Source organism: Sporosarcina sp. SAFN-015 (assembly GCF_059415085.1).
Genome location: NZ_JBPFDR010000003.1, coordinates 144,488 through 202,158, shown reverse-complemented (window position 1 = coordinate 202,158; position 57,671 = coordinate 144,488). Strand labels below are relative to the sequence as shown.

The following is a 57,671-nucleotide window of genomic DNA, read 5'->3' as shown; positions in this document are numbered from 1 at the left end:
TGAATGAGCTGCGTCAAAGCATGCAAGGCTGTTTCTTCATCAATGCGAGGCATGCAAAGCCGGTCCAATGAATGGTTCATCCTTTTCATATTTTCCTCAGGGCGGAATAAACGAACAGTACCATCTTCAGCCGACCGATAAGCTTTCATTCCTTCAAAAACGGTTTGACCGTAGTGGAATACAATCGATGCAGGGTCCAAAGAGACTGGCGTGTAAGGGATAATTCGATGGCTATGCCAACCTTTTCCTTCGTCGTAATCTGCGACGAACATATGATCCGTGAAGGTTCTGCCAAATATGAGATTCTCGGGATTCGGTTTCTCTTTTTTCGAATCGCTTAGTTTAATCTGGATGGGTAGTCTTGTCATTCCGATCAATCTCCTCGTTAAATAGTCAAAAAGACCATGTAATATTGAATAAAATAATTATACTGCTTTTTTAGAAAAATGGAAGAGTTAAGTTGTTTCATTATTATTACGATTTTGAAAACGTTTACAACATGGCTATGTTTGTATGTATGATTTTTCGCTTGTACAATAGACCTAAAATGTAGAAAAGGTGTTTGATATGGAACCAATCATTATTATTGGTGCTGGAGTACTTGGCGCATCGGCAGCTTACCATTTGGCGAAACTAGAGACTGAAGTAATTGTCATCGATCGAAAAGATAAAGGGCAGGCAACTGATGCTGCAGCAGGAATCATTTGCCCTTGGATTTCCCAGCGTAGGAATAAAGCTTGGTACGCTTTGGCAAAAGGAGGAGCTTCCTATTATCCCGAATTGATACGACAATTAGAAGAAGACGGTGAGACTGACACGGGTTATCGGAAAGTTGGAGCGATTAGCTTGCAACGTGATGTGGACAAGCTTGAAAAGATGGAAGTTCGCGCTTTAGAAAGAAGAAAAGAAGCTCCGGAAATCGGACAAGTGAGTTTGCTTACTGAAGACGAAACTTCAGATCTTTTTCCACTGTTAGCTGAAGGTTTTTCATCAGTCCATGTAGAAGGCGCGGCAAGAGTAGATGGAAGAGCGTTGAGAGACGCTTTGCTCAATGCATCTGAAAAACATGGGGCGACGATTATGCATGGTTCCGCATCGCTTGTTATTGAAGAGGGTGAACTTTTAGGAATCCGTGTTGGTGAGGAATCGATTCAGGCATCGAAAGTGATTATCGCCGCTGGTGCGTGGGCACCGGAATTATTAGAGCCACTCGGTTTGCATATCCAAGTGACCGGGCAAAAAGCGCAAATTGTCCACTTGCATATGGATGGACATCATACAGAAAAGTGGCCTGTTGTCATGCCTCCGACAGATCAATATATTCTGCCTTCTGATAATGGCAAGGTCGTCATAGGAGCGACACACGAGGATGAGGCAGGCTTTACGCTGCACCCTACAGCGGGGGGAATCCATGAAGTGCTGGATAAAGCATTGAATATCGCGCCAGGTTTGGAGGTAGCCGAATTTCAAGAAATACGAGTTGGCTTTCGTCCGTTCACACCAGGATTTCTGCCTGTTATCGGAGAAGTGCCGGGACATCCTACGTTGCTTTTCGCAAACGGGTTAGGTTCTTCGGGGTTAACTGTCGGTCCATATCTCGGTAAACAATTGGCTAGTATGGCTCTTGGGTTAGAAGTCGACATTGATCTAACTTTATATGAAGTGAAAAAAGCGATTAGTTTGTAAAAAAAGATTGTTTTAAAGGATATATTTTTCTGTTGCAATCGGCAAAACAAAAGTTTACAATTAAAACAAATGTTTAAAGGGTGATGGAATTGAATGAAAAGGAAAGGGCTGTTCTTGAATTAATTCGAGCCAACCCTTATTTATCACAACAGGAAATGGCTGATGCCCTCCGGATTTCCAGACCCTCCTTGGCAAATATCATTTCCGGTTTGATTAAACAAGGAAAGATTCAAGGACGGGCATACATCCTTCCTGAGGAAAAGGAAATCATCTGTATTGGCGGAGCCAACATAGACCGGAAATTCCATCTGAATGAACAAACCCAACTTGGAACTTCCAATCCGGCTTCGATGTCCGTTTCTGTCGGAGGTGTTGCTCGGAATATAGGGGAAAACTTAGGTCGCCTCGATCATCATGTTCGACTATTGACAGTTGCGGGCAATGATAGTGATTGGGATGTGATCGTCAGGGAATCCTCATCATTTATGGATGTTTCGGACGTTGGCCAATTGATCGGAAAATCGACAGGTTCATACTCGGCTGTTTTGGATCCGACGGGTGAGCTTGTGATCGCGTTAGCGAATATGGAGATTTATGATTACTTGACTCCTGTCTATTTGGAGGAAAAGTCGAGAATCATTTCAAACGCATCTATGATTATCATCGATTTGAACTGCCCGAAGGAGTCTGTCGATTATATTAAAAACTTGGCAAACCAAAAAGGGAACCCACTCGTTATCATTCCTGTTTCTTCTCCGAAAATGAACAGGATGCCGACTGATTTGAAAGGCGTTACATGGTTCATCTGCAATCGCGATGAAGCGGAGACATATACCGGCCTGATAATCGACAATGAAGAGGACTGGAAGCAAGCTGTTCAAAAATTGCTTGCATTTGGTGCGGAAAATGTCGTCGTTACTTCCGGATCAAAAGGGATCATGGCAGCGACTGCTGGCGGGGAAGCGATCCGTTTCCCCGCAGTGCAAAATGTGCATGTCGAGGATGTAACAGGAGCAGGGGATGCATTTGTATCTGGATTGCTTCATGGCCATTTGATTGGCGAGCCATTTGAAGAGAATATCCGAATGGGATTATTGAATGCAGCAAAAACGTTGGAATGCTCTTCTACGGTAAGACCAGAATTGACACGAGATCTTCTTAAAAAAGAATTGGAGGAATTACAATGAAACAATACCTAACGTATTCACAAGAAGTACAAGAAGCAATGGCGGCAGGAAAACCAGTAGTCGCTTTAGAATCAACAATCATTTCTCACGGTATGCCTTATCCGCAAAACGTGCAAACTGCTCGCGAAGTAGAGCAAATCATCCGTGATAACGGCGCTGTTCCTGCAACGATCGCCATCATTGATGGAAAGATCAAAATCGGCCTTTCAGACGATGAGCTTGAAATGTTCGGCAATAGCCAAGGAGTTGCAAAAGCGTCAAGACGTGACCTCGCGTATTTAGTAGCAACGAAACAATTAGGGGCTACAACAGTTGCCACGACAATGATTGCTGCATCACTTGCGGGCATTAAAATCTTCGTTACTGGCGGAATCGGCGGTGTCCACCGTGGTGCTGAAACGACAATGGATATTTCTGCTGACTTGGAAGAGCTTGCACAAACGGATGTTGCTGTCATTTGTGCGGGTGCGAAATCTATTCTCGACCTTGGCCTAACACTCGAATACTTGGAGACAAACGGTGTACCAGTCGTTGGTTATGGTACGGATGTCCTTCCGGCATTCTTTACACGTGAAAGTGATTTTAGTCTCAATATCCGTGTAGACAACCCAGAGACAGTCGCTGACATTCTTCGTGTGAAATGGGACCTTGGCTTAAAAGGCGGCGCGGTCATCGCAAATCCAATTCCGGAAGCTGATGCAATGGACAAGTCCTTCATCGACGGAATTATTAATGAAGCACTAAAAGAAGCAGATGAGCAAAATATCGCTGGAAAAGACGTTACACCATTCATGCTAGGCAAAGTAAAAGATCTTACTGAAGGACGCAGCCTAGAAGCGAATATTGCATTAGTTAAAAATAACGCAGTCGTTGGTGCAAAAATTGCTGTTGCATTGAATGCGTAATAATTTTGAATGGGCTGTCCGGGAAGTCATCCGGACAGCTTTTTTATTGAAATGATAAATTCAGTGCTCAAGAATGTCCGTCTCGCGCTCAAGAATATCTGTCCGCGCTCAAGATCTCCGTCTCGCGCTCAAGAATGTCGTTCCGCGCTCAAGATAGACCGTCTCGCGCTCAAGAATGTCGTTCCGCGCTCAAGATAGACCGACTCGCGCTCAAGAATGTCGTTCCGCGCTCAAGATAGACCGACTCGCGCTCAAGAATGTCGTTCCGCGCTCAAGCATATCCGTCCGCGCTCAAGATCTTCGTTCCGCGCTCAAGATAGACCGTCTCGCGCTCAAGAATGTCGTTCCGCGCTCAAGATAGACCGTCTCGCGCTTAAGAATGTCGTTCTGCGCTCAAGATAGACCGTCTTGCGCTCAAGAATATTCATTCCGCGCTCAAAATAGAACGGCCCGCGCTCAAAGCAAGCCATCCCACAACTATTATTCTTTGAAGACACTCCCTTTTCTAGTACAATGAAAAGTATTGTGTTTTAATGAAGGAGTTTTTAGCATGAAATTGATCTCATGGAATGTTAATGGCTTGCGAGCTTCTGTAAGAAAAGGGTTTCTGGACTATTTCAAAGAGCAGGATGCCGATATTTTCTGCGTTCAGGAAACGAAATTGCAAAGCGGGCAAATCGAGCTTGAGCTTGAAGGGTATCATCAATATTGGAACTATGCGTTAAAGAAAGGTTATTCGGGAACAGCCGTCTTCACGAAAGATGAGCCGATTGCTGTAACATATGGGGTTGGCGAATCGGCAACTGAAGAGGAAGGCCGGATCTTAACGCTGGAATTCCCCCTATTTTATTTGGTCAATGTATATGCGCCGAATGCGCAAAGGGACTTGGCTCGCCTTCCTTTTCGCTTGGAATGGGAAAGAAAATTGAGAGATTACTTGAGCCGGTTGAAAAGCACAAAATCTGTAATTTTCTGTGGGGATCTAAATGTTGCCCATCAGGATATTGATATACGTAACTACAAATCAAACGTAGGGAATTCAGGTTTCACACTTGAAGAAAGAAGAGAATTTACGGCTTTATTAAATGAAGGTTTTATTGACACTTTCCGTCATTTATATCCGGACAAAGAAGGGGCATACACTTGGTGGTCTTACATGCGAGATGTCAGGGCGCGGAATATTGGTTGGCGGATCGACTATTTCCTCATATCGGATTGTCTTCTGCCGTCTTTGAAAACAGCTGATATACATGCGAGTACGATGGGAAGTGACCATTGCCCGATCGTTTTGGAGATGGATTTCACGTGAAAACAGCTGGAGAAGGTTGATAAAAACCTGCTCCAGCTGTTTTATTCAGATTGTTAACAGGGAAGTAGTCGCCTATTAACGGTTGTTGTTGTTGTCATTTTGTTGAGCGCGGGCTTCTCCGCCTTTGCGACCGATTTCTTCGTAGAAATCTCTGTCATGATTTTTCGCAGTAGCTTCTCCGCCTTTGCGACCGATTTCCTCGTAGAAATCTCTATCATGATTTTGTGCAGTAGCTTCTCCGCCTTTGCGACCGATTTCTTCGTAGAAATCTTTGTCGTGATTTTTTGCAGTAGCTTCTCCGCCTTTACGGCCTGCTTCCTCTAAAGACATTTTTCCTCGGTTGTTATTGTTGTTGTTTTTGTTATTAGCCATAATAAATATCTCTCCTTTTCGTTTGATATATTTGTAGTGGCCTACAGTCCATCTATAGCCCGTCATACGGAATGATAAACTAGATGTCGTGGTAATTAATACTATTGAAACATTATTAACTTTATTGAGATAATAGTTATAAAAAAGTAATGGTAAACTACTATATTATTTCTCGAATTACCAGATAAATCAATTTGTAAGCACTATCTTCCTTTGGTCCCTTAAAAAGCATTTCTGTTCATCAATTTAACATATTTAAATGAAAAAAATCCGTTGAAAACTGGTTTATGCGTGATATAATAAGACCCTAAATAACACATCCACTCATATAATCGCAGGGATATGGCCTGCAAGTTTCTACCGGTCCACCGTAAATGGACCGACTATGAGAAGCAAAGTAAAAAAGGTACATGCATATGCATGCCACTTTTTTATTCATTCGGCGATTGTAAACCCCGAATGGCCTTGCTCCACTCATGTCATGAATGGATGCACGGTCATATGGGGTTTTTTTATATTCAATTGATCGTGACTAAAAAGGAGGAACATCAGGTTGAAGCAGTTACAGGAGAAAATCATGCAGGATGGTAAAGTGTTATCCGATCAAGTGTTAAAAGTGGATTCGTTTTTGAATCATCAAATCGATCCTCCGCTTATGAAGGCGATCGGAGAGGAATTTGCGGAGCGTTTCAAAGAGGGCGGGGTAACAAAAGTGCTATCCATCGAATCTTCCGGAATTGCGCCTGCTATGATGACCGGATTAGTATTGGGCGTTCCTGCAATTTTTGCTCGTAAACGCAAATCGTTGACGATGAGCGAGCATTTATATACAGCCGGCGTTCATTCATTCACGAAAAATGAAACGAATGAAATATCCGTCTCTAAAGATTTCCTGAAAAAAGGGGACAAGGTTTTAATTCTAGATGATTTTCTTGCGAATGGACAAGCGGTTCTCGGACTACTTAATATCGTTGAGCAGGCGGAAGCAGAACTTGTAGGTGTAGGGATTGTCATTGAAAAAGGATTCCAGCCCGGAGGAGCAATGATTCGGGAAAAAGGAATCCGCGTCGAATCTTTAGCGATTCTTAAATCACTTGCAGAAGGTAAAGTCGAATTTAAGGAAGAAGGTACCTCAATATGAAATCGGTTGTATTAGGATTTCAGCATTTACTTGCCATGTACGCAGGCGCGATTCTAGTCCCTCTCATTGTAGGGCAAGCAATCGGCTTAACTTCCACTCAGCTGACGTATCTCGTGTCGATTGATATTTTGATGTGTGGGGTTGCTACGATTTTCCAAATTATGAGCAATCGATTTTTCGGAATAGGGTTGCCAGTCGTTTTAGGATGTACATTTACAGCAGTAGGTCCGATGATCTCCATTGGGGATAAATACGGAATATCAGCAATTTATGGCTCAGTTATCGCATCAGGATTAATTATTATTCTTATTAGTACGTTTTTTGGGAAGTTGATCAAGTTCTTCCCGCCTGTCGTAACGGGTTCTGTAGTCACGATTATTGGTATCACTTTAATTCCTGTCGCTTTGAATAATATGGGCGGGGGAATGGGTGCGCCTGATTTCGGATCCAGTACAAACATTCTTCTGTCGTTTGGAACACTTCTATGCATTATCCTCTTATATAGATTTACAACAGGTTTCCTACGATCGATTTCGATTTTACTTGGGATGGCAGCAGGCACGGTAGCAGCGATGATGATGGGCGTCGTGGATTTCAGTGCTGTGAATGAAGCTTCTGCATTCCATATGGTAATGCCTTTCTATCTTGGCGCACCGACGTTCCATCTCTATCCGATTTTGACAATGACATTAGTCGCGATGGTTTCATTAGTGGAATCAACTGGCGTGTACTTTGCATTAGGTGATATTACGGAGAAGGATATTAAAGAGAAGGATTTGGAGAAAGGGTATCGTTCTGAAGGATTGGCTTCGTTGATCGGCGGAATCTTCAACGCATTCCCATACACGACATTCTCTCAAAATGTCGGTTTAGTACAAATGTCTGGTGTTAAATCACGCAAAGTCATTTTAATAACAGCGATCATGCTTGTATCATTGGGCTTCATGCCAAAAATCGCAGCAATGGCAACAGTCATTCCGACTTCTGTGTTAGGTGGGGCGATGGTGGCGATGTTCGGTATGGTTATTTCACAAGGAATCAAAATGTTAAGTAAGGTTGTAGCTGAATCGCAGGAAAATGCGATGATCATCGCTTGTTCAGTAGGTCTCGGTCTTGGCGTATCCGTCGTTCCTGATATTTTCGCAAACCTTCCTGAAAACTTCCAAATGTTAACGAGCAACGGCATCGTAGCTGGCAGCTTGACTGCAATTGTGTTAAATATCATGTTTAATATGCTTCCTTCGAAAAAGCGCAAGAGAGCAACGCAGGTACAGTTAACAGAGCAAGAGGTATAAAGATTAATAGAACAAACAAAAACGAGACTCCTTCGCAGAGTCTCGTTTTTGTTTCGTTTATTGGCTGCTATCGTCAGTATCCGTGTCAGTACCGGTATCAGTGTCCATATCAGCATCGGTACCATCATCTACATCAAGATCCACATCAGTATCTGTGCCGTCGTCTACGTCAGCAGGTGGATTATTGACATCTACATCCGTATCATCTTCACCGTCTGCACATGCAGCTAGAAGCCCTACGGAAAGGAATGTTGCTGCTCCAAGCTTCAACCATTTCTTGTCTTCAGTAAGTAGTTTCATTGAAATCTCCTCCAAGGTGTAATCTTTAATTGTTGCCTATTTGTTAGATACCCTTGAAAGAGTTTCCTAATCATTACAGATTTATTGCAAAAATATTACAGACTTATGATCGATGCTGTTCGTACCGATGTGCTTCGGTCAATTGGGGAACGGAGGATAGTTCGGATTGCTCCACTTCCTTTTCATACGCAACAATCGAGTCAAGAAGCTGTTCCTTTGAGCTTGCACCGATTAATGCGGATGCGATTGCATCTTCCTTCAAGTTGAATGCTAGTGCTAGCGCATGCATATCTTTGGCAGATTCATGCAACTTGTCGACTGTACTTTTCAGCGCTTCAGAATCATAGGCGACAAAGCCGTCCATCTTCCTAACCCGAGTGAGGCCTTCATCCGTCAATAATCCTTTTGCTAAAGTCCCTCTAGTGATAACGGATGCGCCCGCTTCACGGATCATCGGGAACCATTCCTCTGGCCGTCGATCTAACAGGCTATATTGCATCATGACGGAAATGGCGGAGCTGTTCATTAAAAAGCGTTTGATGACATTCGGTCGAATTGACGAAATTCCATACTGTCTAATGACGCCTTCCTTTTTTAATGCCTCGAACGCTTCGATCGTTTCGGACACATTATCCTCCATCGTTCCGCCATGCAACTGATAAAGATCGATGTAGTCAGTGCCAAGACGTCTCAGACTGTCCTTTACAGCTTCCATTATATAAGCTTTCGAAGCATCCCAATGCCAACCGTCTTCTCCAGGTGAACGTCGGTTGCCGACCTTCGTTGCTAGAATGATTTTATCCCGTCGGCCTTTCATTACATCACCGACCAAAGATTCATTTTTGCCGTCAGCATATAAATCTGCAGTATCAAAGAAATTGATGCCTGCTTCTAATGCTACGTCGATAATATTTTTCACTTCATCCAAGTCATCAGGGAATGACATGCACCCGAGTCCTAGTTCAGATACATAAATGCCGCTATTGCCAAGCTCTCTCTTTTTCAATGGCGCACCTCCGCTATTGTTTTCATCTACAATAAATAAACTGTACAATGTAGAAGTTGATAGGGAAAGTTTGTTGCTTGAGTGAATGATAAGGAGTGTTGGCGAAATGAATCGTTTTGAGGAAAAAACCGTTTCATCTAATCTTTTGTTTGAAGGAAAAATCATCTCCCTCCGTATCGACGAAGTCGAATTGCCAGATGGGAAAAGAGCGAAGAGGGAACTCATCGATCATCCCGGAGCTGTTGCAATTATCCCGATTACAGATGATGGAAAGATAATTCTTGTTGAGCAATACAGGAAGGCGTTGAATCGTTCCCTTATTGAAATTCCTGCAGGCAAGATTGAGCCTGGTGAGGATATTAACGTTACGGCGCTCCGTGAATTGGAAGAAGAAACGGGTTATGGGGCTAATCGATTTGAATACTTACAGTCATTTGCCACATCACCTGGTTTTGCAAATGAAATCATTCATATTTTCGTAGCGCAAGGACTATATAAAATAGACAAGCCTGCTGCGGGTGATGAGGACGAATTCATCGAGCTTTTCGAATGTACAATCGAAGAGGCTGAAGAGATGGTGCTGGATCAACGGATTTATGATGCGAAAACAGCTTTTGCGATTCTTCACGCAAAAAAACTTCTAAAAGATTGAGCTATTTTGGAACGGACAAGCATACGTTATAGTAACGATGCGGAGGTGAAGCCTATGGTCCGTTCCTTATCTTTTATCCATCTTTTTATCATACTAGCCGTCGGATATATCGGCGGGGCATTGTTGTTCAGGGAAATTCCGATAGCTGCATCCGAAAAATGGATCGGCTTTTTCGATTCAAGGGTCATTTCAACTGCCGATGGGTCAATATGGAAACCTCTTCTAATATTGCTAGTGTTTTTTGCTGTGACATTCCTTCTATCAATTAATAGCAAAACAAGACACGCGATATTATTTTTTGGTGCAGTTAAATGTGTTGTTTTCGGATTGTCATCTTCCTTCCTCCTTTATTCAGGAATGAGTATTTGGCAATATGCAATTTGGTGGTTCCCGTTCCAATTCATTTCCTGTTTACTTTTTCTAATCTATTGTGTCGTATTAAGTCCGCCTTATTTCAATAGAGTATCGAGGAAAGCTAGGAATCTACAAGCCATACCCGTATTAGCGGGACTATCTCTATTCATTTTTTTATTGGAAATAACAATATTCCATTTTCTCATACGCTGACCGGAATAGTAGTCTACTATTTCCTTTCTGTTGTCACATAGAACGCCTCTTTGGTATAATGGTATCAGTGTTGAGGGGGGCGTCATATGGAGAGCCGGATTGAACGGATTAAAAAGCAATTGCACGGGGCCAGCTATAAGTTGACGCCTCAGCGGGAAGCTACGGTCTTGGTCCTTCTTGAGAATGAAGAAGATCATTTAAGTGCTGAAGACGTTTTTTTACTTGTTAAAGAGAAAGCTCCCGAAATCGGCCTTGCCACTGTCTATCGGACATTGGAATTGCTGACGGAGCTGAAGATTGTCGATAAGATCAATTTTGGTGACGGAGTCTCCCGATATGATTTGCGTCAAGAAGGAGCGTCACGTTTTCACCATCATCTCATTTGTATTGAATGCGGAAAAGTTGCTGAAATACAGGAGGACCTTTTGGGCGACGTTGAGAAAATTGTCGAAAGCCGATATGGATTCAGTGTGAAGGATCATTGGTTGACCTTCCATGGAATTTGCGAGAGCTGCAAATCCGCTGGTAATGATAGTAAAAAGTGAAATGGGGATGGCGAGATGCTGTCCCTTTTTGTCATTTGAGAGGTGGATTCTATGAAAGATAGTAAATTTGCGTTGGAGGATTATATCCACTTTCTGAAAGTTGAACGGCAGCTGTCGCAAAACACGGTTGCTTCTTATAAGAGAGACCTTTCCGATTATATTCATCAGCTCGATAAGGCGGGGGTTGAATCAATCGATAATATCGATCGTTCCGCAATTCTGCAATATTTACATCGATTAAAAGAGCAAGGAAAGTCGTCAAGGACGGTCGCAAGGCATATCTCCTCAATACGTTCATTCCATCAATTCCTTTTACGGGAGAAAGTGACGACTCAAGATCCGACCGTTCATTTGGAAATGCCAAAGCTTGAGCAAAAGCTGCCATCTGTTTTATCCGTAAACGAAGTGGACAAATTGATATCCATGCCTCAAAGCTGCAAGCCGCAAGGAAAAAGAGATATTGCGTTGCTTGAACTGCTATATGGAACAGGGATGCGTGTCAGTGAACTCATCGGTCTAAATGTAGATGACATTCATATTTCAATGGGGTTCGTTCGTGTGTTTGGTAAAGGCGGCAAAGAAAGGATTGTCCCGCTAGGCGGAGGTGCAATGAAAGCGTGCTCAATATACATACGGGATGCTCGCCCGACCTTCATTGCAAAAAAGCCAGGGACGGACGCGCTTTTCGTCAATATGAGAGGGACACGCTTGACTCGGCAAGGCTGTTGGAAAATAATTAAAGGATATGCATTGGAAGCAGGTATACAAAAAGTGCTGACCCCTCATATTTTGCGTCATTCTTTTGCGACTCACCTCATTGAAAATGGGGCGGATATTCGAGCGGTACAAGAAATGCTCGGCCATGCTGATATTTCAACAACACAAATTTACACGCATGTGAGCAAATCAAGGCTGAAAGATGTATATGTGAAATTCCACCCTCGTGCTTGAAAACATAGAGGACATTTTGGAGAGTATGAATCTTGGAGGTATGGATATGAAAGAAACAAAATTTAAGCGCGTACATTTGATCGTCCTTGACTCTGTCGGAATAGGCGAGTCACCTGACGCCCACCTATTTGGTGATCAAGGAGCGGATACGCTCGGCCATATCGGCGAACAGATGGGTGGCTTAAAAATGCCGAATATGGGGCGACTTGGCTTATCGAACATTAAAGAAATCAAAGGTATCGAAGTCGAAAATAATCCCCAAGGCTTGTACGGAATGATGCAAGAAGCTTCTGTTGGTAAAGATACGATGACCGGTCATTGGGAATTGATGGGATTGAATATCGATAAACCATTCAAAGTCTACCCGGATGGATTTCCTAAAGAGCTTATCGATGAGCTGGAAAAACGGACGGGAAGAAAAGTGATCGGCAATAAGCCGGCAAGCGGAACTGGCATCATTGATGAGTTAGGCGAGGAGCATATGAAAACAGGCGCTATCATCGTCTACACGTCTGCGGATCCTGTCTTGCAAATTGCTGCGCATGAAGGAATTATTCCGATTGAAGAACAATATCGCATATGTGAAATCGCTCGTGAACTAACGTTGAAGCCTGAATTCCTTGTCGGTCGTGTTATCGCAAGACCGTTTATCGGAGAGCCTGGCAACTTTACACGTACAACTAACCGGCACGACTATGCATTGAAGCCTTTTGGCAGGACGGTCATGAATGAATTGAAGGACGCTGGGAAAGCGGTTGTTGCAGTCGGTAAGATCTCAGACATTTTCAATGGCGAAGGTGTGACGGAAGCTGTACGGACGGTTAGCAATATGGACGGCGTTGACAAATTGATCGAGGTTATGAATACCGATTTCACTGGCATGAGCTTCACAAACCTAGTTGATTTTGATGCTCTATATGGCCACCGAAGAGATCCAATCGGCTACGGAAACGCTTTGCAAGATTTTGATGCTCGCATGCCGGAAATCCTTAATTCATTGAAACAAGATGATTTGCTCATCATTACAGCGGATCATGGAAACGACCCTGTGCATAGTGGTACAGACCATACGAGAGAATATGTCCCTCTACTTATATACTCACCGTTATTCAAAGCAGGCGGAGAATTGCCGTTGCGACAAACATTTTCAGATGTTGGCGCGACGATTGCGGATAACTTCAATGTAAAGTCACCAGAGTTTGGGGAGAGCTTTTTACGTTCATTAATTGAAAAGGTGTGATGATTGTGTTCAGGATGGTTGATATCATCGAGAAAAAAAGAGATGGGGAAGTGCTTTCCAAGGAGGAAATATCGTTTTTCATCAACGGATATACGGATGGTTCTATTCCTGACTATCAGGCGAGCGCTCTATTAATGGCAATATACTTTAAAGGTATGACTGCAGAAGAGCAAGGTCATTTAACGATGGCGATGGTTGAATCTGGCGATCAGATCGATCTATCGGCTATTGAAGGGCTTAAAGTCGACAAGCATTCAACGGGAGGCGTTGGCGATACGACAACGTTGATACTTGCTCCGCTCGTTGCAGCGTGTGGCGTTCCAGTCGCCAAAATGAGTGGCCGCGGCCTTGGTCATACTGGCGGTACTCTTGATAAGCTGGAAGCGATTGAAGGGTTCCATATCGAGCTTACAGAGGAGCAGTTCGTCAACCAAGTAAATAATTTGAAAGTAGCGGTCATTGGCCAAAGCGGCAATTTGACACCTGCCGATAAAAACCTTTATTCCTTACGGGACGTGACGGCAACTGTCAGCAGCATCCCACTCATTGCGAGCTCTATTATGAGCAAAAAAATTGCAGCTGGTGCAGATGCAATTGTCTTGGATGTGAAAACAGGCGATGGCGCATTCATGAAAACGTTGGAAGATGCTGAAGCGCTAGCACATTCCATGGTGGCAATCGGTCGACAAGTCGGAAGAAACACGATGGCAGTCATTTCAGACATGAGCCAACCGTTAGGCTTTGCAATCGGAAACGCGCTCGAAGTAAAAGAGGCAATTGAGACGCTACAAGGCCAAGGTCCTGAAGACTTAACGGAGCTTTGCCTTGTTCTAGGAAGCAAAATGATTGTAGCCGGCGAAAAGGCAAAAACGGTTGAAGAAGCACGCGCTATGCTAGAAGCAGTCATTAAAGACGGTTCAGCATTGAACCTATTTGCGCAATTGATTGAAGCGCAAGGTGGGGACGCTAGGATTGTCCAAGACCCATCACTGCTTCCTACAGCGAAGTTCCAAATCGAAGTCCCTGCTTTATCGTCCGGAACGATTTCCAAGATGGAAGCAGATGAAATCGGTGTCGCAGCAATGCTTCTAGGAGCTGGAAGAGCAACAAAAGAAGACGAAATCGACTTAGCGGTCGGCATTGTCCTAAAGAAAAAAATCGGCGACAAAGTAACCGTCGGCGAACCAGTTGCAATTATCCACTCCAACCGTGAAGACGTCGCAAAATCGATCGACTTGATCCAGAAACACATACACATATCAGACCAAGAACAACAAAAACCAGCCTTGATTCATGAAATGGTTACAGGCTGATATTAATTAACATGGGACGGCCATAGAAAGTCGAAAAATCGACTTTCTATGGCCGTCTTTTTCTATGTAGGATGACCCGCGTCCAAAGCAAGCCTTCCCACGTCCAAAGCTAGCCTCCACGCGTCTAAAGTAAGCCTTTGCGCGTCCAAAGCGAGCCATCCCGCGTCCAAAGCAAGCTACGTATTGGTATCTATTTATTCCTAACATGTGTAAACCGTCCTAAAAATGGATAGACTTTTTCAGGTAGAATGCTTTGTCGAAACATAGGAAAAATACAAAGTTAATGACTAGTTATGTCAGGTGAAAGGGTTTTCCCTGCCCGATGTTGAATGGTTCCGCAAGAAGGAGGGATTCAGCATGGCTGAAATTAATCAAATTGATAGCATTGTGGTCGTAACATTGGCAGGGGAGTTGGACAATCTTGAAGCAAACAGGATCCGTTCCACGATCTCTTCTTCCATTTTCACAGGAAAAGTGAAAGGGATCGTCTGGGATTTGAGCCGCCTTGGATTCATGGATAGCGCAGGCATCGGGCTCATACTTGGCAGGATGAGAGACTTGGCACCATTCAACGGCGAAACACTTATCTTGAATCCATCCCCAACAATGGAGAAAATCTTCAATTTTTCCGGCTTAGGTTCCAACATCAGACACGGCTCGGTCGACAGTGTACTTGGCGAAATCGGAGGGGTCTTACATGAGAAATGAAATGACATTATCATTTGTTGCAATTGAAGAAAATGAAGCGTTAGCGAGGATGGCGATGACGTGTTTTATCACACCGTTGGATCCTACCCTTGAAGAAATCTCGGAATTTAAGACAATCGTTTCAGAAGCAGTCACAAACGCCATTATCCATGGATATGAAAGCGATGGGACGAGCTTGGTGACAATCCATGCTGTAATGGATGAAAACAAAGTGACGATGACAGTCGAAGACAAGGGCAGTGGAATATTTGACGTACAGCAGGCGATGGAGCCGATGTTCACGACAAAACCGCTCATGGAGCGATCGGGTATGGGATTTACGATTATGGAAAGCTTTTCGGACAATCTCTCAGTGGAATCGTCCATTGGAAATGGAACAGTAGTAAGATTCGAGAAAACGTTTTCTCCGGTCACGGAAGCAAGCAGAATGAGGTGACCGATGGATACATCAGTTGAACGGCAAGATGCCCTATTGTCACAGGATAGAATGAGAGTGCTCATTCAACAATCTCAAGATGGCGACAAAGATGCAAGAAGAATGATGGTGGAAGGGAATACAAGGCTCGTCTGGTCCATCGTTCAACGATTTGCGTCGAGAGGAGCCGATCTAGAGGATCTGTTTCAGATCGGCTGTATCGGCCTCATGAAATCGATTGATAAATTCGATTTGTCATATGATGTGAAGTTCTCAACCTATGCTGTACCGATGATTGTCGGGGAAATTCAGCGCTTCCTGCGAGATGACGGCATGGTTAAAGTGAGCAGGTCGATTCGTGAATTGAGTTTCAAAATCCGGCACGCGACGGATGACTACATTAAGAACCATGGGAGATCACCGTCCGTATCTGAAATTGCCGAAGTGTTGGATGTCTCGATCGATGAGGTCATTCTCGCTTCAGATGCTTTACGAGACCCGGCATCCCTGCATGAGCAACTGTACGAAAACGAAGGGGATAGTTTGACGCTGATGGATCAGTTGAGAGATGACCGATCAGAAAGGTTTTTCGATCACATACCGTTACGGGACGTTGTTTCAAAGCTGAATAAACGAGATCAGACAATCATTTATATGCGGTATTATTTGGATTATACACAGAGTGATATCGCCGAACGTATTGGTATTTCGCAAGTGCAAGTATCCCGCTTGGAAAAAAAGATATTGGCCCAGTTGAAAAATTGGATGAGCGCACAACCAGAGGAAAGTGACAGTAAAGTGAGGACGGAATAATACATGGCTAATTTATTCACATCTTTGAAAGACGGAGAAGAATGGTTCCATAGTAAATTCGGGGTGAACGAAACATTCGATGCTACGGCGAAGACCGTGCATTTATGGGGAATGCCTGCATTATTGCTTTATATTAACGGACTCGTTGATGGAGGAATTTTGACGACACTGTTAACAGAAATGCAAGAAGGGATGCAGCCTGAGAAGGATAACTTGGATGATCCCGAATGGTTCCTTACGTATTTTCCTTATTACGCTCTTTCGGATGTCGATGAGAAAGAGAAATTTCTTAATAACATATTAAGCGGACAAGTAGGCTTCATACTCCCCGATGGCTTTGCGTTCATCGGGGATATTCGAAGCTATCCGGGCAGGTCGCCTGAAGAGCCCGACACAGAAAAAGTCATTCGGGGATCTAGAGATGGCTTTACTGAAAATATCATTACGAATACGGCTCTAGTAAGAAGACGTTTGAAGACGGAAGATCTTCGTTTTGAAATGCATCAGACGACTGTTAACGGCAAGACGGACGTTGCAATCACGTTTATGAAAGGGGCTGCAAGTGAAGAGCACCTATCCTATATTCGTGGAAGGCTAAATGACATCAAACATGATGGACTTACAATGACTGATAAATCATTGGAAGAATTTCTATTCAAGCAACGCTTTCATCCGATGCCTTTCGTCCGTTTTACAGAACGTCCTGATATTTGTGCCGCCCATCTTTTGGAGGGCCACATTGCAATCATTGTGGATACGTCTCCATCCGTAATTTTGGTTCCTGCAACGATTTTCCATCATTTGCAACATGCGGAGGAATACAGACAAGCGCCTTTCATCGGGACCTTTGTCCGTTGGCTCCGTCTTTTAGGAGCGTCGCTCAGTCTGTTATTGCTTCCATTTTGGTATTTGCTTTCAACATACCAGCAATATTTGCCGATTTCCCTAAGTTATATCGGGCCAAATGATCCGGGATCAGTCCCTCTTCTCGTCCAATTATTAATCGCGGATATTGGCATAGAAGTATTGCGGATGGCCGCCATTCATACCCCTTCACCGATGACGACGGCAATGGGCCTCGTTGCTGCAATTGTAATCGGCCAAGTGGCGATTGATGTAGGTCTTTTCACAGGAGAAGTCATATTATACGTCGCTGTTAGTGCGATTTTCACTTTCGCCATACCATCGTTTGAATTGAGCATTACAACGAAAGTGTTCAGGATCTTTATTCTAATATTGACGGGTCTACTCGGGGCACCGGGTTTCTTCTTAGGAATCGCTTTCCTCTTTTATTATTTGGCATCCCTCAAACCGATGGGCATTCCTTATTTATGGCCGGCTGTACCATTCTTCCCAGAGGCTATGAAGCGTGTATTGATCCGCTATCCAATGACGATTGATGCACCGAGACCCTTTATAACGAAAGCGCCAGAGCGTAATAGGCTTTCGTAGAGGATTGATAACATGCTTCCAGTTATGATAAAGTTTTAACAACATGACTTGGAGGAATGAATATGCATCTATATGGAACTCAATCGGTGAATAATTTAGGCCACTTGACGATAGGCGGAGTAGATACTGTAGATTTAGCTCATATATATGGAACGCCTTTGCTTGTTTATGATATTGCTCTCTTCAAAGAACGTGCTACTGCCTTCAAGGAAACTTTTTCCAAGGCGGGGATAAAAGCACAAGTAGCATATGCAAGCAAAGCTTTTTCTTCCATTGCCATTTATGAGATTGCTAAGCAGATGGATCTCTCGTTGGATGTTGTATCTGGCGGGGAACTTTATACGGCGGCTGCTGCCGATTTCCCACGTGAAAAAATTCATTTTCACGGGAATAACAAAAGTTATACAGAATTGCAATTTGCATTCGATGAAAAAATCGGTTGCATCGTAGTAGATAATTTCTTGGAAATTGAAATGCTGAAGGAGATTTCAGAGTCACGCAAGGAAAAGATGAACGTACTTTTGCGTGTCACTCCTGGTGTTCATGCGTCAACCCATGACTATATTACAACGGGGCAAGAGGATTCGAAATTCGGTTTCGATTTGAAGAACGGTCAAACGGACGATGCGTTTTTGAAGCTGTATAACCATCCTTACATTAACATGCTCGGCATGCACTGTCATATCGGCTCCCAGATTTTTGAAACAGACGCATTCCGCTTCGCTGCGGAAGCGCTCATGGAAAAAATGATCGAATGGCGGGAGAAATTCAAATTTGTTTGCACGGTACTCAACTTGGGCGGTGGTTTTGGCATTCGGTATACAGAAGAGGATACACCGCTTCATCCTTCCGCTTACGTGGAAGAAATGGAGGACGTCGTGCTTTCAATGACACGTAAGCATAATTATCCATTACCGGAAATTTGGATTGAACCGGGTAGATCATTAGTCGGGGATGCTGGTACAACGTTGTACACTGCGGGGAGTAGTAAAGAAGTTCCGGATGTTAGGACTTATATAGCTGTCGATGGCGGGATGTCTGACAATATCCGTCCAGCCTTATATGAGGCAAAATATACAGCGGCGACGGCAAACAGAATGTTGGATCCTCACGCGGATAAAGTAACAATAGCGGGTAAATGTTGTGAATCCGGGGATAAATTGATTGAAGATGCTTATATTGCAGAACCTGCTGACGGAGATATCATTGCGGTTTTCTGTACAGGAGCATACACATACTCTATGGCTAGCAATTATAATCGACTTCCCAAACCAGCAATCGTATTTTGTGAAAACGGTCAACATCAATTAGTTGTTCGCAGAGAAACATATGAAGACGTGATTAGGCTAGACATCCCATTACAAAGGACTGAACAGGAAATTTCATCATGAAAAAACGGAATATAATACTTTTCTTGTTCATACTTTTAGCTGCAATCATTTGGGGAGGAGTTTACTGGTACTTTATTGCCCCTTTTGCCGGCCCGAATAAATGAACTTTCTCTATCATTGAAAAAGCCCTGGCTATCATGTACGATAATGAGAAACTTCACTCGGTGGTCTATCTTCCTCCACAGAGTATTAGTTGAATCATATCGTGCATTTACTGGCAGTTTAGCTTTCTGAATATGTGGAAGTTGTTGTGCTAATGAATGCGTGATAATTGTAATTCGGAGGCAATCCTTTTACCGGGATGACAGCTTAGGATTTTGAAAAGAAGGGATTTCAATGATGCTTTTACGATACAAGAAGGCGTATGAGAAAATCGCAATGGGCTTGCTTTCTTATATGCCCGGAGAAAAGTCTGTTAAAAAATTGCAGGAAACGATTCAACAGTACGAAAATGATGAAGACTGGCAGTTATTTCTTTTAAAAATAGACGAAGATTTTATCGGCCTCGCCGGCATCATGTTGGATGAAGATTCATACACGGTCATGCACCTATCTGTGAATCCATCGTTTCGTGGAGAAGGAATCGGTAGCAAGATAATCGAAAAACTAGGTGATTTATTTCCCGACTTGGAATGTAAGAGTAATGAGTATACAGAATCGTTCATGAAGAAATGCCGTCAAAAGGAAGAGCAACAACAATCCGAATAGAAAAAGAGTGTAGACAAAGTTAATTTTCGACTTTGTCTACACTCTTTTTGGGGAAGTTATGATGAATAAGGATTTCCTCAGCCTGATTGAAAACGCTTGCCAACAGGCTGGGCGCAGATCATTGTGGTCTGCGCCTTTTCTTTTCGCGTTCTGCAAGTATATTGGAACGATCCCGCAGCATATGTTTATGAATGACAGCATCACTTCCCGCAGGGAGAAGTTCCATTGTTGCGGCCATCTCATCGACAGAGCGTTGAAGGACTTCCGATGTGAGTAGGATAAGGAACGGAGAGAACGATTTCCCGTTATGTAGTTCGTGGATGGATCTCTCTATATCCTGGACAAGCTGTCGAAAATCGATATCTTCCGTATAACGCGCGTCATTCTCACCAAAGTCGAGCATCCTATTTTTCGCTTTTATGATCGTTCGGTATGCTCCTTCAATATTGTCCCTTCTCCAATGATAAAGACCGGTTGATAATAGGATAAAGGCAGTAAGCGGGTGATCTTTCGAATATCCAGGTATAGATTTCCAATACTCTTCAAGCACTTCATGACACTCAAAGTAGTCTTGATTCCTATTGAAATAAACAATAAAATTTAAGAATAACGGATGATGATACGGATGCATGAAATCATTCCTTTCTGCAAAAGATGCAAACATACGTAATGGAGGAGTCAGATTGACTTACAAAGTTAAATTAGAGGCGTTTGAAGGACCTCTTGATCTATTATTACATTTAATCAACCGACTTGAAATCGATATCTATGATATTCCCATGGCGGAACTGACACATCAGTACATAGAGCATCTCCACACGATGCGTGTTTTAGAATTGGACGAACTAAGCGAATACTTAGTATTAGCAGCCACCTTAATTGAAATCAAAAGCAAAATGCTATTGCCTGTCCATGAAGGCGAAGTATTGGATGAGGACAATGAATACCATCTAGAAGAAGACCCACGGGATGAATTGGTTGCCCGTCTCATTGAATATAAAAAATACAAAGAAGCTGCACATTCATTAAAAGAATCAGCCGATGATCGTGCAGGACATTTTACAAAACTGCCAGCAGACTTATCCGAATATGGTGAAGTGGCTGTAACAATGACTGAAGAAAAGATGAACGTCTTTGACCTGATCGGCGCATTCCAAAAAATGCTCGAACGAAAAAAGTTACGCGCTCCGTTAACCGCCAAAATCGCGAAATCGGAGCTTTCGGTAAGTGAAAAGATGGATAAAATCATGACATCACTTGAGAGAAGAGGCGGCAGTTGTGACTTTGAAAATTTATTCGAAAAAGATGATGTTGAAGATTTAGTTGTAACATTTTTGTCATTGTTGGAATTAATGAAACGGCTAGACATTATAGTTAAACAAGAAAGCAATTTCGGTAAAATGATGGTCATGGTCGGAGGGGTGTGAATTATGGAAACGATTAATGAACGACTTACTGGAATGTTGGAAAGCTTTTTATTCATCGCAGGTGATGACGGTCTGACATTAAGCCAAATCGCTACGTTGCTCCAAGTTGAGACAGATGCTGCCGCAGCGATCGCTGAAGGGTTACGTGTGAATTATGAAGATAGGCCAGACTCAGGTATCACTTTGCGTCTGTACGGTGGGCATTACCGGCTCGTGACGAAAGCCGAGTTCGCGGATGACATTCTACGTATGCTTGAAAATCCGACTCGAAACTCAATTACACAAGCCTCCATGGAAGTGTTGGCTATTATCGCGTACAAGCAGCCCGTTACTCGGGTCGAAATCGACGATTTACGCGGTGTGAAATCCGACGGTCCAATCCAGACGCTCGTTGCAAAAGGATTTATTATGGAAAAAGGACGTATGGAAGCAAGCGGCAGACCAATACTTTACGGGACGACTGATTTATTTTTGGATAGATTCGGATTGGAATCAATCGAAATGCTCCCTCCATTGGTTGAAGGCGATCAGGAGGAGTCATTCGGGGATACAGATCTGTTCATGACGAAATTCCAAGAAGCATTTGAAATGACAGAAGAAGGAGGAAACAATGATTGAGGCAGGCGATAGCCATTGTTCTGTTCCTATCGGTTTTATTGACTGCACTTCCAAAAGAAGCGGCGGTAGGTGGAAGTGCCTGGGTGGTCATAGACGCGGAGACAGGGCGTCTATTGGACGGGTCCAATGAAAATCTCCAATTGCCAATTGCGAGCTTGACAAAAATTTGGACTGCATTGACGTTCATTGAAAGCGGGAATGTAGATGGCGAAATTGTCATTTCGCCCGAAGCTGCTTCTGCTGAAGGCTCTTCTATCTATTTGGAGCAAGGCACTAAAATGGATGCCGATGCATTGTTGTATGGCCTCATGCTTCGATCTGGAAATGATGCTGCCTACGCACTCGCGGAGCATGCTGGAGGTTCGGTTGAAGGTTTTGTCGACTTGATGAATAAGAAAGCTGAATTGCATGGCTTGGAGAGGACAACTTTTATCAACCCATCAGGGCTTCACAATGATGAGCATCTGTCAACGGCTTACGAGACGGCATTAATGCTCTATTTTGCAATGAAGAATGAGAAATTCAAAAAAATCGCCTCTGCAGAAAACTTCGTCTATCGCAAAGGGGATGAAGTAAGAAGTTGGAGGAATAAACATCGCTTAATCCATACGAATGACAATGTCAAAGCCGGAAAAACAGGTTTTACAAAAGCTGCTGGAAGAACGCTTGCCACCTATTTTGAGAAGGACGGTAAAAAAGTGATAGTCGTTACGTTGAACAATGGGAACGACTGGAATACGCATGAACAGTTGGCGAATGAGACGTTCCGCAAGTATGAAAATGTTACGGTTGCGAAAAAAGGTAAATACCGTATCCTTCCCGGGGTCAAAGGTGAATTAAAAAGACCGATCGTTTTGCTATTGAACGAAGACGAAGTGGAAAGAGTCTCTCATGTCGTTTATATACCGAGGAAGAACGACCGGAAAGTGAAAGGGACTTGGACGGTATCGCTTGATAATGAATTGCTGATTACAGCGGAAATTGATATTGATAAGTAACATTTCATTGATCTGAACATGAAACATTTAGGGAAGACTGACTGAATATAGGTCGGTCTTCTTTTCATTTGCAAGGAAATATGACATAATTTTTTGAGGTAGAAGGAAGGTGACGAATTGGAAAGATTACAAAAAGTATTGGCACAAGCGGGCGTAGCGTCGCGTAGAAAAGCGGAAACACTGATCGTCGAGGGGAAAGTGAAAGTAAACGGGAAAGTTGTTACAGAATTAGGGACAAAGGTGACACGCGCAGACCGAGTGGAAGTCGAAGGCGTGGAGCTTGTCAAAGAGCAATTTGTTTATTATTTGCTATATAAACCTAGAGGCTATATATCGACTGTCAGTGATGAAAAAGGCAGAAAAACGGTGTTAGATCTCCTACCAATGGTTGAGGAAAGAATTTTTCCTGTAGGTAGGCTTGATTTTGACACGTCCGGAATCATCATCATGACGAATGATGGAGATTTCTCATATCTTATGACCCATCCGAAATTCGGTATTCAGAAAAAGTATGTTGCAAAAGTGAAAGGAATACCAGAAAGAGACGCATTGAAAAAATTGGAACGGGGCATAGAGCTTGAGGATGGTATGACAGCGCCTGCCCGAGTGAAAATGCAGTCGTTTGATAAGAAGACTGGCACAGCGATTGTTGAAATCACCATTCATGAAGGACGCAATCGTCAAGTCCGTAGAATGTTCGACGCGATTGGCTGCCCGGTCCAAAAATTGAGACGTGAGACATTTGCAATGTTGACGACACAAGGTTTAAATGCGGGAGAAGCGCGTGAATTAACAACCCATGAAGTAAAACAACTACGAGTGCTTGCTGAAACTGGGAAAATCGGATAATTGTCACAAACCTATCACGACTTCACAAATACTTCACTACTTGTTTTGCTATAATTAAAATCGGAATCTTATTACGTTAGGGGGCTATCAATTGTCCAAGGCGAATAAAAAGCGATCGCGCCTCATTTTCAGAGGGGTAGTTTTACTTTTGCTTGCTTCAGCCATTCTATTTTCCATTTTCTCGAAAGACAAAGTCAAAGTCCTGGCAGTCGGTGACAAAGCCCCGGATTTTGAACTCGTCGATCTTGAAGGGAACAAGCATCGGTTATCCGATTACGCAGGAGAAGGCGTTTTTCTAAACTTTTGGGGAACGTGGTGCCCTCCTTGTAAACGGGAAATGCCTTATATTGAAGATCAATACAATGCCTTCAAGGAAAAAGGTGTCCATGTTTTGTCCGTGAATATCGCCGAGTCTGATTTGAAAGTGGATACATTCCGTGATCAATACGGTCTTACGTTTCCAATCGTTATCGACAAAAAGAAAGATGTAAAGGAACTTTACAATATTGTTCCTTTACCGACGACATTTTTGATTGATAAAGAAGGGCGGATTACGAAGGTTATCACGACAGAAATGACTGAGGATGAAATCATTTCGTACATGGAAAGCATCCAACCTTGATAAGGAGTTCGAACAGATGAGTAAAATCAAATGTCAATGCGGTCATGACAATCCATTCGGAACAGTACTTTGTGAAAAATGCGGCCGACCATTGACCGAGGAAGCAAAAAATAGTGAAGTTGTCGATATGCGTTACGAAGGATCTGCCCGTAGATCTCAGACGTATAAACGATCGATCATCGACAAGATTTGGAATTTCTTTTCGAGTGTAAAAATTGGGGTAAGCATTATTATCGCGGTGCTTGCCACCTCAGCGATCGGTACGCTTTTCCCGCAGAAATTTTATGTGCCGGTGAATCAGGACTCACCAGCGGAATTATTAGCATATTATGAACGCCTGTATGGAATTGTGGGAACGCTCTATTTTAAATTAGGCTTCTATGATATGTATAATAGCTGGTGGTTTAAAATACTGATCGGCATGCTCGGAACTTCCATTATCATTGCGAGTGTCGATAGGGTGATCCCGCTTTATAAATCATTGAAGAAGCAGCGAACGAAACGACATACTTCTTTCATGAAGCGTCAACGGATTTACGGTACAGGCCCGTCTGACGATGCAGATTCATCTCTTGCAAAAGCGGAAGAACAACTTAAGAAAATGAAATACAACGTAAAAACGGAAGATGGAGCAATTTTAGCTGAAAAGAACCGTTTTTCGCGTTGGGGTCCATATGTTAACCATACCGGCTTGATCATTTTCTTATTCGGTATCCTATTGCGAGGTATTCCAGGATTCTATGTCGACCAGACGATGTGGATTCGGGAAGGTGAATTACGATCGATTCCTGGTGCTCCGGACTATTATTTAGAAAGTAATGATTTCAGCATTGAGACGTATTCGAAGGAAGAAGCCGATGAAGTTTTTGGTAAAGCGATCGATCGTGTCGGTACAATTGTGAAATCCTATCAGACGGATGTTTCGTTATACAAAAAGAAAGAAGGCAGTTTGCCGGGATCAACAGATCTAGAGCATGTCAAAGACTATCCAATCATCGTCAACAAGCCATTGAAGTTTGATGGATACAATATTTTCCAAATGGATTATCGTTTGGACGAGTTGAAATCGATGACAATGCAGTTGATCGAAAAGAAAAGTGGAAAGTCGTTCGGACAATTTACAATCGATCTGGATGACCCAGAAGGAGTATATGAACTGAACGATGGAGCAAGAGTCGATTTAATCGGGTATTATGCGGATTATGACGGTGTCGAAAATGGCGAGCCTGTTTCCAAATCACCAATTCCGAACAACCCTGCATTCATCTTCAACATGATTACTCCCGAAAAACCAAAAGGAGAAAAAAGCTTTGTCGCAATAAGACAAACGCTTGAAACTCAAGAAAATGCATATCAAGTAAAGTTTGTCAGTGCTGAAACTCGGGATATTTCCGGCTTGACGATTCGCAAGGATAAAACATTGTATGTTCTTCTATTAGGTGGAATCATTTTCATGATCGGTGTTATCCAAGGATCTTATTGGAACCATAGACGGATTTGGATCCAGAAAGGTGAAAGCGACGAATTGCTTGTCGCTGCCCATACGAACAAAAACTGGTTCTCATTGAAAAAGGAATTGGACACGGTTAAAGATTATGCAGATCTGCCGGGATATGAAGACAGATTGGACAAAGAGTCGTCACCTGCGGAAGAGGAAGGAGAAAAATAATTATGGGATTAGCATCGTTAAGCGCTAACCTGCTATTCGTTTCTTTCGTTGCTTATTTAGTAGCCACTCTTTTTTTTGGCGGAGCAGTGAAAGGCGCTAAATCGGAAGCATCCTATAGAAACCATAGATGGGGCAATGTCGGCATCACGATTACGATCATTGGATTCATCACGCATCTCGGTTATTTCATTACGAGATGGATGGCTTCTGGCCATGCTCCGGTCAGTAATATGTTTGAATTTACGACAGCGTTCGGCATGATGCTCGTAGGGGCATTCATTCTACTGTTTTTCTTATATCGCACGCCATCCTTAGGATTGTTCGCATTGCCGATTGCAATTATAATCATCGGTTACGCAAGCATGTTCCCTCAGGACATTACACCGCTTATACCGGCGCTGCAAAGCCACTGGCTGACAATTCACGTCATCACTGCCGCGCTTGGTGAATCAATTCTTGCAATAAGTGCGGTTGCGGGTCTCATATATTTAGTGAAGAATGTCGATATGACAAAACCGTCTAGACAGCGATTTTGGATAGAAGCCGTTATGTTCACTCTCGTTTTAGTTCTTGGTTTTGTCATATCTTCGACAACATTCAAGCTAACAGGATATGAAGCGCATTTTACGTATATTGATAAAAACGAGGCACCTGCGAAAATCGAGTATAATTACCCACCGTTATTTGGGATGAACGAATATGAAGCACAAACACCTGGAGCGATGAAGCCATGGGCGGAAATGCCAGCGATTGTTAATGCAAAAACGCTGACTACATTTGTTTGGTCTGTCGTGACAGGAACGATTCTTTATATTATATTACGACTTATCTTCCGCAAACCGATCGCTGCCTTATTCCAGCCATTTGCGAAGAAAGCGAATTCACAGCTCATGGATGAAATCGGCTACCGTTCCGTTTTGATCGGCTTCCCGGTCTTCACACTTGGAGCTCTAATCTTTGCGATGATTTGGGCGCATGAAGCTTGGTCCAGGTTCTGGGGTTGGGACCCGAAAGAGGTTTGGGCCCTAATTACATGGTTGTTTTATGCGGCATTCCTCCATCTCCGTCTTTCAAAAGGATGGGAAGGAGAGAAATCTGCCTGGCTTGCGGTTATAGGATTTGTCATCATCATGTTCAATCTAATCGCCGTGAATCTCATCATAGCAGGCCTGCATTCATACGCGTAATCCGATTTAGGACTGCACAAAGCCGTAAAGGTGCTGTGCAGTTTCTTTTTTTATATGCTACTTGTACAATAAGAACAGAAGTGTAGTTGAAAGGGGACTTGGATGATGGAAGAGACTGTTAGGTTATTAGTGGTGGATGATGAGGACCGGATCCGCCGTCTTCTCACTATGTATTTATCCCGTGAAGGCTTCGAAATTGATGAGGCAATAGATGGAGCCGAGGCGATTGAAAAAGCGCTTGCGAATCATTATGACTGTATTTTGCTGGATTTAATGATGCCTGAAAAAGACGGTTTAGAAGTATTGCAGGAACTTCGAGATGAAAAGAAAATGACACCTGTCATCCTATTGACTGCGAAGGGCGAGGAATCGGATCGAGTGACAGGTTTTGAAACGGGTGCAGATGATTATATCGTCAAGCCGTTCAGTCCGCGTGAAGTTGTATTGCGCGTAAAGGCGATTTTGAGAAGATCGGTCACTTTCCCAGATTCAACAGCTGCGAACAGTTCAAAGGATCTCGTTGTCTTTCCGCAATTGACGATCGATCATGACGCACACCGTGTGACGGCGGAAGGGAAAGAAGTGAACTTGACACCGAAAGAATACGAATTGCTCTATTTCCTTGCAAAATCACCAGACAAGGTGTTTGATCGCGAGCAATTATTGAAGGAAGTATGGCACTATGAATTTTTTGGAGATTTACGCACAGTCGATACACATGTAAAAAGGTTGCGCGAGAAGCTGAGCCGTGTATCGGAAAGCGCTGCTAAAATGATTGTTACAGTTTGGGGTGTCGGCTATAAGTTCGAGGTTCCGAATGAATAGGATATGGCATTCAATCGTCGGGAAGCTATGGGCAACCATATTGCTTCTCGTTTCCTTTGTTCTCTTTATCGTCACTGTCCTACTACTTGAATTTCTAGACAATTTCCATACGAATCAGGCTGAGGATTCATTGCGCAGGGAAGCAACGACAATCGGAAAAATCGTTCTTGATCACGAAAACGAATCTGCGATGCGGCTTATCATTCAGGACATATTGGATAATGAAACGAATGCGATGATCATTGATTCAGACAAAGAAGTCCATTATTCATTTCATAAAGGATTGAATCAAGAAAAGATCGTGAAGAAAATTTTATCGGAACCAAAATTTTTCTCGAATATTGAAATCAATAAAAAAGTAGTAAAAGAAATGATTCTCCCATCTCTTGGAGATGAGAACGTCATGGAACAATTTCTTGTTCTCGTGTATCCGTATGATGAAGTTGACGGTAAAATCCAATCAATTGTCATGTACCAAAGCCTCGATGCCGTACACCGTACGACGAAAAGGACGACGAATATCGTTTTCCTATCAGCTTTCATCGCTTTCATTTTAACGACTATATTCGCTTTCTTCCTTTCCACGAAAATTACTTCTCCATTGCGCGGAATGAAGCAAGCCGCCTTTGAATTATCTAAAGGAAACTTTGAAACACGTCTACCGGTCATGCAAAATGATGAAATCGGCCAGTTGGCGACTGCATTCAACCAGATGGGCAGACAGTTGAAATACCAAATGGAATTGATCAAGCAGGAAAAGGAACAATTATCAAGTATCCTCACATCAATGACAGATGCAGTCATCACTTTCAATCGAGACTATTCGATTCTTTTAAGCAACCCGCAGGCAGAACGTTTATTGCAGAAATGGTATTTTGCCAATGGGGCCGATGATAAAGTGTTGCCGAAGGAAATTTTTCATATGCTGGAGCACGCAATCACATTTGCGGAGGAAGTCGAGGATGAGCTTGAAATAGGCGGCCAGTTTTACGGTATCTCGATAAGCCCCCTCTATAGCGAAAATAGCATTCGTGGTGCAGTAGCCGTGTTGCGGGATATGACTGATCAGCATAAGCTTGATAAGCTGAGATCCGATTTCATAGCAAATGTGTCTCATGAATTGAGGACGCCAATTTCCTTACTGCAAGGGTATAGCGAAGCGATCATTGATGATGTAATGACGAGTGACGAGGAACGAAATGAAATGGTGCAGATCATCCACGATGAATCGAAACGGATGAGCCGTCTCGTAACAGATCTGCTCGACCTCGCAAGGATGGAATCGGGCCATATGCGACTATACAAATTGAATTTCCCTCTCATTCCTTTCTTGGATAGAGTTCGAAATAAATTTATGCAAATCGCCCGTGATTCAAATGTGATGCTTACATTGGATTTTGATGAGAAAGACAAGGATATTGCCCTTTTTGCTGATGATTTCCGTTTGGAACAAGTGTTCACAAATTTGATTGATAATGCAATCCGCCATACGCCAGATGGAGGAAAAGTGACAGTTGGTGTCGAAAGAAAAGGGGATATGGTTGAAATTTCCGTCGCCGATACGGGGAGCGGCATACCGAAAGAGGATCTCCCGTTTATTTTCGAACGTTTTTATAAAGCTGACAAAGCACGGACGAGAGGTAAAGGCGGAACCGGTCTAGGGTTAGCGATTGCGAAAAACATCGTTGACTCGCATGAAGGACGGATTACTGCGGAACTAGGTGATACATCAGGTACCATCTTTAAATGCGTATTGCCAATCGGTCCGAAAGATTCAAATGCTGAAGAGTAAGCGACGGGAAAAAACGTCAGCAGGAAAAGTAAACGGGGATGAAACTTTTCATCTTGAATTACGACTAATGTATTGAACGGGGGGATTTTGTGGATGACTCCGTTTTCCACAGGCTATACGAGCAATATCATCAGGATGTTTTCAATTTCCTCATCTATATAACAGGAGATCGACATTCATCCGAAGATCTTATGCATGAAGTGTATGTCAGAGTGCTGAAAGCCTATGCTGGTTTTGAAGGGAAGAGCTCTGAAAAGACATGGCTCTTTTCCATCGCGAAAAATGTCGCCATTGACCACTTCAGAAAGAAGAATGTACGGCAAAAACATCAATTCGATAAGTTCGACTGGGAGCAAAGTGAGTTGCCTTCTACAGGAAATACTCCCGAAGAAATTGCATCGTTAAATGAAGAGATGAGACAGTTGCTTCGAATATTAGATACGTGCACAGGCGACCAAAAGATGGTGATCGTTTTGCGTTATTTCCAAGAGCTCTCTATAGCAGAAACGGCAGACACTCTTGGTTGGACCGAAGGAAAAGTGAAAACGACACAGCATCGAGCAATTAAAGCATTGCAAAAGAAATTGAATGCTCTTTCGGCAGAGGAGGGAAGATGAATGACAAACAATCAATGGGATGACGACAAACTGGAAAACCTTCTTCATTCCATGCCGAAAATTGAAGATAACCGTTCAAAAGAACAAATTTTGGAGCGGCTTAAACAAGATGAGCGCATGAAAAAAACGCGCCGAATGAATCCAAAGAAATGGATGCCTGTCATCGTGGCAGCAGCTGCATTGCTTCTCTTTAGTTTTATTATCCCTTCCATGCTTAACAGTAACAAGAATGATGGGGCAATGGAGGATTCGGGTGCTCCTCGTGCATTTAAAGCCGAACGGGCGATAGACTCCTCAACTGAAAATGAAGCAGCGGTGGAATCTGCAGATCCCTTTAATGCTTCTGATGCAACGGAGTCAGCAGCGCTGTCATCAGCAAATGTTGAAAGCCATGTCGTACTTGCAGACGAGTTTTTTGATTTTACTCCTTTTCAAATTGGATTAGTGGAATCTGCAAATGTTGTTCCTATCACATTCTTGATTCCTGATTCGCAGATCCGTTCTGATTTTCCTGATGGAAGTCCGTCAAGCATCGAGCTGTATAATAAATATGCAGCTGAATTTCCGGAAGAGGAACTTGGTTTCGACGACTATCATCCGTATAAAGGCAAGGTATATGAGGAAAATGGTATACTTCATCATCAAATCCCTGCCGAGCATTCGTATGATCTGTCATCTGCTATAGTAGATTTTTATTTCAATTCAATGAAAGAAACTTTTCTTGAATTTGAAAAGCTGCAGCTCGTCGATGAAAAAGGCAATCCGACTTCTTTTGAGAGTATTGGTAAATCCAATGCTGTCGACTTGAATAATCCGTTTCCTTATTATCGATATACAATGCCTTCCGGTAAAGTCTATTTAGCTCCATATGAGCCAGCTGGCACTGTTAATACAGTAGCGGAAGGACTCCTCGAAATGAAAGAAGTCAATGGGGATATTGTACAATCACTAATTCCCGATAATATAGACTATGAAGTACACATGGATGATGAAATAGCTGTTATTACGTTCAAAGAGCAATTGGATGTCACTGCTTTTGATCAAAATATTATGAATCAGATGATAGAAGGATTCATGCTTACGGCAAAAGGTTATGACAAGCAAGTCCGTCTCGAGAATGTAACCGAAGATAGCTTTGGCAAGTATGATCTGACAAAGACATTGCCAATGCCAATCGGCGGCAATCCAACATGGTTCACTCCATAATTAGGTAGGCAAGCGTTTTGTAAACAGAAGAGTTTACAAAACGCTTTTTTCTGGATACAATAGAGTTGTAATATAATATTGATTCATCTTCGGGGCAGGGTGTAATTCCCGACCGGCGGAAATGGAAGTTCAACTTCCTAGCCCGCGAGCGTAACAGCTGATTCCGGTGAGATTCCGGAGCCGACAGTATAGTCTGGATGGGAGAAGGTGAAGGTGCAGCCGTCTTTTTGTGTTGTCTACAAAAAGGGTGCTTATTTAAGTATGGGAATGTGTAAAGGGAATTCACCTTTATTGCAAACCTCTATTTAATGTTGCCTTTTAAAACTCTCCCTAAAGCTCAGTTGCTTTAGGGATTTTGTTTTGGACAACAAAAAGCGGTTAGACCTTTCCTCTTTTGAAGTGAATCGCAAAAGGAGAGAGGAACAAAATGAACAATAAGAAATTACGCAGGATGATTCTCATCGCAATCCTGGGAAGCATTTCAACGGTATTGATGCAATTGAATTTCCCGCTGCCTGCATTGCCAGCATTCCTGAAAGTCGATTTCAGTGAAATTCCAGCTGTATTGGCGATCATGACGATGGGTCCTGTGGCAGGTATCGCAGTTGAATTGCTTAAAAATGTATTGCATTGGTTTTTATCGGGAAGCCCTACAGGTGTACCGGTAGGCGAGCTTGCAAACTTTGTAACTGGCGTCCTTTTCATTATGCCAATCTACTTCATCTTTAAGAAGGTTCAAAATACAAAAGGCCTGACAGCTGGCTTAATTACCGGAACGGTTATTATGGCTGTCGGAATGAGCGCATTGAATTATTTTGTGTTCTTGCCAATGTACACGTACTTTTTGAATATGCCTGCTTATACAGGAGAGGCAATGTTCAATGTTATCGTACTAGGGATTCTTCCTTTCAATTTAATAAAAGGCATTATGCTGATGGTTATTTCGTTGCTGCTGTATAAGAGCATGAGCAAATGGATCGACCAACAAAACCGTCAGTTGACGATGTAATAACTATAGATTTCATGGGTATGTGAACAGATAATTGTTCACATACTCTTTTTTTATACTTCTTGAATCTCCTTATAACTTGCAGATATTACTAATATTATCGATTATAAAGTGTTATACTTGTTGTACAAATTCGAATACTTTTAACAGGTGAAAAGGACAGATACTAAATTATATTACGAGAGTTAGACAACTTAAAGGGAGCAAAACAATGTTTTTCTTATCACGTGAACGACAGGAAGTTTTTGAGGCAGCACATACATATCCGTTTGAGGAAGAGATCGATGGTGAATTTGAAAAATATTTATATGAAAATTTAGTGCACTACATAGATGTCTTTCCACAAAATTTTCAATCTCAAATTATAGAACGAACATTATTTCGAAATGATACGTCAATGCATGAATTTAAAGAATGGTGTAAAGAGATTATTGAACAGTTCATAACTAAGAGCAATGCGATTTATGAAACGCGTGATTCAATAGTAGAACGCTTTCATCCATCTGCACAAACCGTTTTTTCTCAGTCATTTCATGACGGTGAGATTATTAATGCTGAGGAACAAGGAACTGAATTTACGCTTCTATTAGATATGAGAGGCGGCTTTTCAGTTGAGTCAATTGTGCAGTTAGTGTTTCATGGTGCACAAACTGAGGGCGAGCTTGAAGGCTACTATGTATATGACGAGCTAATAAAAATTGAAGATAGATTTGGATTACGAGTTTTGTCTAGCTTTGGAAGTTCTTATAGCGAATGGACGATTTATTTCAAAGAAGTCACAGCAAATTACTTATACCGTCCTGCTGTTTATATTGAACCGGGAGAAATTGTTACGTGGGATGATTACGTTTCTGCGCTCAATCAAGACGACAAATATTATATTATAAAAGACATGCGCTTTATAGAGATTGATTTGGGTAGTCTCTCACAAACGAAGAATGGTATTTTCGCTGGAGAGATTTTCGTAGGAGAAAATTTTAATGAGGCAAGAGAGCGAATTTACTGCGCAACTTACGAAGATCCTTATGCACATTTGAGTGAGCCGATTCCGACTGATGAATTGATAGTTGCTATGTTTGATCCTGACCAAAATATTCGAGTACGTGCCTTCAATACGATTTTTGCACTAGGAGAAGATGTAGCATATATCGTTAATATGGCGCTTCGTAAAGCGAATGTAAGTCCAGATGAAGATATGTATTTTGACATTCTAGCAAGTCATTTTAATCAACTTGGTTGTTTAGAGGATGATGTAAAACTGAAATGGCTTATGAAATAAGAAGAGAGATGTTAAATAAAACAAAGAGGTGTGACTGATGAGCGATCGATTTGAATTAAGTTTTAAAAACAAGGTAGTGAGAATGTGGTTGCTTCTTATGATACCGACTGTCATTGTACAAATATGTCTCACACAGTTTACTGCACTACCGAGAGAAATCCCTGCACTAATTCCTGCCATTCCATTGACGATCTTTTTTATATGGCTTTATCTGCATAAAAGGAAACAAAAGAAAGAGCATTTTGTTGTCTAATTGTTTATTTTCAATAATCGGATTGGTACTGGCACAAATGAAGCATAAAATTAGTAATTTCAAATCGTTTCCAAATACGCAATATGCTTTTTCTATTAACGGAGTTCTTATTGAATAAGTAGGTGCGCCTTTTGGTGTGGTAGCTTTGCTGTTTAGGGTGGAAGGTGAAAGTAATGACAATAGAAATTAGACCAATCCAACAAACAGATCTCATGGATGTAGTCGGATTGATGGGTGAATTAGGTTATCCTACAAATCTCGAAGAATTAACGAAGCGGTTCGGGTTACTTCAAAATCATCTAGATTATGAAGCGTTAGTAGCTGTTCAAAACAATCATGTTATAGGTTTTGCGGGGGTATGTAAGGCACTTGCATTTGAGTTTACAGGTATATATGTGCGTATTATTGCGTTTGTTGTAAGTTCCAAACAACGTCAGCAAGGGATTGGAACAAAGCTATTAAAAGCATGTGAAGAATGGGCAATTCAACAAGGTGCAGTAGCTATAACTTTAAATAGTGGCAATCGAGAAGAGCGTCACGCGGCACATCATTTTTACTCTAGCAATGGCTATGTAGGGAAAAGTACAGGATTTTCAAAAAAGTTAATTTGAGATCAAGTGGTAGGAGGGAGCAATAATGTTCACTGATTTTTATGGTGATTTCAATTCAGTAGTTGTTGCTTTGTTGTGTTGGTGGATAGCTTTGCTTTTTTTTCAAAGGGTTGCGTATCGTTATCCTAAAAATAGTAGTTGGAAGAAAGATGTTGTTTTCACTTTTTTCCAAAGCATATTTGTCATACTTTCTCTTCCTATCTTTGCCTATTTCATTGGCCCTTAATAAATATGTCATTGAATTAAGACTCAATTTTTACTCCATAGCAACTTACTTAAAAAGAAAGAGACAAAGATATACTTTGGGGGAATTCAAATGAAAAAGCCAGTAATAGTAATCCTAACCATGTTAATAGAAATGGGATTGTTGTGGGCTATATCCATATTGATCAAATGGAATCTTATGGAGTTTCTTTTCATAGGGAGTTTATTACTATTTGCTATACCATGGTTGTTTCTATATTTTAATAATCAAAACCAAAACGTATATAACGCAAGTGTAAGAGGAATGACGGGGCAGGATGCAGGAGGAGTTAAATTGTTCCGATTTCGTTTTTCACCAATCATTCTAGGTTTAGTCTTGTTTATGGTTTTAAGTTTTTGTTTGACTGTTTTCTATTACTACGAATACTTTATCGAACTGACATTGTTTATACATGTAGCAAAGGGATAAAATCGGCGAAAAGTGTCCACCTGTAACGAAAGCAACGATTGATAGACTGGGTATACAACAAAAAGAGGCTATCCGGATTACATATCTCCGGCAGCCTCTTTGATTGCTTTACGTCCAGCTTCAGGCGCTATTAGGGTGCCTTAATTTTTGCCAAAAACGCAGAAATACGGCAAATCGAACCCTTCGCAGTTCCATTTGCTCAGGTCATAAGCCAGCCCTGCTGCAAGGCAAATTGCGCCGTTTCGCATGTGCGTCTTATGCATGTCGCATCTGAGCGAGCGCCCTCGGCTTTTGCTTATTTAGTCTTCATATTTTAATGGATCGCCATCGAACGGTGCGTCCGCGACTTTGATCGAATCAGTCGGGCAGCCGTCAAATGCGTCTTCCATATCTTCCAATAGTTCTTCTGGAACTTCTGTAACGCCCGTGTTATCATCAAGAATAACGTAGGCAATCCCCTCATCGTCATAATCGTAGATGTCAGGTGCAGCAGCGCCGCAAGCTCCACATGCAATACATGTGTCCTGGTCAACGATGGTGTATTTTTTGCAAGTCATTGACGTTCTCTCCTCTTTTCTCCGCACTATCTGATTAGTTCCCTTATCATTCTAAAGCTGTTTTCATTTGTTTTCAACAAAAAAACATACTTTTCAGGGGGGCATGTCATGAATTTGTCAATAATTCTACTATTTATCATAAGCAAAATGAATGGACAACGGACTTTGAATGCTGGACTCCATTTGCTTCGTGGAAAGAAATCCGGGCAAACTTTGCAAGATGTTGACTATTTCAACGTCAAACATTTATTTGGCATCTTGCCAAAATTAGACGAAGCAACCTATTTGGAAGTTGCAGATGAATTAAAGGACATGGGATTCATTGTCCAAGTTGAAAAGTTTATTCGTATCACTGAGGCGGGGGAAAAGGCATTAAAAGGGATTCCCGAATTCCACTTCAGCGGATGGGATTATAGAGGACGGGAAATGATCTTTTTCAGCAGACTTTCATTGCTCGTCCAAACCCTATCTTATATGCGTGAAAGGGACACGTCATTCATACCGATTCAAAAAGATCGGGAAATCCAGCTTTTCGTTAAGAGACTCTTAGATAGACAACCGGTTACAGATCCTAGTTTTGCTAAATACATAGGTTATGAATTAAAAAAAGCTCTTAAGATTAGCGGAATGACAAATATACAAAAATATATATTCGCTTGCCGGTTAACTGGAAGATTAGAAACTGCGAAGACGTGGGAGCAATTGTCGATCGACCTAGATGAGCCGACCGATACGCTTCGTCTGCTATTCATCGAAAGCTTACATAGACTTTTACGTGCACTTGAACAATCGGATGATTTTCCGTATCTTAAACAAATTGCCTACGATATCAAAGTGCATACGTATTTGACTGATTCCGCTTTGCAAACGAAACGGTTATTTGAACAAGGGTATTCCATGGAAAGCATCGCGACCATACGAAAATTGAAAATGAGCACGATTGAAGACCATATTATCGAAATAGCAATGGATGATAAGAATTTCCCACTAACACATTTCGTTGCAGAGGAACAAATCCGCGCGGTAGTTTCGAAATCGGCTGAAATGGGGACGAAGCGACTAAAACTTTTGAAAAATGAATTTGAAACACTTTCCTATTTTAAAATCCGTCTCATTTTGGCAGCTAGTAACGAAGGGAGGGTGGATGAATGATGGATTTGAAGGAGATTTTACAAGAGCGATTTGGATATGAAAACTTCCGCCCGGGACAAGAAGAAGTGATTCGTCACGTTTTGACCAAAAAGGACACGATTGCCATTTTGCCTACAGGGATGGGTAAATCTCTTTGTTATCAGTTGCCAGGGACTCTTATGGAAGGCGCTGTCCTCATCATCTCTCCGCTCGTCTCATTAATGGAAGACCAGACGATGCGGATGCGGCAAAGTGGCGAAAAACGTGTAATCGCATTGAATTCTTTCCTTCATTACCCTGAACGGCAAAGAATCGTCGCCCAGCTTCATCACTATAAATTTATCTTTATTTCTCCTGAGATGCTTTCCCAAGAATCATTTGGACGACAATTAAACCGATTACAAATTTCGTTAGTTGTTGTCGACGAAGCACACTGTATTTCCCAATGGGGTTTCGATTTTCGTCCGGATTATTTACGCATTGGAGACTTCTTGAACGAAATGGGCCGTCCTCCAATATTAGCTTTGACTGCTACGGCAGATGAAAAGGTGTTGAACGATATTCAGCAATATCTTCGAATGGAGAAGCCCTATGTAGTACGTCATTCATTGGACCGTCCGAACATTTCCTATTCAATTCACGAAGTGTATTCAATTGCTGAAAAAACTGCTTGGATCAAAGATAGGGTAATGCAAACGGCAGGACCTGGAATCATTTACGCGTCCTCGAGAAAACGTGCAGATGAATTGGCTTTCGAACTCCAGTTGGAAGGTGTAGCTGTACAATCCTATCATGCTGGGAAGGACCAAGATGACCGAGCCATCATTCAAGATCAGTTTCTCAATGGCACTCTTGAATGGATATGTGCAACGAATGCATTTGGAATGGGGGTCCATAAAGACGATATCCGACAAGTGATCCATGACCACCTTCCCCCCACAGTTGCCGCATATATGCAAGAAATCGGTAGAGCGGGAAGGGATGGCCGTCCGGCTGCAGCAACGTTGCTATATATGCCGACTGACGAGCATACGACAAGTTTCATCATTCAATCAGACATGCCTAGTGAAAACGAAATCCGTCATTACTACAAGTTGATGGATGAAGGACACACTTCTGAGAAAGCAGCCGAGTTAGCTAGTTTGACAGAGACGGGAAAACGGGTAATTGATTATTATACGGAGCGATATTCACTGGATGAAATACTGTTACGATTTGAGGGGCTTTCAAATGAAAAGAACGTACAACTTCAGCAAATGACCCATATAGTCAAATGTGGAGAATGCATCCGGCAAGCTGTTCTATTGTATTTTGGGGAAATATGTCGGAGTAAACCTGACGAATGCTGTTCGAATTGCGGGCTCAGTCCAGTTGGTTGGCTTACGGAAAAAGTAATTAGGAAGAGTAGTAAGGAGAGAGTTAGCTGGGATGAAAGAATTACGATTCTACTTGGATAACAGGTCTGATTCCCGTTTACTTTTACGACAATATTCGTCATAATATAAAGAAGAGCACCACTGAATAGGAGAATATGTCGATGAAAAATAATGATTACAAAGTTGAATTCGAAGAGCATCGAAGAGAGATTGAGCTTGATCGCGATGAAGAGGCGATTTTGCCATCGCGAGCAGAACGGCATGGAAAACGCCGCAAGCAGAAGACTGCTTCCAGTCATACGACAATCAATGTAATCCTAGGCATTTTTACATTCATTCCGATTTTAATTTTTGTCTATGTCATTTATAACTTTTACTTTGGATCAGATAGCGGATCCGCAAAGGTCGATAACCCGGAATATTCTGTAGAGTATGGTATGAATACATCTTCTGGGAATAGTGAGAAACCCAGCTCGATTGTAGCGGATTCTGAAGAAGAAAAAGAGGATGAGCGCCAGTCCGAAGGGGATACTGACAAAGCAACTGCGGAAGAGTCGACAGCTGATTCCAATAAAAAGCCTGTAACTGTTACTCCGCCTACCGTTGAGAAAAAAGAAACACCGAAAGTTACGGAGAACCCAAAAGCGGAAGAAAAACCAAAATCCGAAAACAAGACAGAGACAAATACGAGTAGAACGCATATTGTAGCAGCGAATGAAACACTTTATCGAATTTCCGTGAACTATTACGGTTCCGATGCAGGTATCGATAAGATTAAAAAAGCGAATGGACTTTCATCCAATGATATAATGGCAGGGCAAAAGCTAATTATCCCGTGAATGACTCCAAAGAAATGAAAGAAAAGGCAAAGTCGGTTCTTTGCCTTTTTCTTATGGCAGGTGCGAAATGAAAATTGTGTTAACGAGTTTAGCGAGTGTTTTTGGGATATTCGTAAGTATACTTGCATATATGTTCTTTTATGCAAACCGTAAAAATGTCATCCACCACTCTTTTTCTGTTCGAAAAAAAAGCGGGGAAGGCAAGGAGTTGTCCGTTTTTTTTATTTCGGATATTCACAGACGACGGATCGATAGACAACTGTTGAAAAAAATTCAATTACATGGAGTAGTTGATATTGTAATAATAGGCGGAGATCTTGCGGAAGGTGGGGTTCCGCTTTCGACGATTGACCGTAATGTAGAAAGACTTTCAGAGATTGCTCCGTTATATTTCATTTGGGGAAACAATGATCGTGAAGTCGGTGAAAATGTAATTCGAGATATTATTAAAAAGCACGGCGGTACGATACTGGATAATTCAAATGCAAAAATTGAGAGTCACCCGCTATGGGGGATTTGTGGGACAGATGATCCTTCGAGCGGCAATGTCGACGTTGAGGCGGCTCTGCAAGACGCTGAAAATTATTCTTACTTAATTGTCGCGACCCACACGCCATCCCTATTCCGGAAAGTGGAGAGAATTTGTACACCTGAATTGATGGTTGCAGGTCATATGCACGGGGGGCAAATTAGACTCGGCAATATTGCTATGCATCCATTAGGTCAGTTTACAGAAGCCGATGGAAAGGCGAAACTAATAAGTAATGGATATGGCACATCTATAGTCCCGCTACGTTTGGGGGCGGCTCCGGAAAGCCATGTCATTACGATAAAATATTAAATGACGAAGCAAGCCGCGTTTGATTGTAAGGAGAATGATGAAATTGATTTACAAAGATGCAATTGTGATTGGCGGCGGGCCATGTGGGCTATCCGCTGCGATTGAATTGAAAAATATAGGTTTGGATGTATTAATAATTGAAAAAGGAAATATCGTCAATTCGATTTACCGTTATCCGACACACCAGACATTTTTCAGCTCAAGCATCAAGTTGTCTATCGGGGATATTCCATTCATTACAGCGAAGGAAAAGCCGAAAAGGAACGATGCACTAGTCTATTATCGAAAAGTGGCGGAGCTGAAGGAGCTTCCGATTAATAGTTTTGAAAAAGTTGAAACGGTAGAGAAAATGGATGGACATTTCACTGTGAAAACGGATCTGGCTAGCTACAAAGCGAAGTTTGTTATCGTCGCGACAGGATACTATGATAACCCGAACACGTTAGATGTTCCTGGAGCTTCGTTGCCGAATGTGTTCCATTACTTCAAGGAGGCTCATCCTTACTTCGGTAGGAAAGTCGTTGTCATCGGAGGCAAGAACTCTGCGGTAGATGCTGCCATCGAATTGGCAAAAGCCGGTGCGTACGTGACTGTTATTTATAGGGGTGCCGAATATTCCCCTAGTGTTAAACCATGGATTCTTCCTGGCTTTGACAGTTTGGTTCGAAGCGGGGAGATCGATATGCATTTCAATTCGCAAGTCGTAAATATTACTACTAACTCTGTAACATTTGAAAATGATGGAGTTTGCACAACAATTGACAACGACTATGTATTCGCGATGGTCGGTTATCACCCTGACCATAGTTTTCTGAAAGGGATGGGCATCGCGATAGACGACGAGACTGGCAGGCCATTCTTTGATGAAGAGACGATGGAATCGAATGTGGAAGGGCTGTATATTGCGGGTGTCATTGCTGCAGGCAATAACTCCAATGAGATTTTCATAGAGAACGGGCGCTGGCATGGTAATTTGATTGCCAAACATATTCAACTGACTTCCAATTCTCAAAAATAACGGTTGCGATCACATCGCACGGAAGGGGGCGTGAGGGTTTGATCATATTGCTGACTGTAGCGATTGCGCCGGGCTTGGCGTTATTCAGCTATTTTTACTTGCGAAAACAGATTGCAAAAGAACCTTCACGCACATTATTTCATACGTTCATTTATGGAGCGATGATGACCTTTCCGATTATGTTCATACAGCACGTCTTTGAAGAGGAAAACATCATTCCGAATGATTTCTTTCGTAATGCAATCTTTACTAGTTGGATTGAAGAATTTTTCAAATGGCTTATCTTATTAATTGCGATTTTCAAGCATGTTGAATTCGAAGATGCATACGATGGCATCCTGTATGGTGCAAGCGTGTCTCTCGGATTTGCAACAGTCGAAAATATACTATACTTATTCATCTTCGGCTTAGACACGGCGTTTATAAGGGCTCTTCTACCCGTATCAAGCCATGCGCTTTTCGGAGTTGTTATGGGGTATTACTTAGGAAGGGCAAAGTTTACTACGATCTCCAATCGAAAAGGCATGCTGTTCTTCGCCTTTTTTGCGCCATTCATTCTCCATTTCATATACAATGGCATATTAGGTGTGAGTGACTTATCACTCTATTTAATAATTCCATTTATGTTCTATTTATGGTGGTTCGGATTGACTCGTGTTAAACGCGCTCATACATTTGCGATGCAACAATTCAGGAACAAGGCCCAAATAGAGATGAAATGAATTGCATTTGAAAAGAATAATAGAAGAATTTTTTTTTATGAAGATCCGGCGAATCAGCTGGATTTTTTTTTATGCCCTCAAGATAATAAAAAGATTTTGTTTGGACAAACTGAGAGAAAGGAGGGCATGAAATTGAAGAAATTAGTAATGCGATTAGTGGCTATAGTGTTATTGCTTGGAACAGCATATGCAACTTCCCCGGTTACTATCGATGCATTCAGTGCGCGCGATCTTGCTAGAGGGGCAACAGGGGATGATGTTATCGAACTACAGGCGAGACTTCAATACATCGGATTTTATAACGGGAAAATCGACGGTAAATTCGGTTATGGGACCTATTGGGCTTTACGTAATTTCCAAGAGAAATACGGTTTGCCGATAGATGGTATTGCAGGCTCGACAACAAAAAAGAAACTGACTGCAGCATCCTCATACGATGAAAAATTTGTTATGGATAACTTGAAACAAGGAAATCAGTTCACCCACTATGGAGGGACAGCGCTTTCCGCACAGGTGAAGAAAGGGGGAGGTGCAAACGAAAACGTCCATCTACCTTCCAAATATACTGAGCAAGACTTAAAGCTATTGGCAAATGCCGTTTATGGGGAAGCGAGGGGAGAACCTTATGAAGGGCAAGTAGCCGTTGCGGCCGTCATCTTGAATCGGGTGGAGCATCCCGATTTTCCAGACACGGTCAGTGGCGTCATCTTTCAACCTTTAGCTTTCACTGCGGTAGCTGATGGTCAGATTTGGCTGGAGCCGAATGAACGGGCGAAGGAAGCGGTTCTAGATGCATTGAATGGCTGGGATCCTTCTGAAAACGCCATTTATTATTTTAACCCAGTCACTGCGACGAGTAAGTGGATTTGGTCGAGGCCACAAATTAAAAAGATCGGCATGCATATCTTCTGCTATTGATGTTATGTGAAAGGTGGATTGAAAATGGCTCTGTAAGGAAGGGCTGTTATATTAACTATGAAAAAAATAATATTTGTGCTTGCCTATGCGTTAGTCGTCGTTTCCGTCTTCGCTTTTACGGAAGCGAAAGAAAATCAAAAGTTAGCCATCGTATTGTCCAACCAATATGCAAACCAAATGGCGGAAGCTTCGGAAAAGCTGGATGAACTTAATTCCGCAGTGAAACAAACGCTTCTATTCAATAATTCAGAGGGATCGAAAAAGGCGAGGGAGAATATTTGGAGACTCTCTTCCGATATTAAGAGCTCTGTTGCATCGCTCCCATTAGATTCGAGTTTTTCGACATCTTGGATGAACTATCTTGGGAGGGTCGGTAATTATGCAAAAGAAGCGGATCGACTATCGGACCCAGATGAATATTACAATGTAATGTCACAAGCCTCAAAAAATTTAGGAGTAATGCAAGATGAATGGAGAGTAGCGACAACAGGGCTTATTGACGGTCAATATTCGATGAAAGAATGGACGAATCGGTTGAGTTCGGAAAAAAATGATTCCAATTGGTCAGGTATGGGTGCTTCCGTTAAACAATATTCAGAAGCGGACTTCCCACTCACAGCTAGTGAGTCGGATGCTATGAAAAAGAAGGAATTAAAAAATATTGATGAAGCGAAAGTAACGCAAGCAGAAGCGGTAGAGCGGTTCAAGACTTTGTTTCCCCAAGTATCTAACGATGTGATTGGTGTGGAAAAGAGTAAGCCAGGATCTCCGTATCCGTTCTATCATATACGATTCTCCGATGGTGAATCCATCGGCTATATCGACATTACCGAAAAAGGCGGTCATGTTCTTTCTTATCTTTCCGAAAGGCCATTTGGCAAGAAGGCTCTTCCATTTGAAGACATTAAACAAAGCGCGTCGGAATTTCTAAAGGCTGCTGGTTATAAAGACCTCGTCTATGAAGAATCGAGAGAGAACAGCACATCATGGCATTTTGTATTTGTAAGGAAAGATCCGTTTTACGATGCAAAAGTGTTTTCAGACGTTATCCATTTGAAACTTGCAAAGGATACAGGAGATATTATCGGCTTGAACGCTGCAGAATACATCCGGAAAGAGAAATTGCATAGACAGTCCATCAAGAAAATTGACTGGAATGAATTCTTCCATAAAGATGTACAAATCGTACAAGATGAGTTCGCTTATGTGGAAAATGAAAGACTAGAACAAAGACTGGCTCATTATTTAAAAGTCACTCGTGATGAACATGGCCATACTGGAACATACAATGTTATCGTTGATACCGAAACTTTCGAAGTGATCAAAACGGAAAAGCTTGAATGATACGAACGTAGTTCAAATGGTCTGAAATTCAATATTGGAATTTATGCCTACTCATGACATAATAGATATATCTATTTAAAGGTAGGTGTAATCCAATGCGGCTTTCAATTGGTGCGACTTTAACAATCGATAAGGATTTCACCGAACGCGGTGACAAGTTTAAAAGTAAAGTGGTCGATTTTGGAGATGGCTTTGTCATGATCGATTACCCGGCCCATATCGATTCGGGCAAAACCGCATTCTTCATGGATGGGACTCAGTTACTAGTCTCCTTCATTGAGAATAAAATGTCTTATGCTTTTCGTGCTGAAGTGACAGGTAGGGTGAATAATGGAATTCCGATGTTGAAATTGACGTATCCGGGTGATGACCAATTAATCAAAATACAAAGACGTGAATTTGTCAGAGTGGAAACTGCCATTGATGTCGCTGTCGATTTTGGAGGCTTCTTTCAACAATTCGTAGCGGAAGATATAAGCGCTGGCGGTGTTGCACTGAATATCGGTCAAGCGGATTCTTTTGACGAGGTTGAAACTGTTGAGTTGACAATTGTATTGCCATTTGTCAATGATGATATTAAGTATATTCGAACTGAAGCGAAAGCGGTGCGAATTTGGGAAAAGGATGAAAGGCGGATTGCCTCTATGCAATTTTCCGGAATCGATACGACAGATAGGCAGAACATCATCCGATTTTGCTTTGAAAGGCAATTGCAGGCAAGAAATGCAAAGTAAAGGATTACTTAGGGGAAAGACCTGTTTGTTCAGGACTTTTCCCTTTTCTATTAAAAAGCTGAATATGGTACAATGTTTTCGAATTGAATTCGGGGGTAGATGATATGTTAAAAGGTTTTATCATTGCAATTGACGGACCTGCAGCTGCAGGTAAAAGTACGATTGCAAAAAAGATTGCACAAAAATTACATTACACCTATATCGATACAGGGGCGATGTATCGCGCTTTGACGCATAAAGCAATTCAGTCTGGCATAAATATGGATAGTGATCACGATTTGGCGAAGTTACTCGAGGAAACTGAAATTCTTTTAATTCCCGATAATAATGGCGGCCAAGCTGTATTGATCGACGGAGTAGATTGTTCTGACGAAATTAGATCACAGAAAGTGACTGCTTCCGTATCCAAAGTAGCTGCACATTCAACAGTCCGGAAATTAATGGTGGATAAGCAGAGGGACCTTGCGAAAGGTACAAGTGTCGTCATGGACGGTCGTGATATTGGCACAGCAGTTTTACCCGACGCTGATTTGAAAATTTTCATGACTGCTTCAGTCGATGAAAGGGCGGAAAGGCGTTTTCAAGAAAATGAAAAGCGTGGAATCCATTCATCGCTCAGCCGTCTGAAAGAAGAGATCGAACAGCGCGACCGTGCTGACAGTGAACGGAAAGTGTCTCCTTTGAAGAAAGCGGAGGATGCAGTCCTACTCGATACGACGTCGTTGTCCATCGAAGAAGTCGCCGACAAAGTGATAGAGCTCGCGGAAATGAGGATGGAACGATGAATCTATATCCATTTGGAAAATCTCTCGTTAGTACGATATTCTATCCCCTTTACAGGATCAAAGTAATAGGCAAAGAGAATTTCCCTACAAAAGGTGGGATACTTCTCTGCACGAACCATATAGATAATTTTGATCCACCTGTTGTCGGTATTACTTGTCCGAGAACTGTTCATTTCATGGCGAAGGAAGAACTTTTCAAAGTTCCTATCTTGAAAACTATTCTTCCTCAAGTAAACGCATTTCCCGTAAAACGGGGGATGAGTGACAGGGAAGCATTCAGAACCGCTTTGAAATTATTGCGTGGCGGCGAAGTTGTCGGCATGTTTCCTGAAGGGACAAGAAGCAAGACTGGAGAGCTTGGAAAGGGGCTTGCTGGTGCGGGCTTCTTTGCGTTAAAAGGCGATGCAGACGTAATGCCTTGTGCAATCATAGGGCCGTATAAGCCATTCCGTAAGTTAAAGGTAGTCTACGGCAAGCCGATAGAGATGGCTCCTTACCGCGAAAGGAAGGCATCTGCGGAGGAAGTGACGGAAGTGATCATGAACGAAATCCGCAACCTTTTGGAGCAACATAAATAAATTGATAAGGGTAATTTTTTGTTTTTATGCATCGATTCGAATAATATAGAGATAGGATTCATTATGGAGGAGGACTACATATGACTGAAGAAATGAATTTAGATGAATTGAACGGATATAAAGAAGGTGACCGCGTCACTGGAAAAGTCACAAAAATCGAAGACAAATCCGTTTTAGTCGAAATTACTGGAGCGCCTTTTGATGGTGTCATCCCCATCAGTGAACTATCGAGTCTGCACATTGAAAAGGCTTCTGACGCAGTACAAGTCGGTGATGAACTTGAATTGATCATCACGAAAGTGGAAGATGAAAATTATGTCCTTTCCAAACGGAAAGTCGATGCGGAAAATGCATGGGATTCCTTGGAGGAAAAATTCAATAATCAAGAAACTATTGAAACAGAAGTGAAGGATGTCGTAAAAGGTGGACTTGTTGTCGACCTCGGCGTTCGCGGTTTTATCCCGGCATCACTTGTAGAAGATCATTTTGTTGAATCATTTGAAGATTATAAAGGCCGCACGATGGAATTTAAAATCGTAGAAATGGACAAGGAAAAAAATCGTCTTATCCTTTCTCATCGTGCTGTCCTACAAGAGGAAAAGGCGAACAAGAAAGAAGAAGTGCTTGAACAACTGAAAGAAGGTCAAGTGCTTGAAGGAACAGTTCAGCGTATCGCTTCTTTCGGAGCTTTCGTAGATATCGGCGGAGTCGATGGCTTGGTTCATATTTCACAACTTTCCCATGAGCATGTCGAAAAGGTGTCCGATGTCTTGAAAGAAGGCGAAAAAGTGAAAGTGAAAGTCCTTTCGGTCGATCGCGATTCAGAACGGATTTCATTATCAATTAAAGAAACATTGCCTGGACCGTGGGAAAACATCGAAGAGAGAGCGCCAAGAGGCTCAATACTTGAAGGTACTGTGAAACGTCTCGTTTCCTACGGCGCATTTGTCGAAGTATTTCCTGGAGTGGAAGGCCTTGTCCATATTTCTCGAATTTCCCATCAGCATATCGGTACGCCGCATGAAGTGTTGGAGGAAGGTCAAAAAGTTGATGTGAAAGTTGTCGATGTGAATGCGGAAGAGAAGCGCCTTTCCCTTAGCATCAAAGATCTTCTCGAGAAGGAAGAAACCGAGTCATACGGTGATTATGAAATGAAAGAAGAAACAGGTTTCTCCTTGAGCGATGTCATCGGAGATCAGTTGAAAAAGTTCACTGAGTAATATTTGTCAAATTATCGAACAAACGAATGAAACACAACTGTATGGGTGATGGTGCTTACATAGGCATCATCCCTTTTTTGTGCGTCTAGACTCCGTGCGTCAGAGTCTCGAGTCGCTTGGGCCCGCACGATGCGGGTCATGCAGTCGTTGTCGCAGGAAGCGACGGTCTTAGACTGCCTTCCTGCCGCCAAAAAGGCAAAGTGCGCCTTTCCGGCATGTCCTCCAGCTCTTGTCGGGACTAGGCTGGCGCCCTGCGCTTTTGTTCTGTATAATACACAAGAGATATACTGGAAGGGTGTTTTAATTATGAATAAACCAACCGTAGCGATCGTTGGAAGGCCGAACGTAGGAAAGTCTACCATCTTCAACCGTATCGTTGGAGAACGAATTTCGATTGTAGAGGACGTGGCCGGCGTAACGAGGGACCGGATATATAGTTCGGCAGATTGGCTCTCGCATGATTTTAATTTGATTGATACTGGCGGTATTGATATTGGGGATGAGCCATTCCTGGAACAGATTAGGCTCCAGGCGGAAATTGCGATTGACGAAGCGGATGTCATCATCTTTTTGACGAATGGACGAGAAGGTGTGACGGATGCAGATGAGCATGTTGCTAAAATTCTGTACAAAACGAAGAAGCCGATCGTGTTAGCGGTGAATAAAATCGATAATCCGGATATGCGTGATATGATCTATGATTTTTATTCACTCGGTTTTGGCGACCCGTATCCAATTTCAGGCTCTCATGGAATCGGCCTTGGTGATTTGCTCGATGCTGTTGCTGCAAGTTTCCCGGAACCGGGTGAAGAAATCGAAGAGGATGATGTCATCCGCTTTTCACTGATCGGTCGGCCGAACGTAGGTAAATCATCGCTCGTTAACGCACTTCTTGGAGAAGACAGGGTTATCGTAAGCGACGTTGCCGGAACGACTACGGATGCTATTGATACTTCTTATGAGTTCGAAGGTCAGAAATACAAGATCATCGACACAGCAGGCATGCGGAAAAAAGGCAAAGTGTATGAGAATACGGAGAAATACAGCGTGTTGCGTGCGTTGAAAGCAATCGACCGGTCTGATGTCGTCTTGATCGTCATTAACGGAGAGGAAGGGATCCGCGAACAAGATAAGCGTATTGCTGGCTATGCAGAAGAGGCTGGGAAAGGCATCATGTTTGTAGTGAATAAATGGGATGCTATCGAGAAAGACGATAAAACGATGAATCGTTTTACGGAAGATATCCGTAAAAACTTCCTCTTCCTTGATTACGCGCCAATTGCCTACGTATCAGCAAAAACGAAGCAGCGTGTCACAACATTGTTCGATCAAATTAAAATGATTAGTGAAAACCATGCAATGCGCATCCAATCGAGTGTTTTGAATGAAGTAATCGAAGATGCAGTCGCACGCAATCCAGCCCCTTCGGATAAAGGTCGCAGGCTGCGTATTTATTATGCGACGCAAGTGGCGATTAAACCACCGGTCTTCATTGTGTTTGTCAATGAACCGGAATTGATGCATTTTTCTTATGAACGTTTTCTACAAAATCGTCTAAGAGAATCATTCGGGTTTGAAGGGACACCAATCCGACTTATAACACGAGCTAGAAGTTAAATGAGGTGAAGATATTGGAAAGAGTGTCAGTAATCGGGGCAGGAAGCTGGGGGACCGCAATTGCGTTTGTCCTTGCAGAAAATGGACATGATTGCCTGCTATGGACGAGAAGGGCTGAACAAGCCGCTGAAATCAATGACCAGCATACGAATGCTTCGTATTTGCCAGGCATAACATTGCCAGCTAATTTGAAAGCAATCTCGGACTTGGAAGCGGCAGTCAATCATTCCGATATGATCGTCATTGCAGTTCCGACGAAAGCGATTCGGGATCTTTGTACAGATATTGATAAGATTGTCAGTAATCCAAAGTTGATTGTCCATGTTTCTAAAGGAATTGAGCCGGATTCATTAAAACGAATCTCCGAAGTGATTGAAGAGGAAATCTCCTCGGACAATCGACAGGCAATCGTCGCACTTTCAGGACCAAGCCATGCCGAAGAGGTTGTCCTTCGCCATCCGACGACAATTACGGCTGCCTCCTTCGATAGTGAAGCAGCAAAGCGCGTACAAGACCTATTCATGAATCAATATTTCCGGGTTTATACGAATGATGATCTGATTGGTGTTGAAATAGGGGCTGCATTGAAGAATGTCATCGCCCTTGCTGCAGGAATCTCAGATGGCATCGGCTATGGGGATAATGCCAAAGCAGCGCTTATTACGCGTGGGTTGGCAGAGATCACAAGACTCGGCATGAAGATGGGAGCGAATCCGCTAACGTTTTCGGGTTTGACAGGTCTTGGGGACTTGATCGTAACTTGCACAAGCGTCCATTCGCGGAATTGGAAGGCCGGCAATCTATTAGGTCAAGGAAAGTCATTGGATGAAGTGATTTCAGGTATGGGAATGGTCATTGAAGGGGTCCGTACCACAAAAGCTGCCCATCAACTTTCCGAGCGATACGGTGTGTCGATGCCGTTGACCGAAGCACTGTATTCAATCCTTTTTGATAATGTACCGCCGAAGGAAGCTGTCGATCAGCTTATGAGCCGGATGAAAAAACAGGAAATAGAGGATATATTTTTTAAATAACGTGTTCAGAGACATGAAAGGATGATTCGTTTGTCCTCATTAGATAAAATGTGGCTGTCGTTTTACGCAATGGGTTTCATGGCAATTTCCATGGGACTCATTTATTTGAGCAGACATAAGCTATCAAATAGATTAGTAAAATTCCTATTTGCCCTTATCGCTTATTCTTTATTGATATTCTCATTTTTTGCAATGGTATACCTTGTGTTTAGCGGGCCGACTGGGGGAGCAAGATGAAAATGATCCGAAAAAAAATCACTTTGTTTTTCTTGGTATCAGCCATTTCCCTTGTGCTTTCGGGATGTTTGTATCCGGAAGATGAAAAAGCAGCACAAGAAAATCCATATGAAGAACAAATTGATGCTGTTCAAAAAGCAGTCAATTCATTTAAGGAAAACACCGGTGGACTTCTTCCAATCAAGACGAGGGAAAATGAAACTGATATGTACATAAAGTACCCGATCGAATTTTCCAAGATCGTACCGGCATACACTGAAAAAATCCCCTCCAACGCCTATGAAACAGGAGGTATTTATCAATATGTTCTTATGGATGTCGAGGAAAACCCGACTGTTAAACTTGTCGACTTGAGAATAGCCGAACGCATACGTGATTTGAATCTAAGAAGACATATTAATGGGAAGCTCCCTTTCAAAGATCCTGTAGGGGAAAACGTGTATGAAATTGATTTTGAAGCGATGGGATTCAAGGAGCCTTTGAAAGTTGAAAGCCCCTATTCAGACGCTTTGCTTCCGATTGTCGTAGGTGGGGACGGACATTTTTATGTTGACTATTCCATCGACTTGAACAGGATTTTGCAAGAGCAAAAACCGGATGTAAAAGAAGGAGAGGACATCCGTTATCTTTTAGCGGATTCGAATCCGATTTTGCCAGCTTATTCCTTGCCATACACAGTAAATGAAAAAAACGAACCGATTTTTATGAAGAAGAAATAATAAACATCATAGGGAAATCAAAACGTTTCATGCATTTTTAGCATGAAACGTTTTTCGTTTACATAAACTAATATGCGCGAAAAAAGGAGGGCTAAGTATGAAAGAGGAGTTATATGAAAATCTGGCTAGGAGAACGGACGGGGATATTTATATAGGTGTGGTCGGCCCTGTTCGTGTGGGAAAATCGACTTTCGTTAAAAGAGTGATGGAGGAGGTCGTCATACCGAATATGACGGATGCAGGTGATAGGGCAAGAGCACAGGATGAATTGCCACAAAGCTCACCAGGTCCGATCATCATGACGTCTGAGCCGAAATTCGTTCCAGCACAAGGCACCCAAGTTTCGATCGGGGAGGGGGAGCTATCATTCCAAGTAAGGCTTGCGGACTGCGTCGGTTATGTGATTGATGGAGTGAAAGGATATGAGGATGAGGATGGTCCAAAATATGTCCATACTCCTTGGCATAATGAACCGATTCCTTTTGAGGAAGCCGCACGCATCGGAACGGACAAAGTGATTCGAGACCATTCCACAATCGGCATCTTAGTAACGACGGATGGGACAGTGAACAATATTCCAAGAGCGGCTGCGGAGGTGGCTGAAGAGGAAATCGTCGGAAAGCTGAAGGAAATCGGCAAACCGTTTGTCATTGTCTTAAACTCCAAAATGCCTGCTCATGAAAAGACAGCTGCCCTGAAGGAACAGCTGCATGAAAAACATGGAGTACCCGTCATAGCAATCAGTGCCGACCAACTGAATGCACAAGAGATTCAATTAATTCTAAAGGAAGCACTTTATGAATTCCCAATTACGGACATCGAAGTGCAAAAGCCTGATTGGATGGACGTGCTGGGGTCCGACCACGAATTGAATTCAGCGATTGACAATGTCATTAATGAAGGGTTTCTCGTTGCATCGAAAATCCGGAAAGTACAAGAGCTTGCCGAGCGGTTGAAAGATGAAAAATACGTCAGACATGCAGAAGTCGTCGATGTAGACGCAGGGAAAGGGAAAGCGACTGTCAATATTGAAATGGATGAACAGGCATTCCGTGAAGTTTGCGAAAACATCATGCAACAAGAATTGAAAACGAAAAAAGATTGGCTCCTGTTTGTCAAAGATGCTGTCAAAGCGAAAAAATCATATGATATGTATTCGGAAGCGATCGAAACCGCCAAGAAGAGCGGTTATGGAGTCGCATTGCCGACAATCGATGATTTCCAACCATCGCCGCCGGAACTCATCAAGCAAGAGAATTTCTATGGCGTCCGCATGAAGGCGTCGGCACCATCCCTTCATATTATCCGCATTGACATGGACGCAGAATTCTCGCCGTTAATCGGCTCTGAATTCCATAGTCACCACTTGTTGAAGGAATTGAAGAACGCTTATCTGCATGATAGAGATGCCCTTTGGCAAACGCAGCTCTTCGGCACGCCATTGCACGAAGTGATGAAAGAGAGTATCCGATTCAAAACGTCTTCAGTTCCGCCAAACGCAAGGAAAAGACTTAGAGAAACGATTGAGCAAATGGTTAATGACGGCAATAAGGGCATGATTACATTTATCGTGTAAGATAGATTTTTTAGGAGTATGCCATCGACCTGTTTTAAGAGGCGTAAAGCTTGAAATGTCAAGTAAAATACAACGTTTTCTTAGAAAAAGATCCGTTTTTGACGGGTCTTTTATTTTTTTGCTAAAATTAACCGAAAAACCCTTATAAACGTTGATAATATTGTTGCACCGCGGTTTTGAGTGTGTTACTCTTTGTACAGTAAAGAAAAGCGGAGGGCGCCTGCCTAGAGGCGACAGGCATAAGGCGGAGATGCGTCGTGGCGCTTTTTGCCACAGAGCAGCTTTGACTTATGACCCCGAGCCTTTGGCGCCCGTAGCTGGACCTTAAAAAGCGGACGACATCCTTTGAGAGGAGGTGAATGGTGTGAACAAAACAGAATTGATCAACTCAGTTGCCGAAGCGGCAGGTTTGACGAAAAAAGACGCTACTAAAGCGGTTGAAGCTGTATTCGATACAATCCAATCGACACTTGCTAATGGTGATAAAGTACAATTGATCGGATTCGGTAACTTCGAAGTACGTGAGCGTGCTGCTCGTAAAGGGCGTAACCCACAATCTGGTGAAGAAATCGAAATCGCAGCAAGCAAAGTTCCTGCGTTCAAAGCAGGTAAAGCGCTTAAAGATGCTGTTAAGTAATCTTTAAGTTTACATAGGAGCCCCTCCGCAATGTCTCATGACATAAATGTGGACGGGCTCCTTTTATGTTAGCACTCAATATCTGCGAGTGTTGCCATAATTCTTGCTCGCAACGCTGCGCTTGTGCTCGCAAACGCCGTTCTTCGTAACGGCGTTTACTGTACGTATTCGTACGAGTATGCTACTATCTTTGAAGGTATAGGATTAGATTGCGATAAGGAGGAAGTCTGTATGACTGAAGTGGATCTCGGTAAAATAGAAAAAGCCGTTTCGATGATCCTAGAAGCAATAGGGGAAGACACCGAACGGGAAGGGTTGCTCGACACCCCGAAACGGGTCGCGAAAATGTATGCAGAAGTTTTTGATGGACTACATAAAGATCCCAAGCAATATTTTGAAACGGTATTCCATGAAAACCATGACGAAGTGGTTCTAGTGAAAGATATTCCGTTCCATTCGATGTGCGAGCATCACCTTGTTCCATTCTTCGGACATGCACATATCGCATACATACCACGTAACGGAGTCGTTGCGGGACTTAGCAAATTAGCTAGAGCTGTTGAAACAACTGCGAAACGTCCACAACTACAGGAAAGAATCACATCCAGCGTTGCGAACGCCATGATGGACATGCTGAATCCAATAGGAGTCTATGTCATTATTGAAGCGGAACATATGTGCATGACGATGAGAGGCATTAAAAAGCCGGGAGCTAAAACAGTAACAACAGTCGCTCGTGGAATTTATGAGCATGACGATGTGAAAAGAGCAGAAATTCTGTCTCTTCTGAAGTGATCTGATGCCTTTGCGGATCAATTCATTTCTATGATATGATGGGATGTATATGGATGACAGGAGATGAAAACATGTCACAACCTGATTTTATCATGATCAAAGCACAAGAAGACGGAGTGAACGTCATTGGGCTGACTAGAGGCAATGATACGAAATTCCATCACACCGAAAAATTGGATCGTGGGGAAGTGATGATTGCCCAATTCACTGAGCATACATCCGCCATGAAAATTCGCGGAAAAGCCGAAATCCACTCGGCGCATGGTATTGTCTACAGCGAAGGGAAAGAATAGTCATACTGGACCACTATTCACTTGGTCTTTGAATGGAGAACCGTAGATGGACAGACAAACTATCAATCGATATATTCAAAATTATATAAGCGAAGTCGAATGTTCCATACAAGAGCCTGTTGTGAATCGGGATCTTGGGAAGATGCCACTTGACGAAGCGAAGGCGTTCTTCCTCCTTTTACCGTTTTTAAATGATGAGGAATGGACCTCCGAGCTGAATATATCTGCGATTGCAGTGGGCGCTGTACACGCGGCCTTCGACATGCATGACAGAGTGGACATCTTGGACGCCACTTCAAGAAAACAGCAGCTAATGGTCCTTTCAGGGGATCATTTTAGCGGCATTCACTATCGTTTATTATCATCGCTTCCAGATTTCAATTTCATTACATCATTGTCAGAAATGATCGGATACATTAACGAGACAAAAACGAATCTGTTAATGGAGGAAACTGATGGAATTGAAATGCTGATCGACTCGAGGATTTGCATAGAATCTGGATGTATCGTTGAATTCCATAGAACATATGGTTTTTCAAGATATTCAAAAATTACAGAAACAGCTTTGGGGCTCATTTGGTTTTTCAGGAAGTTGAAAAAAGATCCTGCGATTGATCAAGCTTCTACAGGAAAAAGGATTAAAAAGGCTGATATGGAATATGCTATTTCTGAATTATCAACGAGGTTGCATAAACAGCTTGCGGAAGCTGAGTTTCTGAACCCGTTTTTAAGACAGGAAATCCATAGGTTTGCAGCTCCGCTTTTAGGCAAGCCTATTTAGAGAAAGAAGGGAAGACTCATGGGGACATCAAAGGAAGAGAAAGTCCATCACGTCTTTGAGAAAATTGCTGTTGATTACGATAAGATGAATTCTGTCATTAGCTTCAATCAACATAAAAAATGGCGAAATGATATTATGATTCGAATGAATGTGCAAAAAGGATCGAGTGCTTTGGATGTTTGCTGTGGCACAGCGGACTGGACAATTGCATTAGCCGATGCAGTCGGGCCGGAAGGGAAAGTTGTCGGACTTGATTTCAGTGAAAGCATGCTTGCATCCGGTAGACCTAAAGTCGCCGCTTATCCTATGATCGACCTTATCCAAGGGAATGCGATGGAATTGCCTTTTCCTGATAACAGTTTTGATTATGTTACGATAGGATTCGGGCTGCGCAACGTTCCTGACTATGGACAAGTTCTTAAGGAAATGAACCGCGTATTGAAACCAGGTGGAATGGCAGCTTGCTTGGAAACATCACAAACTGAAATTCCGGTATACCGTCAATTATTCCGTTTTTATTTTAAATATATCATGCCTTTCTTCGGGAAGCTCTTTGCGAAAAGTTATAAAGAGTATTCTTGGCTTCAAGAGTCGGCAGATGATTTCCCAGGAACGAAGCAGCTTGCACAAATGTTCGTAGATGCAGGTTTTCGGGAAGTATCTTATAAGAAGTATAGCGGTGGAGCTGCAGCAGGGCACATCGCGTTCAAATAATTGCAAGTAGGGGAAGGTAATCGTCTTGGAGAAATTGAAGTTAATGTCGCTTTACGCAGATTTCCGAAAAGATCTGTCATTCATTGAAAAGGAACTTGAAAGATCCGTCGACTCCTCTTCCCCGGTCATTCGACAAGCTTCCCTCCTGCTATTAAGGGCAGGTGGAAAAAGGATCCGCCCTATATTTGTCATACTTTCATCCAAGTTCGGTGAATATTCAATGGAGAATGTGGCGAAAGTAGCTGTATCCTTGGAATTGATCCATATGGCATCGTTAGTACATGACGACGTCATCGATAATTCGGATTTTCGTAGAGGTTTTGAAACGGTAAAGGCAAGATGGAATAACCGGATTGCTATGTATACAGGCGACTATATCTTTTCGCGTGCGCTCGTTTCCATCGGAGAAATTGAAATATCTGCAGTACACCAACTACTTGCTAAAACGATGTTGGAGATTTGTAAAGGTGAAATTATTCAATTTGAATACCAACAAAAAACAGATCAAACATTCCGTGACTATTTGCGGCGTATTAAAAGGAAAACAGCATTATTGCTCTCTTCTAGCTGTGAATTAGGTGCCCTCGTCTCTAACGCTAGTCCTGATGTCGTGGGCAAGTTAAAAAGGTTCGGCTACTTTGCAGGGATGGCATTCCAAATCGTTGACGATATTTTGGATATTACGTCGACAGATGAAAAGCTCGGTAAACCTGCAGGCAGCGACTTGTTGAATGGGCATTTGACTTTGCCGACATTATACATAAAAGATGAACCAGAATTCCAACCCTTTTTGAAACGTTCTTTCGCAGGAACGTTAACGGAAGATGAGCGCGTTAAGATGCTCGCCTACATTCGCAAATCCGGCGCTATCGAAAAATCACAGCAAGTGAGTGATATGTATTTGAGGAAAGCGATTGCGGAAGTGGAATCTTTGCCGGATAATGATGCGAAGAAAGCACTTTTGCAAATTGCTGACTTCCTTGGAAAAAGAAAGTTCTGAGCATAAGGATACTAGTTGAAAGATTGTGATCCGAGTGGTACGATCAGTAAGGAGAAAATTCCATACATATGTGAAGGAGTGTTTATAAATGGAAAGAACATTTTTAATGGTTAAACCTGATGGCGTTCAACGTAACTTGATCGGTGAAATCGTAAGCCGTTTTGAAAGCAAAGGATACACATTGGTCGGTGGTAAATTGATGCAAATTAGCCAAGAACTTGCTGAACAACATTACGGCGAACATAAGGAGCGTCCTTTCTTTGGGGAGCTTGTAGACTTCATTACTTCTGGACCAGTTTTCGCAATGGTTTGGGAAGGTGAAAACGTTATTTCAACAGCACGTTTGATGATGGGTGCGACGAATCCTAAGGAATCTGCTCCTGGAACAATCCGTGGCGATTTCGCTGTAACTGTCGGCAAAAACATCATCCACGGTTCAGATTCACCAGAATCTGCAGTCCGTGAAATCAATCTTTTCTTCAAAGAAGAAGAGCTTGTCAGCTATGACAAATCAATCGTAAGCTGGATCAACTAATAAATTCTCACAAACAGCCTCGCAGTCAAATGCGGGGCTGTTTTTTTAGTAAATCAAAATATCAGCAATGTGGTTTCGC

63 protein-coding genes, 1 pseudogene and 2 riboswitches (1 of these 66 cut by a window edge) are annotated in these 57,671 nt (G+C 42.5%); of the genes and pseudogenes, 58 read left to right on the top strand and 6 right to left on the bottom strand.

Annotated elements, in window-relative coordinates; all coding sequences use genetic code 11:
* Positions 1 to 368 carry the beginning of a branched-chain amino acid aminotransferase gene (locus tag ACR65H_RS06800; RefSeq protein WP_440499404.1) on the bottom strand. The gene continues 730 nt to the left of window position 1, outside the view, so only the first 368 of its 1,098 coding nucleotides appear in the window; the start codon lies at positions 366 to 368; its stop codon lies beyond the left edge, outside the window.
* A gap of 199 nt (positions 369 to 567) precedes the next feature.
* Here ACR65H_RS06800 and ACR65H_RS06795 point away from each other — a divergent pair, with 199 nt between their 5' ends.
* The 4 genes from ACR65H_RS06795 to ACR65H_RS06780 all read left to right on the top strand — a co-directional run bounded on the left by ACR65H_RS06795 (position 568) and on the right by ACR65H_RS06780 (position 5,087).
* Complete coding sequence (locus ACR65H_RS06795) at positions 568 to 1,686, top strand: NAD(P)/FAD-dependent oxidoreductase (RefSeq protein WP_440499403.1); 1,119 nt, start codon at positions 568 to 570, stop codon at positions 1,684 to 1,686.
* 89 nt (positions 1,687 to 1,775) lie between these two features.
* Positions 1,776 to 2,873 carry a carbohydrate kinase gene (locus tag ACR65H_RS06790; RefSeq protein ID WP_440499402.1) on the top strand — a complete coding sequence of 366 codons (1,098 nt, stop codon included), beginning with the start codon at positions 1,776 to 1,778 and terminating at the stop codon, positions 2,871 to 2,873.
* Positions 2,870 to 3,778: a pseudouridine-5'-phosphate glycosidase gene (locus ACR65H_RS06785; RefSeq protein ID WP_440499401.1), complete on the top strand. Its 909-nt coding sequence runs from the start codon at positions 2,870 to 2,872 to the stop codon at positions 3,776 to 3,778. Before ACR65H_RS06790 ends, ACR65H_RS06785 begins: the two co-directional genes overlap by 4 nt.
* Before the next feature lie 550 nt (positions 3,779 to 4,328).
* Entirely contained in the window at positions 4,329 to 5,087 is a 759-nt protein-coding gene (locus ACR65H_RS06780; RefSeq protein ID WP_440499400.1) for an exodeoxyribonuclease III, read from the top strand.
* A gap of 87 nt (positions 5,088 to 5,174) precedes the next feature.
* Here ACR65H_RS06780 and ACR65H_RS06775 read toward each other — a convergent pair.
* A pseudogene (locus tag ACR65H_RS06775) lies at positions 5,175 to 5,459 on the bottom strand (KGG domain-containing protein); the annotation flags it as partial.
* 304 nt (positions 5,460 to 5,763) lie between these two features.
* Positions 5,764 to 5,865: riboswitch (purine riboswitch) on the top strand.
* A 147-nt stretch (positions 5,866 to 6,012) separates the two neighbouring features.
* Here ACR65H_RS06775 and ACR65H_RS06770 point away from each other — a divergent pair.
* A complete protein-coding gene (locus tag ACR65H_RS06770) occupies positions 6,013 to 6,600 on the top strand; it encodes a xanthine phosphoribosyltransferase (protein ID WP_440499399.1) in 588 nt (195 codons plus the stop codon).
* The gene (locus tag ACR65H_RS06765) at positions 6,597 to 7,895 is read left to right on the top strand and encodes a nucleobase:cation symporter-2 family protein (protein WP_440499398.1); all 1,299 of its coding nucleotides are present in this window, start codon (positions 6,597 to 6,599) and stop codon (positions 7,893 to 7,895) included. The genes ACR65H_RS06770 and ACR65H_RS06765 overlap by 4 nt, the downstream gene beginning before the upstream one ends.
* 57 nt (positions 7,896 to 7,952) lie before the next feature.
* Here the strand turns inward: ACR65H_RS06765 and ACR65H_RS06760 are convergent, their stop codons facing one another.
* Both ACR65H_RS06760 and ACR65H_RS06755 read right to left on the bottom strand, forming a co-directional pair.
* Entirely contained in the window at positions 7,953 to 8,195 is a 243-nt protein-coding gene (locus tag ACR65H_RS06760; RefSeq protein ID WP_440499397.1) for a hypothetical protein, read from the bottom strand.
* 103 nt (positions 8,196 to 8,298) lie between these two features.
* The gene (locus ACR65H_RS06755) at positions 8,299 to 9,201 is read right to left on the bottom strand and encodes an aldo/keto reductase (protein ID WP_440499396.1); all 903 of its coding nucleotides are present in this window, start codon (positions 9,199 to 9,201) and stop codon (positions 8,299 to 8,301) included.
* 106 nt (positions 9,202 to 9,307) lie between these two features.
* Here ACR65H_RS06755 and ACR65H_RS06750 point away from each other — a divergent pair, with 106 nt between their 5' ends.
* The 11 genes from ACR65H_RS06750 (at position 9,308) to ACR65H_RS06700 (ending at position 19,956) form a co-directional block, all read left to right on the top strand.
* The gene (locus ACR65H_RS06750) at positions 9,308 to 9,853 is read left to right on the top strand and encodes an NUDIX domain-containing protein (RefSeq protein WP_440499395.1); all 546 of its coding nucleotides are present in this window, start codon (positions 9,308 to 9,310) and stop codon (positions 9,851 to 9,853) included.
* Between the two features lie 653 nt (positions 9,854 to 10,506).
* Positions 10,507 to 10,965 carry a ferric iron uptake transcriptional regulator gene (gene fur, locus ACR65H_RS06745; protein WP_440499394.1) on the top strand — a complete coding sequence of 153 codons (459 nt, stop codon included), beginning with the start codon at positions 10,507 to 10,509 and terminating at the stop codon, positions 10,963 to 10,965.
* Positions 10,966 to 11,016: 51 nt separating this feature from the next.
* Entirely contained in the window at positions 11,017 to 11,916 is a 900-nt protein-coding gene (gene xerD / locus ACR65H_RS06740) for a site-specific tyrosine recombinase XerD (protein ID WP_440499393.1), read from the top strand.
* A gap of 46 nt (positions 11,917 to 11,962) precedes the next feature.
* Positions 11,963 to 13,156, top strand: coding sequence for a phosphopentomutase (gene deoB / locus ACR65H_RS06735; RefSeq protein ID WP_440499392.1), 1,194 nt, complete (start codon positions 11,963 to 11,965; stop codon positions 13,154 to 13,156).
* Positions 13,157 to 13,170: 14 nt separating this feature from the next.
* The gene (locus tag ACR65H_RS06730) at positions 13,171 to 14,469 is read left to right on the top strand and encodes a pyrimidine-nucleoside phosphorylase (protein ID WP_440499652.1); all 1,299 of its coding nucleotides are present in this window, start codon (positions 13,171 to 13,173) and stop codon (positions 14,467 to 14,469) included.
* Positions 14,470 to 14,826: 357 nt separating this feature from the next.
* Positions 14,827 to 15,177, top strand: a complete 351-nt coding sequence (locus tag ACR65H_RS06725; protein WP_440499391.1) for an anti-sigma factor antagonist — start codon at positions 14,827 to 14,829, stop codon at positions 15,175 to 15,177.
* Complete coding sequence (gene spoIIAB, locus ACR65H_RS06720; protein ID WP_440499390.1) at positions 15,167 to 15,613, top strand: anti-sigma F factor; 447 nt, start codon at positions 15,167 to 15,169, stop codon at positions 15,611 to 15,613. Before ACR65H_RS06725 ends, spoIIAB begins: the two co-directional genes overlap by 11 nt.
* Before the next feature lie 3 nt (positions 15,614 to 15,616).
* Positions 15,617 to 16,405 carry a SigF/SigG family RNA polymerase sporulation sigma factor gene (locus ACR65H_RS06715; RefSeq protein WP_440499389.1) on the top strand — a complete coding sequence of 263 codons (789 nt, stop codon included), beginning with the start codon at positions 15,617 to 15,619 and terminating at the stop codon, positions 16,403 to 16,405.
* Positions 16,406 to 16,408: 3 nt separating this feature from the next.
* On the top strand, positions 16,409 to 17,857 hold the full coding sequence (locus ACR65H_RS06710) for a spore germination protein (RefSeq protein WP_440499388.1): 1,449 nt from the start codon (positions 16,409 to 16,411) through the stop codon (positions 17,855 to 17,857).
* 62 nt (positions 17,858 to 17,919) lie between these two features.
* On the top strand, positions 17,920 to 19,248 hold the full coding sequence (gene lysA / locus ACR65H_RS06705; RefSeq protein ID WP_440499387.1) for a diaminopimelate decarboxylase: 1,329 nt from the start codon (positions 17,920 to 17,922) through the stop codon (positions 19,246 to 19,248).
* Positions 19,249 to 19,584: 336 nt separating this feature from the next.
* A complete protein-coding gene (locus ACR65H_RS06700) occupies positions 19,585 to 19,956 on the top strand; it encodes a GNAT family N-acetyltransferase (protein ID WP_440499386.1) in 372 nt (123 codons plus the stop codon).
* Between the two features lie 118 nt (positions 19,957 to 20,074).
* Here the strand turns inward: ACR65H_RS06700 and ACR65H_RS06695 are convergent, their stop codons facing one another.
* The gene (locus ACR65H_RS06695; RefSeq protein ID WP_440499385.1) at positions 20,075 to 20,587 is read right to left on the bottom strand and encodes a DUF309 domain-containing protein; all 513 of its coding nucleotides are present in this window, start codon (positions 20,585 to 20,587) and stop codon (positions 20,075 to 20,077) included.
* A gap of 52 nt (positions 20,588 to 20,639) precedes the next feature.
* On the opposite strand from ACR65H_RS06695, the gene ACR65H_RS06690 reads away from it, so the two are divergent.
* The 17 genes from ACR65H_RS06690 (at position 20,640) to ACR65H_RS06610 (ending at position 35,591) form a co-directional block, all read left to right on the top strand.
* A complete protein-coding gene (locus ACR65H_RS06690) occupies positions 20,640 to 21,383 on the top strand; it encodes a segregation/condensation protein A (RefSeq protein WP_440499384.1) in 744 nt (247 codons plus the stop codon).
* Between the two features lie 3 nt (positions 21,384 to 21,386).
* Complete coding sequence (gene scpB / locus ACR65H_RS06685) at positions 21,387 to 22,001, top strand: SMC-Scp complex subunit ScpB (protein WP_440499383.1); 615 nt, start codon at positions 21,387 to 21,389, stop codon at positions 21,999 to 22,001.
* Positions 21,998 to 22,999 carry a D-alanyl-D-alanine carboxypeptidase family protein gene (locus ACR65H_RS06680; protein WP_440499382.1) on the top strand — a complete coding sequence of 334 codons (1,002 nt, stop codon included), beginning with the start codon at positions 21,998 to 22,000 and terminating at the stop codon, positions 22,997 to 22,999. The genes scpB and ACR65H_RS06680 overlap by 4 nt, the downstream gene beginning before the upstream one ends.
* 117 nt (positions 23,000 to 23,116) lie before the next feature.
* Positions 23,117 to 23,848 (top strand): pseudouridine synthase, encoded by a 732-nt coding sequence (locus tag ACR65H_RS06675; protein ID WP_440499381.1) that lies wholly within the window; start codon positions 23,117 to 23,119, stop codon positions 23,846 to 23,848.
* Between the two features lie 91 nt (positions 23,849 to 23,939).
* Complete coding sequence (gene resA, locus ACR65H_RS06670) at positions 23,940 to 24,470, top strand: thiol-disulfide oxidoreductase ResA (RefSeq protein ID WP_440499380.1); 531 nt, start codon at positions 23,940 to 23,942, stop codon at positions 24,468 to 24,470.
* A 16-nt stretch (positions 24,471 to 24,486) separates the two neighbouring features.
* The gene (resB, locus tag ACR65H_RS06665) at positions 24,487 to 26,139 is read left to right on the top strand and encodes a cytochrome c biogenesis protein ResB (RefSeq protein ID WP_440499379.1); all 1,653 of its coding nucleotides are present in this window, start codon (positions 24,487 to 24,489) and stop codon (positions 26,137 to 26,139) included.
* A gap of 2 nt (positions 26,140 to 26,141) precedes the next feature.
* Positions 26,142 to 27,326: a c-type cytochrome biogenesis protein CcsB gene (gene ccsB, locus ACR65H_RS06660; RefSeq protein ID WP_440499378.1), complete on the top strand. Its 1,185-nt coding sequence runs from the start codon at positions 26,142 to 26,144 to the stop codon at positions 27,324 to 27,326.
* A 105-nt stretch (positions 27,327 to 27,431) separates the two neighbouring features.
* Complete coding sequence (locus tag ACR65H_RS06655; protein ID WP_440499377.1) at positions 27,432 to 28,151, top strand: response regulator transcription factor; 720 nt, start codon at positions 27,432 to 27,434, stop codon at positions 28,149 to 28,151.
* Positions 28,144 to 29,943 (top strand): ATP-binding protein, encoded by a 1,800-nt coding sequence (locus ACR65H_RS06650; RefSeq protein ID WP_440499376.1) that lies wholly within the window; start codon positions 28,144 to 28,146, stop codon positions 29,941 to 29,943. The genes ACR65H_RS06655 and ACR65H_RS06650 overlap by 8 nt, the downstream gene beginning before the upstream one ends.
* 89 nt (positions 29,944 to 30,032) lie before the next feature.
* Positions 30,033 to 30,560, top strand: coding sequence for an RNA polymerase sigma factor SigX (locus ACR65H_RS06645; protein WP_440499375.1), 528 nt, complete (start codon positions 30,033 to 30,035; stop codon positions 30,558 to 30,560).
* Entirely contained in the window at positions 30,561 to 31,766 is a 1,206-nt protein-coding gene (locus ACR65H_RS06640) for a hypothetical protein (protein ID WP_440499374.1), read from the top strand.
* Positions 31,767 to 31,847: 81 nt separating this feature from the next.
* Positions 31,848 to 31,979, top strand: a riboswitch (FMN riboswitch).
* Positions 31,980 to 32,193: 214 nt separating this feature from the next.
* The gene (locus ACR65H_RS06635; RefSeq protein ID WP_440499373.1) at positions 32,194 to 32,775 is read left to right on the top strand and encodes an ECF transporter S component; all 582 of its coding nucleotides are present in this window, start codon (positions 32,194 to 32,196) and stop codon (positions 32,773 to 32,775) included.
* Positions 32,776 to 32,986: 211 nt separating this feature from the next.
* Positions 32,987 to 34,054, top strand: a complete 1,068-nt coding sequence (locus tag ACR65H_RS06630) for a DUF4085 family protein (protein WP_440499372.1) — start codon at positions 32,987 to 32,989, stop codon at positions 34,052 to 34,054.
* A gap of 37 nt (positions 34,055 to 34,091) precedes the next feature.
* The gene (locus ACR65H_RS06625; RefSeq protein ID WP_440499371.1) at positions 34,092 to 34,307 is read left to right on the top strand and encodes a hypothetical protein; all 216 of its coding nucleotides are present in this window, start codon (positions 34,092 to 34,094) and stop codon (positions 34,305 to 34,307) included.
* Positions 34,308 to 34,480: 173 nt separating this feature from the next.
* Positions 34,481 to 34,918, top strand: a complete 438-nt coding sequence (locus ACR65H_RS06620; protein ID WP_440499370.1) for a GNAT family N-acetyltransferase — start codon at positions 34,481 to 34,483, stop codon at positions 34,916 to 34,918.
* Between the two features lie 25 nt (positions 34,919 to 34,943).
* Complete coding sequence (locus ACR65H_RS06615) at positions 34,944 to 35,144, top strand: hypothetical protein (RefSeq protein WP_440499369.1); 201 nt, start codon at positions 34,944 to 34,946, stop codon at positions 35,142 to 35,144.
* 90 nt (positions 35,145 to 35,234) lie between these two features.
* A complete protein-coding gene (locus tag ACR65H_RS06610; RefSeq protein WP_440499368.1) occupies positions 35,235 to 35,591 on the top strand; it encodes a hypothetical protein in 357 nt (118 codons plus the stop codon).
* A 299-nt stretch (positions 35,592 to 35,890) separates the two neighbouring features.
* Here the strand turns inward: ACR65H_RS06610 and ACR65H_RS06605 are convergent, their stop codons facing one another.
* A complete protein-coding gene (locus ACR65H_RS06605; protein WP_060207861.1) occupies positions 35,891 to 36,148 on the bottom strand; it encodes a ferredoxin in 258 nt (85 codons plus the stop codon).
* 108 nt (positions 36,149 to 36,256) lie between these two features.
* On the opposite strand from ACR65H_RS06605, the gene ACR65H_RS06600 reads away from it, so the two are divergent.
* From ACR65H_RS06600 to ndk, 24 genes are all read left to right on the top strand, one after another.
* Positions 36,257 to 37,300, top strand: a complete 1,044-nt coding sequence (locus ACR65H_RS06600) for a YpbB family protein (RefSeq protein ID WP_440499367.1) — start codon at positions 36,257 to 36,259, stop codon at positions 37,298 to 37,300.
* Entirely contained in the window at positions 37,297 to 38,736 is a 1,440-nt protein-coding gene (locus tag ACR65H_RS06595) for a RecQ family ATP-dependent DNA helicase (RefSeq protein WP_440499366.1), read from the top strand. The genes ACR65H_RS06600 and ACR65H_RS06595 overlap by 4 nt, the downstream gene beginning before the upstream one ends.
* Positions 38,737 to 38,816: 80 nt before the next feature.
* Positions 38,817 to 39,494 (top strand): LysM peptidoglycan-binding domain-containing protein, encoded by a 678-nt coding sequence (locus ACR65H_RS06590; RefSeq protein ID WP_440499365.1) that lies wholly within the window; start codon positions 38,817 to 38,819, stop codon positions 39,492 to 39,494.
* Between the two features lie 67 nt (positions 39,495 to 39,561).
* Positions 39,562 to 40,335: a metallophosphoesterase gene (locus tag ACR65H_RS06585; RefSeq protein WP_440499364.1), complete on the top strand. Its 774-nt coding sequence runs from the start codon at positions 39,562 to 39,564 to the stop codon at positions 40,333 to 40,335.
* 34 nt (positions 40,336 to 40,369) lie between these two features.
* Positions 40,370 to 41,353 carry a YpdA family putative bacillithiol disulfide reductase gene (locus ACR65H_RS06580; RefSeq protein WP_440499363.1) on the top strand — a complete coding sequence of 328 codons (984 nt, stop codon included), beginning with the start codon at positions 40,370 to 40,372 and terminating at the stop codon, positions 41,351 to 41,353.
* Between the two features lie 38 nt (positions 41,354 to 41,391).
* Complete coding sequence (prsW, locus tag ACR65H_RS06575; protein ID WP_440499362.1) at positions 41,392 to 42,075, top strand: glutamic-type intramembrane protease PrsW; 684 nt, start codon at positions 41,392 to 41,394, stop codon at positions 42,073 to 42,075.
* Between the two features lie 147 nt (positions 42,076 to 42,222).
* Positions 42,223 to 42,993, top strand: coding sequence for a spore cortex-lytic enzyme (gene sleB, locus ACR65H_RS06570; protein ID WP_440499651.1), 771 nt, complete (start codon positions 42,223 to 42,225; stop codon positions 42,991 to 42,993).
* A gap of 57 nt (positions 42,994 to 43,050) precedes the next feature.
* Positions 43,051 to 44,337, top strand: a complete 1,287-nt coding sequence (locus ACR65H_RS06565; protein ID WP_440499361.1) for a PepSY1/2 domain-containing protein — start codon at positions 43,051 to 43,053, stop codon at positions 44,335 to 44,337.
* A 95-nt stretch (positions 44,338 to 44,432) separates the two neighbouring features.
* A complete protein-coding gene (locus ACR65H_RS06560; protein WP_440499360.1) occupies positions 44,433 to 45,071 on the top strand; it encodes a flagellar brake protein in 639 nt (212 codons plus the stop codon).
* Positions 45,072 to 45,175: 104 nt separating this feature from the next.
* Positions 45,176 to 45,856, top strand: coding sequence for a (d)CMP kinase (gene cmk, locus ACR65H_RS06555; RefSeq protein ID WP_440499359.1), 681 nt, complete (start codon positions 45,176 to 45,178; stop codon positions 45,854 to 45,856).
* The gene (locus ACR65H_RS06550; RefSeq protein WP_440499358.1) at positions 45,853 to 46,434 is read left to right on the top strand and encodes a lysophospholipid acyltransferase family protein; all 582 of its coding nucleotides are present in this window, start codon (positions 45,853 to 45,855) and stop codon (positions 46,432 to 46,434) included. The genes cmk and ACR65H_RS06550 overlap by 4 nt, the downstream gene beginning before the upstream one ends.
* 80 nt (positions 46,435 to 46,514) lie before the next feature.
* Positions 46,515 to 47,654: a 30S ribosomal protein S1 gene (rpsA, locus tag ACR65H_RS06545; protein ID WP_440499357.1), complete on the top strand. Its 1,140-nt coding sequence runs from the start codon at positions 46,515 to 46,517 to the stop codon at positions 47,652 to 47,654.
* Between the two features lie 306 nt (positions 47,655 to 47,960).
* On the top strand, positions 47,961 to 49,271 hold the full coding sequence (gene der, locus ACR65H_RS06540; protein WP_440499356.1) for a ribosome biogenesis GTPase Der: 1,311 nt from the start codon (positions 47,961 to 47,963) through the stop codon (positions 49,269 to 49,271).
* Between the two features lie 14 nt (positions 49,272 to 49,285).
* On the top strand, positions 49,286 to 50,305 hold the full coding sequence (locus ACR65H_RS06535; RefSeq protein ID WP_440499355.1) for an NAD(P)H-dependent glycerol-3-phosphate dehydrogenase: 1,020 nt from the start codon (positions 49,286 to 49,288) through the stop codon (positions 50,303 to 50,305).
* A gap of 30 nt (positions 50,306 to 50,335) precedes the next feature.
* Positions 50,336 to 50,542, top strand: coding sequence for a DUF2768 domain-containing protein (locus ACR65H_RS06530; protein ID WP_440499354.1), 207 nt, complete (start codon positions 50,336 to 50,338; stop codon positions 50,540 to 50,542).
* Positions 50,539 to 51,261, top strand: coding sequence for a YphF family lipoprotein (locus ACR65H_RS06525; RefSeq protein ID WP_440499353.1), 723 nt, complete (start codon positions 50,539 to 50,541; stop codon positions 51,259 to 51,261). Before ACR65H_RS06530 ends, ACR65H_RS06525 begins: the two co-directional genes overlap by 4 nt.
* Before the next feature lie 97 nt (positions 51,262 to 51,358).
* Positions 51,359 to 52,837: a stage IV sporulation protein A gene (gene spoIVA / locus ACR65H_RS06520; protein ID WP_440499352.1), complete on the top strand. Its 1,479-nt coding sequence runs from the start codon at positions 51,359 to 51,361 to the stop codon at positions 52,835 to 52,837.
* 364 nt (positions 52,838 to 53,201) lie between these two features.
* Positions 53,202 to 53,474 (top strand): HU family DNA-binding protein, encoded by a 273-nt coding sequence (locus ACR65H_RS06515; RefSeq protein WP_037561579.1) that lies wholly within the window; start codon positions 53,202 to 53,204, stop codon positions 53,472 to 53,474.
* Positions 53,475 to 53,705: 231 nt separating this feature from the next.
* A complete protein-coding gene (gene folE, locus ACR65H_RS06510) occupies positions 53,706 to 54,269 on the top strand; it encodes a GTP cyclohydrolase I FolE (protein ID WP_440499351.1) in 564 nt (187 codons plus the stop codon).
* A gap of 71 nt (positions 54,270 to 54,340) precedes the next feature.
* Positions 54,341 to 54,562, top strand: coding sequence for a trp RNA-binding attenuation protein MtrB (mtrB, locus tag ACR65H_RS06505; protein ID WP_440499350.1), 222 nt, complete (start codon positions 54,341 to 54,343; stop codon positions 54,560 to 54,562).
* A 46-nt stretch (positions 54,563 to 54,608) separates the two neighbouring features.
* The gene (locus ACR65H_RS06500; protein WP_440499349.1) at positions 54,609 to 55,343 is read left to right on the top strand and encodes a heptaprenyl diphosphate synthase component 1; all 735 of its coding nucleotides are present in this window, start codon (positions 54,609 to 54,611) and stop codon (positions 55,341 to 55,343) included.
* Between the two features lie 18 nt (positions 55,344 to 55,361).
* Positions 55,362 to 56,057, top strand: coding sequence for a demethylmenaquinone methyltransferase (locus ACR65H_RS06495; RefSeq protein WP_440499348.1), 696 nt, complete (start codon positions 55,362 to 55,364; stop codon positions 56,055 to 56,057).
* 25 nt (positions 56,058 to 56,082) lie between these two features.
* Complete coding sequence (locus ACR65H_RS06490; RefSeq protein ID WP_440499347.1) at positions 56,083 to 57,057, top strand: polyprenyl synthetase family protein; 975 nt, start codon at positions 56,083 to 56,085, stop codon at positions 57,055 to 57,057.
* Between the two features lie 88 nt (positions 57,058 to 57,145).
* Positions 57,146 to 57,592 (top strand): nucleoside-diphosphate kinase, encoded by a 447-nt coding sequence (gene ndk / locus ACR65H_RS06485; protein ID WP_440499346.1) that lies wholly within the window; start codon positions 57,146 to 57,148, stop codon positions 57,590 to 57,592.
* The last annotated feature ends 79 nt before the right edge of the window (positions 57,593 to 57,671 follow it).

Coding starts and splice junctions, on each gene's coding strand:
- ACR65H_RS06495 (WP_440499348.1), top strand. CDS start 55,362: ATGGGGACATCAAAGGAAGAGAAAGTCCATCACGTCTTTGAGAAAATT.
- fur (WP_440499394.1), top strand. CDS start 10,507: ATGGAGAGCCGGATTGAACGGATTAAAAAGCAATTGCACGGGGCCAGC.
- ACR65H_RS06635 (WP_440499373.1), top strand. CDS start 32,194: ATGAACAATAAGAAATTACGCAGGATGATTCTCATCGCAATCCTGGGA.
- der (WP_440499356.1), top strand. CDS start 47,961: ATGAATAAACCAACCGTAGCGATCGTTGGAAGGCCGAACGTAGGAAAG.
- ACR65H_RS06695 (WP_440499385.1), bottom strand. CDS start 20,587: ATGCATCCGTATCATCATCCGTTATTCTTAAATTTTATTGTTTATTTC.
- lysA (WP_440499387.1), top strand. CDS start 17,920: ATGCATCTATATGGAACTCAATCGGTGAATAATTTAGGCCACTTGACG.
- deoB (WP_440499392.1), top strand. CDS start 11,963: ATGAAAGAAACAAAATTTAAGCGCGTACATTTGATCGTCCTTGACTCT.
- ACR65H_RS06550 (WP_440499358.1), top strand. CDS start 45,853: ATGAATCTATATCCATTTGGAAAATCTCTCGTTAGTACGATATTCTAT.
- ACR65H_RS06580 (WP_440499363.1), top strand. CDS start 40,370: ATGATGAAATTGATTTACAAAGATGCAATTGTGATTGGCGGCGGGCCA.
- xerD (WP_440499393.1), top strand. CDS start 11,017: ATGAAAGATAGTAAATTTGCGTTGGAGGATTATATCCACTTTCTGAAA.
- ACR65H_RS06605 (WP_060207861.1), bottom strand. CDS start 36,148: ATGACTTGCAAAAAATACACCATCGTTGACCAGGACACATGTATTGCA.
- ACR65H_RS06585 (WP_440499364.1), top strand. CDS start 39,562: ATGAAAATTGTGTTAACGAGTTTAGCGAGTGTTTTTGGGATATTCGTA.
- ACR65H_RS06565 (WP_440499361.1), top strand. CDS start 43,051: ATGAAAAAAATAATATTTGTGCTTGCCTATGCGTTAGTCGTCGTTTCC.
- ACR65H_RS06710 (WP_440499388.1), top strand. CDS start 16,409: ATGGCTAATTTATTCACATCTTTGAAAGACGGAGAAGAATGGTTCCAT.
- ACR65H_RS06500 (WP_440499349.1), top strand. CDS start 54,609: ATGGACAGACAAACTATCAATCGATATATTCAAAATTATATAAGCGAA.
- ACR65H_RS06615 (WP_440499369.1), top strand. CDS start 34,944: ATGTTCACTGATTTTTATGGTGATTTCAATTCAGTAGTTGTTGCTTTG.
- ACR65H_RS06620 (WP_440499370.1), top strand. CDS start 34,481: ATGACAATAGAAATTAGACCAATCCAACAAACAGATCTCATGGATGTA.
- ACR65H_RS06760 (WP_440499397.1), bottom strand. CDS start 8,195: ATGAAACTACTTACTGAAGACAAGAAATGGTTGAAGCTTGGAGCAGCA.
- ACR65H_RS06560 (WP_440499360.1), top strand. CDS start 44,433: ATGCGGCTTTCAATTGGTGCGACTTTAACAATCGATAAGGATTTCACC.
- ACR65H_RS06625 (WP_440499371.1), top strand. CDS start 34,092: ATGAGCGATCGATTTGAATTAAGTTTTAAAAACAAGGTAGTGAGAATG.
- cmk (WP_440499359.1), top strand. CDS start 45,176: ATGTTAAAAGGTTTTATCATTGCAATTGACGGACCTGCAGCTGCAGGT.
- ndk (WP_440499346.1), top strand. CDS start 57,146: ATGGAAAGAACATTTTTAATGGTTAAACCTGATGGCGTTCAACGTAAC.
- rpsA (WP_440499357.1), top strand. CDS start 46,515: ATGACTGAAGAAATGAATTTAGATGAATTGAACGGATATAAAGAAGGT.
- ACR65H_RS06655 (WP_440499377.1), top strand. CDS start 27,432: ATGGAAGAGACTGTTAGGTTATTAGTGGTGGATGATGAGGACCGGATC.
- ACR65H_RS06750 (WP_440499395.1), top strand. CDS start 9,308: ATGAATCGTTTTGAGGAAAAAACCGTTTCATCTAATCTTTTGTTTGAA.
- spoIIAB (WP_440499390.1), top strand. CDS start 15,167: ATGAGAAATGAAATGACATTATCATTTGTTGCAATTGAAGAAAATGAA.
- ACR65H_RS06725 (WP_440499391.1), top strand. CDS start 14,827: ATGGCTGAAATTAATCAAATTGATAGCATTGTGGTCGTAACATTGGCA.
- ACR65H_RS06595 (WP_440499366.1), top strand. CDS start 37,297: ATGATGGATTTGAAGGAGATTTTACAAGAGCGATTTGGATATGAAAAC.
- ACR65H_RS06610 (WP_440499368.1), top strand. CDS start 35,235: ATGAAAAAGCCAGTAATAGTAATCCTAACCATGTTAATAGAAATGGGA.
- resB (WP_440499379.1), top strand. CDS start 24,487: ATGAGTAAAATCAAATGTCAATGCGGTCATGACAATCCATTCGGAACA.
- ACR65H_RS06780 (WP_440499400.1), top strand. CDS start 4,329: ATGAAATTGATCTCATGGAATGTTAATGGCTTGCGAGCTTCTGTAAGA.
- ACR65H_RS06525 (WP_440499353.1), top strand. CDS start 50,539: ATGAAAATGATCCGAAAAAAAATCACTTTGTTTTTCTTGGTATCAGCC.
- ccsB (WP_440499378.1), top strand. CDS start 26,142: ATGGGATTAGCATCGTTAAGCGCTAACCTGCTATTCGTTTCTTTCGTT.
- folE (WP_440499351.1), top strand. CDS start 53,706: ATGACTGAAGTGGATCTCGGTAAAATAGAAAAAGCCGTTTCGATGATC.
- ACR65H_RS06630 (WP_440499372.1), top strand. CDS start 32,987: ATGTTTTTCTTATCACGTGAACGACAGGAAGTTTTTGAGGCAGCACAT.
- sleB (WP_440499651.1), top strand. CDS start 42,223: ATGCGATTAGTGGCTATAGTGTTATTGCTTGGAACAGCATATGCAACT.
- ACR65H_RS06730 (WP_440499652.1), top strand. CDS start 13,171: ATGGTTGATATCATCGAGAAAAAAAGAGATGGGGAAGTGCTTTCCAAG.
- ACR65H_RS06700 (WP_440499386.1), top strand. CDS start 19,585: ATGATGCTTTTACGATACAAGAAGGCGTATGAGAAAATCGCAATGGGC.
- ACR65H_RS06715 (WP_440499389.1), top strand. CDS start 15,617: ATGGATACATCAGTTGAACGGCAAGATGCCCTATTGTCACAGGATAGA.
- ACR65H_RS06785 (WP_440499401.1), top strand. CDS start 2,870: ATGAAACAATACCTAACGTATTCACAAGAAGTACAAGAAGCAATGGCG.
- ACR65H_RS06765 (WP_440499398.1), top strand. CDS start 6,597: ATGAAATCGGTTGTATTAGGATTTCAGCATTTACTTGCCATGTACGCA.
- spoIVA (WP_440499352.1), top strand. CDS start 51,359: ATGAAAGAGGAGTTATATGAAAATCTGGCTAGGAGAACGGACGGGGAT.
- scpB (WP_440499383.1), top strand. CDS start 21,387: ATGGAAACGATTAATGAACGACTTACTGGAATGTTGGAAAGCTTTTTA.
- ACR65H_RS06590 (WP_440499365.1), top strand. CDS start 38,817: ATGAAAAATAATGATTACAAAGTTGAATTCGAAGAGCATCGAAGAGAG.
- mtrB (WP_440499350.1), top strand. CDS start 54,341: ATGTCACAACCTGATTTTATCATGATCAAAGCACAAGAAGACGGAGTG.
- ACR65H_RS06640 (WP_440499374.1), top strand. CDS start 30,561: ATGACAAACAATCAATGGGATGACGACAAACTGGAAAACCTTCTTCAT.
- ACR65H_RS06600 (WP_440499367.1), top strand. CDS start 36,257: ATGAATTTGTCAATAATTCTACTATTTATCATAAGCAAAATGAATGGA.
- ACR65H_RS06795 (WP_440499403.1), top strand. CDS start 568: ATGGAACCAATCATTATTATTGGTGCTGGAGTACTTGGCGCATCGGCA.
- ACR65H_RS06650 (WP_440499376.1), top strand. CDS start 28,144: ATGAATAGGATATGGCATTCAATCGTCGGGAAGCTATGGGCAACCATA.